This window comes from Amycolatopsis sp. NPDC003861, from assembly GCF_053605405.1.
The window spans coordinates 29384-85064 of the sequence record NZ_JBSGJD010000005.1 but is presented as its reverse complement, the minus strand read 5'-3'; the positions used below and the strand labels follow the sequence as shown (position 1 = coordinate 85064).

At 72.7% G+C, this 55681-nt stretch carries 52 protein-coding genes and 1 riboswitch (1 of these 53 only partly in view); of the genes, 32 read left to right on the top strand and 20 right to left on the bottom strand.

The genetic code is table 11. The annotated features are described in order from the left end of the window. The 9 genes from ileS to ACWEVN_RS02935 all read left to right on the top strand — a co-directional run. Window positions 1-2251 carry the 3' portion of an isoleucine--tRNA ligase gene (gene ileS, locus ACWEVN_RS02975; protein WP_452049997.1) on the top strand. Its footprint begins 908 nt before the window's first position, so 2251 of the gene's 3159 nt are visible here — the last part of the coding sequence; its start codon lies beyond the left edge, outside the window; its stop codon occupies window positions 2249-2251. Window positions 2252-2325: 74 nt separating this feature from the next. Next, the gene (locus tag ACWEVN_RS02970) at window positions 2326-3951 is read left to right on the top strand and encodes a penicillin-binding transpeptidase domain-containing protein (RefSeq protein WP_452049996.1); all 1626 of its coding nucleotides are present in this window, start codon (window positions 2326-2328) and stop codon (window positions 3949-3951) included. Window positions 3952-4030: 79 nt separating this feature from the next. Beyond that, the gene (locus tag ACWEVN_RS02965) at window positions 4031-4723 is read left to right on the top strand and encodes an ArsR/SmtB family transcription factor (protein ID WP_452049995.1); all 693 of its coding nucleotides are present in this window, start codon (window positions 4031-4033) and stop codon (window positions 4721-4723) included. 97 nt (window positions 4724-4820) lie between these two features. After that, window positions 4821-6299 carry a potassium/proton antiporter gene (locus tag ACWEVN_RS02960; RefSeq protein ID WP_449685465.1) on the top strand — a complete coding sequence of 493 codons (1479 nt, stop codon included), beginning with the start codon at window positions 4821-4823 and terminating at the stop codon, window positions 6297-6299. Between the two features lie 77 nt (window positions 6300-6376). Further along, window positions 6377-6491: riboswitch (SAM riboswitch) on the top strand. A gap of 39 nt (window positions 6492-6530) precedes the next feature. Further along, the gene (locus ACWEVN_RS02955) at window positions 6531-7856 is read left to right on the top strand and encodes an aminotransferase class V-fold PLP-dependent enzyme (protein ID WP_449685466.1); all 1326 of its coding nucleotides are present in this window, start codon (window positions 6531-6533) and stop codon (window positions 7854-7856) included. Window positions 7857-7872: 16 nt separating this feature from the next. Continuing rightward, entirely contained in the window at window positions 7873-8457 is a 585-nt protein-coding gene (locus ACWEVN_RS02950) for a hypothetical protein (protein WP_449685467.1), read from the top strand. Between the two features lie 4 nt (window positions 8458-8461). Then, window positions 8462-9058 (top strand): hypothetical protein, encoded by a 597-nt coding sequence (locus ACWEVN_RS02945; protein ID WP_452049994.1) that lies wholly within the window; start codon window positions 8462-8464, stop codon window positions 9056-9058. Window positions 9059-9135: 77 nt separating this feature from the next. Beyond that, on the top strand, window positions 9136-9732 hold the full coding sequence (lspA, locus tag ACWEVN_RS02940) for a signal peptidase II (RefSeq protein WP_449685506.1): 597 nt from the start codon (window positions 9136-9138) through the stop codon (window positions 9730-9732). Then, the gene (locus ACWEVN_RS02935) at window positions 9729-10658 is read left to right on the top strand and encodes an RluA family pseudouridine synthase (protein ID WP_285449820.1); all 930 of its coding nucleotides are present in this window, start codon (window positions 9729-9731) and stop codon (window positions 10656-10658) included. The genes lspA and ACWEVN_RS02935 overlap by 4 nt, the downstream gene beginning before the upstream one ends. Here the strand turns inward: ACWEVN_RS02935 and ACWEVN_RS02930 are convergent. Then, window positions 10655-11686 carry an AsnC family protein gene (locus ACWEVN_RS02930; RefSeq protein ID WP_452049993.1) on the bottom strand — a complete coding sequence of 344 codons (1032 nt, stop codon included), beginning with the start codon at window positions 11684-11686 and terminating at the stop codon, window positions 10655-10657. The two genes, ACWEVN_RS02935 and ACWEVN_RS02930, sit on opposite strands and share 4 nt — an antisense overlap. A 133-nt stretch (window positions 11687-11819) precedes the next feature. On the opposite strand from ACWEVN_RS02930, the gene ACWEVN_RS02925 reads away from it, so the two are divergent. The 3 genes from ACWEVN_RS02925 to ACWEVN_RS02915 all read left to right on the top strand — a co-directional run bounded on the left by ACWEVN_RS02925 (window position 11820) and on the right by ACWEVN_RS02915 (window position 20842). Further along, a complete protein-coding gene (locus tag ACWEVN_RS02925; protein WP_452049992.1) occupies window positions 11820-18443 on the top strand; it encodes a DUF885 domain-containing protein in 6624 nt (2207 codons plus the stop codon). Between the two features lie 61 nt (window positions 18444-18504). Next, on the top strand, window positions 18505-19719 hold the full coding sequence (gene fahA, locus ACWEVN_RS02920) for a fumarylacetoacetase (protein ID WP_452049991.1): 1215 nt from the start codon (window positions 18505-18507) through the stop codon (window positions 19717-19719). Between the two features lie 82 nt (window positions 19720-19801). Next, window positions 19802-20842: an LLM class F420-dependent oxidoreductase gene (locus tag ACWEVN_RS02915; RefSeq protein WP_452049990.1), complete on the top strand. Its 1041-nt coding sequence runs from the start codon at window positions 19802-19804 to the stop codon at window positions 20840-20842. Between the two features lie 79 nt (window positions 20843-20921). Here ACWEVN_RS02915 and ACWEVN_RS02910 read toward each other — a convergent pair whose 3' ends face one another. After that, window positions 20922-21512 carry a class F sortase gene (locus ACWEVN_RS02910; RefSeq protein ID WP_452049989.1) on the bottom strand — a complete coding sequence of 197 codons (591 nt, stop codon included), beginning with the start codon at window positions 21510-21512 and terminating at the stop codon, window positions 20922-20924. A 256-nt stretch (window positions 21513-21768) separates the two neighbouring features. On the opposite strand from ACWEVN_RS02910, the gene ACWEVN_RS02905 reads away from it, so the two are divergent. Next, on the top strand, window positions 21769-22707 hold the full coding sequence (locus tag ACWEVN_RS02905) for a Ppx/GppA phosphatase family protein (RefSeq protein ID WP_449685474.1): 939 nt from the start codon (window positions 21769-21771) through the stop codon (window positions 22705-22707). A 42-nt stretch (window positions 22708-22749) separates the two neighbouring features. After that, complete coding sequence (locus tag ACWEVN_RS02900; RefSeq protein WP_449685475.1) at window positions 22750-22932, top strand: hypothetical protein; 183 nt, start codon at window positions 22750-22752, stop codon at window positions 22930-22932. On the opposite strand, the gene ACWEVN_RS02895 is transcribed toward ACWEVN_RS02900, so the two are convergent. From ACWEVN_RS02895 to ACWEVN_RS02885, 3 genes are read right to left on the bottom strand one after another with little or no spacing between them, the layout of a single operon-like run. Continuing rightward, window positions 22913-25312 carry a glycoside hydrolase family 65 protein gene (locus ACWEVN_RS02895; protein ID WP_452049988.1) on the bottom strand — a complete coding sequence of 800 codons (2400 nt, stop codon included), beginning with the start codon at window positions 25310-25312 and terminating at the stop codon, window positions 22913-22915. The two genes, ACWEVN_RS02900 and ACWEVN_RS02895, sit on opposite strands and share 20 nt — an antisense overlap. Continuing rightward, window positions 25309-26040 carry an HAD family hydrolase gene (locus tag ACWEVN_RS02890; protein WP_452049987.1) on the bottom strand — a complete coding sequence of 244 codons (732 nt, stop codon included), beginning with the start codon at window positions 26038-26040 and terminating at the stop codon, window positions 25309-25311. The genes ACWEVN_RS02895 and ACWEVN_RS02890 overlap by 4 nt, the downstream gene beginning before the upstream one ends. Before the next feature lie 9 nt (window positions 26041-26049). Further along, on the bottom strand, window positions 26050-26409 hold the full coding sequence (locus ACWEVN_RS02885) for an ArsR/SmtB family transcription factor (RefSeq protein WP_452049986.1): 360 nt from the start codon (window positions 26407-26409) through the stop codon (window positions 26050-26052). A 118-nt stretch (window positions 26410-26527) separates the two neighbouring features. Here ACWEVN_RS02885 and ACWEVN_RS02880 point away from each other — a divergent pair, with 118 nt between their 5' ends. Continuing rightward, window positions 26528-27028: a PaaI family thioesterase gene (locus tag ACWEVN_RS02880; RefSeq protein WP_452049985.1), complete on the top strand. Its 501-nt coding sequence runs from the start codon at window positions 26528-26530 to the stop codon at window positions 27026-27028. On the opposite strand, the gene ACWEVN_RS02875 is transcribed toward ACWEVN_RS02880, so the two are convergent. After that, window positions 27025-27348 carry a nuclear transport factor 2 family protein gene (locus ACWEVN_RS02875; protein WP_452049984.1) on the bottom strand — a complete coding sequence of 108 codons (324 nt, stop codon included), beginning with the start codon at window positions 27346-27348 and terminating at the stop codon, window positions 27025-27027. The two genes, ACWEVN_RS02880 and ACWEVN_RS02875, sit on opposite strands and share 4 nt — an antisense overlap. Before the next feature lie 51 nt (window positions 27349-27399). Next, window positions 27400-27882 carry a MarR family winged helix-turn-helix transcriptional regulator gene (locus ACWEVN_RS02870; protein ID WP_452049983.1) on the bottom strand — a complete coding sequence of 161 codons (483 nt, stop codon included), beginning with the start codon at window positions 27880-27882 and terminating at the stop codon, window positions 27400-27402. Here ACWEVN_RS02870 and ACWEVN_RS02865 point away from each other — a divergent pair. After that, complete coding sequence (locus tag ACWEVN_RS02865) at window positions 27881-28342, top strand: pyridoxamine 5'-phosphate oxidase family protein (RefSeq protein WP_452049982.1); 462 nt, start codon at window positions 27881-27883, stop codon at window positions 28340-28342. The two genes, ACWEVN_RS02870 and ACWEVN_RS02865, sit on opposite strands and share 2 nt — an antisense overlap. On the opposite strand, the gene ACWEVN_RS02860 is transcribed toward ACWEVN_RS02865, so the two are convergent. Beyond that, window positions 28339-29538, bottom strand: coding sequence for an ROK family protein (locus ACWEVN_RS02860; RefSeq protein ID WP_449685482.1), 1200 nt, complete (start codon window positions 29536-29538; stop codon window positions 28339-28341). The two genes, ACWEVN_RS02865 and ACWEVN_RS02860, sit on opposite strands and share 4 nt — an antisense overlap. Window positions 29539-29638: 100 nt before the next feature. Between ACWEVN_RS02860 and ACWEVN_RS02855 the strand changes: the two genes are divergently transcribed. From ACWEVN_RS02855 to ACWEVN_RS02840, 4 genes are all read left to right on the top strand, one after another. Then, window positions 29639-30379 carry a DUF427 domain-containing protein gene (locus ACWEVN_RS02855; RefSeq protein ID WP_452049981.1) on the top strand — a complete coding sequence of 247 codons (741 nt, stop codon included), beginning with the start codon at window positions 29639-29641 and terminating at the stop codon, window positions 30377-30379. A 174-nt stretch (window positions 30380-30553) separates the two neighbouring features. After that, on the top strand, window positions 30554-32788 hold the full coding sequence (locus ACWEVN_RS02850; RefSeq protein ID WP_452049980.1) for a molybdopterin cofactor-binding domain-containing protein: 2235 nt from the start codon (window positions 30554-30556) through the stop codon (window positions 32786-32788). An 8-nt stretch (window positions 32789-32796) separates the two neighbouring features. After that, window positions 32797-33255: a (2Fe-2S)-binding protein gene (locus ACWEVN_RS02845; protein WP_003056009.1), complete on the top strand. Its 459-nt coding sequence runs from the start codon at window positions 32797-32799 to the stop codon at window positions 33253-33255. A 135-nt stretch (window positions 33256-33390) separates the two neighbouring features. After that, a complete protein-coding gene (locus ACWEVN_RS02840) occupies window positions 33391-34614 on the top strand; it encodes a PucR family transcriptional regulator (protein ID WP_452049979.1) in 1224 nt (407 codons plus the stop codon). Here ACWEVN_RS02840 and ACWEVN_RS02835 read toward each other — a convergent pair. Beyond that, the gene (locus tag ACWEVN_RS02835) at window positions 34611-34889 is read right to left on the bottom strand and encodes a cyclic-phosphate processing receiver domain-containing protein (protein ID WP_449685486.1); all 279 of its coding nucleotides are present in this window, start codon (window positions 34887-34889) and stop codon (window positions 34611-34613) included. The genes ACWEVN_RS02840 and ACWEVN_RS02835 overlap by 4 nt on opposite strands. A 117-nt stretch (window positions 34890-35006) precedes the next feature. Between ACWEVN_RS02835 and ACWEVN_RS02830 the strand changes: the two genes are divergently transcribed. Next, on the top strand, window positions 35007-35867 hold the full coding sequence (locus ACWEVN_RS02830) for an SDR family NAD(P)-dependent oxidoreductase (protein WP_452049978.1): 861 nt from the start codon (window positions 35007-35009) through the stop codon (window positions 35865-35867). Window positions 35868-35946: 79 nt separating this feature from the next. On the opposite strand, the gene ACWEVN_RS02825 is transcribed toward ACWEVN_RS02830, so the two are convergent. The 3 genes from ACWEVN_RS02825 to mgrA all read right to left on the bottom strand — a co-directional run bounded on the left by ACWEVN_RS02825 (window position 35947) and on the right by mgrA (window position 38607). Further along, on the bottom strand, window positions 35947-36816 hold the full coding sequence (locus ACWEVN_RS02825; RefSeq protein WP_452049977.1) for a TIGR03564 family F420-dependent LLM class oxidoreductase: 870 nt from the start codon (window positions 36814-36816) through the stop codon (window positions 35947-35949). 16 nt (window positions 36817-36832) lie between these two features. After that, complete coding sequence (locus ACWEVN_RS02820; protein WP_452049976.1) at window positions 36833-37498, bottom strand: TetR/AcrR family transcriptional regulator; 666 nt, start codon at window positions 37496-37498, stop codon at window positions 36833-36835. A gap of 80 nt (window positions 37499-37578) precedes the next feature. Further along, a complete protein-coding gene (gene mgrA, locus ACWEVN_RS02815) occupies window positions 37579-38607 on the bottom strand; it encodes an L-glyceraldehyde 3-phosphate reductase (protein ID WP_310977374.1) in 1029 nt (342 codons plus the stop codon). A 63-nt stretch (window positions 38608-38670) separates the two neighbouring features. Here mgrA and ACWEVN_RS02810 point away from each other — a divergent pair, with 63 nt between their 5' ends. After that, window positions 38671-39552: an AAA family ATPase gene (locus ACWEVN_RS02810; protein WP_452049975.1), complete on the top strand. Its 882-nt coding sequence runs from the start codon at window positions 38671-38673 to the stop codon at window positions 39550-39552. Then, complete coding sequence (locus tag ACWEVN_RS02805; RefSeq protein ID WP_452049974.1) at window positions 39549-40916, top strand: vWA domain-containing protein; 1368 nt, start codon at window positions 39549-39551, stop codon at window positions 40914-40916. The genes ACWEVN_RS02810 and ACWEVN_RS02805 overlap by 4 nt, the downstream gene beginning before the upstream one ends. Here the strand turns inward: ACWEVN_RS02805 and add are convergent. Beyond that, entirely contained in the window at window positions 40894-41868 is a 975-nt protein-coding gene (gene add / locus ACWEVN_RS02800) for an adenosine deaminase (protein ID WP_452049973.1), read from the bottom strand. The two genes, ACWEVN_RS02805 and add, sit on opposite strands and share 23 nt — an antisense overlap. A 162-nt stretch (window positions 41869-42030) precedes the next feature. Here add and ACWEVN_RS02795 point away from each other — a divergent pair, with 162 nt between their 5' ends. Continuing rightward, window positions 42031-42246 (top strand): antitoxin, encoded by a 216-nt coding sequence (locus ACWEVN_RS02795; RefSeq protein WP_449677283.1) that lies wholly within the window; start codon window positions 42031-42033, stop codon window positions 42244-42246. A 1-nt stretch (window position 42247) separates the two neighbouring features. Here ACWEVN_RS02795 and recQ read toward each other — a convergent pair whose 3' ends face one another. Continuing rightward, on the bottom strand, window positions 42248-44083 hold the full coding sequence (recQ, locus tag ACWEVN_RS02790) for a DNA helicase RecQ (RefSeq protein ID WP_452049972.1): 1836 nt from the start codon (window positions 44081-44083) through the stop codon (window positions 42248-42250). 68 nt (window positions 44084-44151) lie between these two features. Here recQ and ACWEVN_RS02785 point away from each other — a divergent pair, with 68 nt between their 5' ends. Beyond that, window positions 44152-44580: a DUF6314 family protein gene (locus ACWEVN_RS02785; protein WP_449685495.1), complete on the top strand. Its 429-nt coding sequence runs from the start codon at window positions 44152-44154 to the stop codon at window positions 44578-44580. Here the strand turns inward: ACWEVN_RS02785 and ACWEVN_RS02780 are convergent. Beyond that, window positions 44577-45320 (bottom strand): SDR family oxidoreductase, encoded by a 744-nt coding sequence (locus ACWEVN_RS02780; protein ID WP_449685496.1) that lies wholly within the window; start codon window positions 45318-45320, stop codon window positions 44577-44579. The two genes, ACWEVN_RS02785 and ACWEVN_RS02780, sit on opposite strands and share 4 nt — an antisense overlap. Window positions 45321-45563: 243 nt before the next feature. Here ACWEVN_RS02780 and ACWEVN_RS02775 point away from each other — a divergent pair, with 243 nt between their 5' ends. The 3 genes from ACWEVN_RS02775 (at window position 45564) to ACWEVN_RS02765 (ending at window position 47412) form a co-directional block, all read left to right on the top strand. Continuing rightward, window positions 45564-46259 (top strand): hypothetical protein, encoded by a 696-nt coding sequence (locus tag ACWEVN_RS02775; protein ID WP_449685497.1) that lies wholly within the window; start codon window positions 45564-45566, stop codon window positions 46257-46259. A 2-nt stretch (window positions 46260-46261) separates the two neighbouring features. After that, window positions 46262-46828, top strand: coding sequence for a hypothetical protein (locus ACWEVN_RS02770; protein WP_449685498.1), 567 nt, complete (start codon window positions 46262-46264; stop codon window positions 46826-46828). A 74-nt stretch (window positions 46829-46902) separates the two neighbouring features. Then, window positions 46903-47412, top strand: a complete 510-nt coding sequence (locus ACWEVN_RS02765; protein ID WP_449677288.1) for a mycothiol transferase — start codon at window positions 46903-46905, stop codon at window positions 47410-47412. Between the two features lies 1 nt (window position 47413). Here ACWEVN_RS02765 and soxR read toward each other — a convergent pair whose 3' ends face one another. After that, window positions 47414-47896, bottom strand: a complete 483-nt coding sequence (gene soxR, locus ACWEVN_RS02760; RefSeq protein WP_310977362.1) for a redox-sensitive transcriptional activator SoxR — start codon at window positions 47894-47896, stop codon at window positions 47414-47416. 98 nt (window positions 47897-47994) lie between these two features. Here soxR and ACWEVN_RS02755 point away from each other — a divergent pair, with 98 nt between their 5' ends. Beyond that, window positions 47995-48585 carry an NADPH-dependent FMN reductase gene (locus ACWEVN_RS02755; protein ID WP_449685499.1) on the top strand — a complete coding sequence of 197 codons (591 nt, stop codon included), beginning with the start codon at window positions 47995-47997 and terminating at the stop codon, window positions 48583-48585. 30 nt (window positions 48586-48615) lie between these two features. Here ACWEVN_RS02755 and ACWEVN_RS02750 read toward each other — a convergent pair whose 3' ends face one another. From ACWEVN_RS02750 to ACWEVN_RS02740, 3 genes are read right to left on the bottom strand one after another with little or no spacing between them, the layout of a single operon-like run. Further along, a complete protein-coding gene (locus tag ACWEVN_RS02750; protein ID WP_452049971.1) occupies window positions 48616-49092 on the bottom strand; it encodes a hypothetical protein in 477 nt (158 codons plus the stop codon). Continuing rightward, window positions 49089-50498: an ATP-binding protein gene (locus ACWEVN_RS02745; protein ID WP_452049970.1), complete on the bottom strand. Its 1410-nt coding sequence runs from the start codon at window positions 50496-50498 to the stop codon at window positions 49089-49091. The genes ACWEVN_RS02750 and ACWEVN_RS02745 overlap by 4 nt, the downstream gene beginning before the upstream one ends. Further along, window positions 50495-51184 carry a response regulator transcription factor gene (locus tag ACWEVN_RS02740; protein WP_310977358.1) on the bottom strand — a complete coding sequence of 230 codons (690 nt, stop codon included), beginning with the start codon at window positions 51182-51184 and terminating at the stop codon, window positions 50495-50497. Before ACWEVN_RS02740 ends, ACWEVN_RS02745 begins: the two co-directional genes overlap by 4 nt. Before the next feature lie 116 nt (window positions 51185-51300). Between ACWEVN_RS02740 and ACWEVN_RS02735 the strand changes: the two genes are divergently transcribed. The 3 genes from ACWEVN_RS02735 to ACWEVN_RS02725 all read left to right on the top strand — a co-directional run bounded on the left by ACWEVN_RS02735 (window position 51301) and on the right by ACWEVN_RS02725 (window position 54540). Further along, window positions 51301-52197 carry a phosphatase PAP2 family protein gene (locus ACWEVN_RS02735; RefSeq protein ID WP_452050003.1) on the top strand — a complete coding sequence of 299 codons (897 nt, stop codon included), beginning with the start codon at window positions 51301-51303 and terminating at the stop codon, window positions 52195-52197. Between the two features lie 69 nt (window positions 52198-52266). After that, a complete protein-coding gene (locus ACWEVN_RS02730; RefSeq protein WP_452049969.1) occupies window positions 52267-53655 on the top strand; it encodes a pyridoxal phosphate-dependent decarboxylase family protein in 1389 nt (462 codons plus the stop codon). 39 nt (window positions 53656-53694) lie between these two features. Next, complete coding sequence (locus ACWEVN_RS02725; RefSeq protein WP_452049968.1) at window positions 53695-54540, top strand: alpha/beta fold hydrolase; 846 nt, start codon at window positions 53695-53697, stop codon at window positions 54538-54540. Here the strand turns inward: ACWEVN_RS02725 and ACWEVN_RS02720 are convergent. Continuing rightward, on the bottom strand, window positions 54514-55518 hold the full coding sequence (locus tag ACWEVN_RS02720) for a pirin family protein (RefSeq protein WP_452050002.1): 1005 nt from the start codon (window positions 55516-55518) through the stop codon (window positions 54514-54516). The genes ACWEVN_RS02725 and ACWEVN_RS02720 overlap by 27 nt on opposite strands. Window positions 55519-55681 lie beyond the last annotated feature (163 nt).

Sequence of the window (55681 nt, the reverse complement as noted above, 5' to 3'; positions counted from 1 at the left end):
CGGAACCCGTTACGCCCCACCGTTCCCGTACTTCACCGGCACCGAGAACGCCCACCAGGTGCTGGCCGCCGACTACGTCACCACCGACGACGGCACCGGGGTCGTCCACATCGCCCCCGCCTACGGTGCCGACGACAAGCTCGTCACCGACGCCGCCGGCATCCCGCCGGTCACGCCGGTCGACGCGCACGGCAAGTTCGACGCCACCGTGCCGGACTACGAGGGCCAGCAGGTCTTCGACGCCAACCCGAACATCGTGCGGGACCTCAAGAACGGCACCGGATCCGCGGCGCAGCAGGGCGCCGTGCTGCTGCGGCACGAGACCTACGACCACAGCTACCCGCACTGCTGGCGCTGCCGGAACCCGCTGATCTACCGCGCGGTCTCGTCGTGGTTCGTCGCGGTGACGCAGTTCAAGGACCGGATGGTCGAGCTCAACCAGCAGATCACCTGGTACCCGGAGAACGTCAAGGACGGCCAGTTCGGGAAATGGCTGGAGAACGCCATCGACTGGTCGATCTCCCGCAACCGGTACTTCGGCACGCCGATCCCGGTGTGGCAGTCCGACGACCCGGCGTACCCGCGCACCGACGTCTACGGCTCGCTCGACGAGCTGGAGGCGGACTTCGGCGTGCGGCTGGACAACCTGCACCGGCCCTACATCGACGAGCTGACCCGGCCGAACCCGGACGACCCCACGGGCCAGTCGACCATGCGCCGCGTCCCGGACGTCCTCGACGTCTGGTTCGACTCGGGCTCGATGCCCTACGCCCAGGTGCACTACCCGTTCGAGAACGCCGAGTGGTTCGAGCACCACTACCCGAGCGACTTCATCGTCGAGTACATCGGGCAGACCCGTGGCTGGTTCTACCTGCTGCACGTCCTTGCCACGGCGCTGTTCGACCGGCCGGCGTTCCGCACCTGCGTCTCGCACGGCATCGTGCTGGGCTCCGACGGCGCGAAGATGTCCAAGTCGCTGCGCAACTACCCGGACGTCAACGAGGTCTTCGAGCGCGACGGCTCCGACGCCATGCGCTGGTACCTGATGGCGAGCCCGATCCTGCGCGGCGGCAACCTGGTCGTCACCGACAAGGGCATCCGCGACGCCGTCCGCCAGGCCGTGCTCCCGCTGTGGAACTCGTACTACTTCCTCGCGCTGTACGCGAACGCCGAGGGCGTGGAAGGCAAGTGGCGCACCGATTCGGCGAACGTCCTCGACCGGTACGTCCTGGCGAAGACGCACGAACTGGTCACCGACGTCGAGTACGCGATGGACAACTACGACGTCGCGGGCGCGTGCCAGACCGTCCGGGACTTCCTCGAAGTCCTGACGAACTGGTACGTGCGCCGCTCGCGCGACCGCTTCTGGGCGGGCGAGGCGGACGCGATCGACACGCTGCACACCGTGCTGGAGGTGACGTCCCGGGTCGCGGCGCCGCTGCTGCCGCTGACCACCGAGGTCGTCTGGCGCGGGCTCACCGGCGGCCGTTCGGTGCACCTGACCGACTGGCCGAACGCCAACGACCTGCCCGCGGACGCGGCGCTGGTCACCGCGATGGACCGGGTGCGGCAGGTGGCGTCGTCGGCGCTGTCGCTGCGGAAGGCGAACAAGCTGCGCGTGCGGCTGCCGCTGTCGTCGCTGGTCGTGGCGGCCGAGGACGCCGCTTCGCTGGCGCCGTTCGCCGACATCCTGCGCGACGAGGTGAACGTCAAGGCGGTCGAGCTGACCACCGACGTCGCCGCGCACGGCGGGTTCGAGGTCGCGGTCAACGCCCGCGCCGCCGGCCCGCGCCTGGGCAAGGACGTCCAGACGGTGATCAAGGCCGTCAAGGCGGGGGACTGGTCGTTCCAGGGCGGCGCCGTGGTCGCGGCCGGGATCGCCCTCCAGGAAGGCGAGTTCGAACGCCGGCTGGTCGCCAAGGGCGGCGGCGCGGCGGCGGAACTGCCCGGCGGGTCCGGCCTGGTCCTGATCGACACCGAGGTGACGCCGGAACTGGCGGCCGAAGGCCTGGTCCGCGACCTGGTCCGGGTCGTGCAGCAGGCCCGCCGCGACGCCGGGCTCGACGTCGCCGACCGGATCGCGCTGACCGTCGACGCGCCGGACGACGTCGTGGCGGCGGCCCGGACGCACGAGGAGTTCCTCGCGTCGGAGACCCTCGCCACGTCGGTGACCCACGGCCCGGCCGGCGAGGGCTTCGCCGGCACGGTCGGGGACGGCACGAAGGTCACGGTGTCGGTCGCGAAATCATGATTGTCGGGGGTGGCCGGTAGGGTGCAGACTCGACCGGCCACCCACGGGTGGCTCCTTGGGGGAGGGGAACCGGAATGAGCCCTGGCAAGAGACGCGGCATCCTGATCGGTGGCGCGCTGCTGGTCGTCGTGGTCGTGGTGGCCGCGTTCTTCCTGCTCAACAGCGGGGGATCGACCCCGGAGGCCGCCACCGGCGCGACCACCGTGGAGAGCCCGGGCGCGCTCGACCCGAACACGGCGATCACCGAGTACCTGCAGGACCTTTCCGAGAACAACCCGGACGCGGCGGGCCGGCTGACCGACGACAACGCGGCCGCCGCGGTCGCGCTGCGGGCCACCCGGAACACGCTGAACCCGACGTCGGTGGCCGCCAAGCTGACCGTCCTGCAGCCGTCCCCGGCCGGGGAGAACCGGACGGGCGGCACGTTCAGCATGTCCTGGACGCTGAAGCCGGGGCAGGTCTGGACCTACGACGTGCCGTTCGAGCTCGTGCGGAGCAGCGGGAAGTGGCTGGTGCACTGGGCGCCGTCGCTGCTGCACCCGAAGCTCGAGGCGGGCCAGCGGCTGGTGATCAGCACGGCCGCGCAGGACACGGTCGCGGTCGCCGACCGGGACGGCAAACCGCTGGTGATCAGCGGGGCCGGCGGCCCGCGGATGGCGGACGGCAACCCGGCGCCGCTGCTGCGCTCGGCGTTCGTCGGCCAGGTGACGGCCGCGGCCGGCAGCGGGTTCGCCGTCGAACGCGTCGACGGCGGCGGCAAGAGCCTCGAGCGGCTGTACGGGAAGACGTCGGACGCCGACGCGAAGCCGCTCGTGGCGAGCCTGAGCCTGGCCGCGCAGAACGCCGCCCAGGCCGCGGTGGACGGCTACCAGGGATCGGCGATGCTCGTCGCCCTCGACACGGGCTCGGGGGACATCCTCGCGGTCGCGCAGAACGCCGCGGCCGGGAACTCGCCGAAGGCGCTCAACGGCCTGTACGAGCCGGGGTCGTCGTTCAAGATCGCGACGTCGGTGGCGGCGGTCCAGCAGAGCGGCCTGAACGCGGGGTCGCCGGTCGACTGCCCGGGCGTCGCGACGATCGGCACGCGGACGGTCAAGAACGAGGGCTTCGAGCTGGGCGCGACGAACCTCCAGACGGCGTTCGCCCGCTCCTGCAACACGACGTTCGGCCAGCTCGCGCTCGCCCTGCCCGCGGACGGGCTGAAGAAGGCGGCCGACGAACTGGGCCTCAACGCCGACTACGACATCCCCGGGATCAAGACCGAGCTGGGCAAGGTCGAGCCCGCGGCGAGCAAGGACGAGCAGGTCGAGGACGGGTTCGGCCAGGGCCGCATCCAGGCCAGCGCCCTCGGCGGCACGCTGATGGCGGCCACGGTCGCGACGGGCAAGGCGATCACGCCCCGGCTGTGGCACGACCTGGAGACCTCGGTCGTCAAGGGCTACTCCCCGCCGCCTTCGTCAGTGCTCGGGGAGGTGCGGAAGATGATGCACGCGGTGGTGACCAGCGGCACCGGCCGCGCGGCGGCGTCGGCGGGCAACGTCTTCGGCAAGACGGGCACGGCCCAGTTCGGCGACGGCTCGAACGCCACGGGCTGGTTCGTCGGGTACCGCGGCAGCATCGCCTTCGCCGTGGTCCTCGAAAAGTCGAACGACTCCGGCCCGGCCGTCCAGCTGGCCGCCAAGTTCCTCAAGGCCCTCTGACCGGACGGCACGCGTGTCGTCCGGCTGGGTACGCGAAGGTTCGGCCGGGGCCGAAGGGTCGGGGCCGTAGCGTGGGGGCATGGAGACGATCGCGCTGGCCGAGGTGGCCGCGGTGCTCGCCGACCCGAGCCGGGCCACCATGTGCCTCGTGCTGCTGGACGGGCGGGCCTGGACCGTCGGCGAGCTCGCGAAGGCCGCCGGGATCGCGCTTTCGACGGCCAGCGAGCACGTCAGCCGGCTGGCCGGCGCCGGCTTCGTCGCCCGCGTCAAGCAGGGGCGGGCCAGCTACGTCCGGATCGCCGACCCGCGGGTCGCCGAGCTGATCGAGCACCTGGCCCAGCACGCCGAACACCGGCCCGTGACCAGCCTCAAGTCCTCCTTGCGCGCACGACGGCTCGGCTTCGCCCGGACTTGCTACGACCATCTCGCCGGCGAGCTCGGCGTCGCCCTCCGCGAGGGCATGCTCGCCACCGGCCTGGTCGACACCGCCGCCGGGCTGGCGCTGACCCCGCGCGGCCGCGACGTCCTGGCGGCTCTCGGCGTCCCCGTGGCGGCCGGGCGGCGGCCGCTGCTGCGGGACTGTCTGGATTGGACGGAGCGCCGCGACCACCTCGCCGGTGCCCTGCCCGCCGCGCTGCTCGAGCGGGCGGTCGACGCCGGCTGGGTGGCCCGGGACGGCCACCGCGCGGTCAAGGTGCTGCCGGCGGCGGGGGAGCCGTTCGCCGCGCTCGGTGTCGATCTCGCCGCGCTCGGTGGTGGTGCGGCGCCTTAACACACCGGGTGTCCGGCGCTGGGCAGCGGTACACGAACGAGTTAACCCACGCGCCTCACTATTCTGAGGGCCCCACGGCACTCGGGAGGAGGCGGGCATGGACCAGCTTCCCGTGCTGCTCGGCGTCGGCGGCGTCGTCCTCCTCGCGTCCGTGCTGGCCGTGCGCGTGTCGATCCGGCTGGGCCTGCCCTCGCTGCTGCTGTACCTGGGGATCGGCGTCCTGCTCGGCGAAGCCGGGTTCGGCATCCGGTTCGACAACCCCGGCCTGACCCAGTCGCTCGGCCTCGCCGCCCTCGTCATGATCCTCGCCGAAGGCGGGCTGACCACCCGGTGGTCGGCGGTGAAACCCGCGCTGGGCCGGGGGATCGCACTGTCCACAGTGGCCGTCGTGGTGAGCATCGCGGCCACCGGCGCGGCCCTGCACTGGCTGCTGGGCCTCGACTGGCGGCTCGCGCTGCTCTGGGGCGCGGTGCTCGCCTCGACCGACGCGGCCGCGGTGTTCTCGGTGCTGCGCACGGCCGGGATCGGCAAACGGCTCACCGGCGCGCTCGAACTCGAGTCGGGCATCAACGACGCACCGGCCTACATCGCCGTCGTGGTGCTGGCCGAAGGCACCACTGTGGACTGGACGCTGCCGCTGCTGGTGGTCTACGAGCTGACGGCCGGCCTGGTCATCGGCCTCGCCTTCGGCTGGCTCGGCGGGATCGCGCTGCGCCGGGCCGCGCTGCCGGCGACCGGCCTCTACCCGCTGGCCACGGTCGCGGTGTGCGTCGTCGCCTACTCGTCCGGGCAGCTGCTGCACGCGTCCGGGCTGCTCGCCACCTACGTCGCCGCGCTGGTGCTCGGCAATTCGCGGCTGCCGCACCGGTCGGACACGCTCTCGTTCGCCGAAGGCCTGGGCTGGCTGGCCCAGATCGGGCTGTTCGTACTGCTCGGGCTGTTCGCCTCGCCGGGCCGGCTGCTCGACGCGATCGTGCCGGGCCTGGTCGCGGGCGCGGTCGTGCTGCTGCTGGCGCGGCCGGTCTCGGTGGTGCTGTCGATGCTGCCGTTCCGCCTGCCGTGGCGGGAACAGGTGTTCCTGTCGTGGGCCGGGCTGCGCGGCGCGGTGCCGATCGTGCTCGCCATGATCCCGCTGTCGCAGGGCCTGCCGGGCGCGCAACGGCTGGTCGACGCGGTGTTCGTGCTGGTCATCGTGCTGACGCTGGTCCAGGGGGCGACGCTCGGCCCGCTCGCGCGCACGCTCGGGCTGGCCAAGAAGTCCGAAGCGCACGAAATCGAGGTCGACTCCGCGCCGCTGGACGAGCTCGGCGCCGAACTGCTGCAGGTCCGGATCCAGCCGGGGTCGAAGATGCACGGCGTGTACCTGTCCGAGCTGCGCCTGCCGGTCGGCGCGACGATCAGCCTGGTCGTCCGCGACGGCGCCGGGTTCACCCCGCAGAAGACCAGCCGGCTGCAGGAGAACGACCAGCTCCTGGTCGTCACGACGAGCGCGGTCCGCGACGCGGTCGAACGCCGGCTGCGCGCCGTCGACCGGGCCGGCCGCCTGGCCCGCTGGAAGGGCGAATCCGGCCGCTGAGCACGCTCTGTGACCGGCGTCTCAGAATGTGCGACGGGGGTTGGCGCCCGGACGCGCTCTCGGTTACCTTCGAACCAGGTCATGAGTGCCAGCGCGAAGCCCCGGCTTGCTGGCCGGCAACCCTCCTACCGCGGTGGGGTGCCCCGGGTGAAGACCGGGCCGGTCGCGCCGTGCGACGGGCAAGCGCGGGCCCCTCGCCGGGGTCCCCCGGATCGCCGAGGAGGCACCCCGATGACTCTCGCCATCGACCGCACCCAGCTCGAAGCCCCCGCCGTTCCCGCCGTCGCCGGGGCGTCGCTGCGGGTCCCGCTGGTCACCGGCGGGGACATCGGCTACGCCAACCTCGACCACGCCGCGAGCGCCCCCTGCCTCGACGCCGTCCGCGCGAAGGTCGACGAGTTCCTGCCCTGGTACGCCAGCGTCCACCGCGGCGCCGGTTTCGCGTCGCAGGTCTCCACCAAGCTCTACGAGCGCACCCGCGACGTCCTGCGCCGCTTCGTCGACGCGCGGCGGACCGACACCGTCGTCTTCACCCGCAACACCACCGACGCCTTCAACCTCCTCGCCCGCAGCCTTCCCCGGCACACCACGGTGATCGTGTTCGACACCGAGCACCACGCCGCGCTGCTGCCGTGGCAGGGACCGAACGTCCGGCGGATCCCGACGCCGCGCACCCGCCTCGCCGCGGTGTCCGCTGTGGACGAAGCACTCGCCGAAGCCCCGCAGGGCCCGCGGCTGGTCGTCGTCACCGGGGCGTCCAATGTGACCGGTGAACTGCTCCCGGTGGCGGAAATCGCCGCCGTGGCGCGCAAACACGGCGCTCGCATCGCTCTCGACGCCGCCCAGCTGGCCCCGCACCGCCGGATTTCGCTCAAGGAACTCGACGTCGACTACGTCGCGTTGTCCGGCCACAAGTTGTACGCGCCCTTCGGTGCGGGCGCGCTGATCGGCCGTGCCGACTGGCTGCGCGCGGCCCGCCCGTACCTCGCCGGCGGCGGTGCGACCAAGCTCGTCACCGAAGACGCCGTCGTCTGGAACACCGGCCCGGAGCGCCACGAAGCCGGCTCGCCCAACACCGTCGGCGTGTACGCGCTCGGCGTCGCGTGCGAGACCCTCGGCGAAAACTGGGCCGCGATCGAAGACCACGAGCAGGCCCTGCTCGCCCGGCTGCGCAAGGGCCTCGAGAGCATCCCCGGCTGCGCCGAGCTGCGGCTGTTCGACGCGCCGGTCGACCGGGTCGGCACGGTCAGCTTCGTCGTCGACGGCTTCGACCCCGGCTGGCTCGCCGCGGTCCTGTCGGCCGAGTACGGCATCGGCGTCCGCGACGGCGCCTTCTGCGCCCACATCGCGGCCAAGCGCCTGATCGGCGTCACCGGCGGCGAGGGGCAGCAGGCGGTCCGCGTCAGCCTCGGCCTCGGCAGCACCGAGGAACACGTCGACCGCGTGCTGCTGGCGCTGCGCCAGATCGTCGCCCGCGGAGCCCGCTGGGAGTACGCGAAGGTGGACGGCCGCTGGGCCCCGGTGGGCGACCCGCGCGAGCTGCCGCCGTTCTGCTGAGCGCTAGCCTGGGCCGATGGGGAGAGGGCCGCGTTTCTGGTTTCCGCTGGCACTGCTGGGGTTCGCGGAGATCGGCCTGGCGGCGGCGCAGTTGCTGGCGCGCCGCAGCCGGGCCCAAGCCGAGGCCGCGAACCTCCTGCTCCGGCCGGCCACGCCGGCATCCCCTCGCCTGCAGTTCCTGACCCAGGACGAGTTCTACGCCCTGGGCCCGGGCCTGCCGACCGAGATCGCGTGGCTGATCGCGCTCGGCGTGGTCGTCACCGGCACGGCCATCTGGTACGCGCTCGCGCTGCGGCCCGTCCGCACCGCCCGGTTCGTCCTCGGCACGGTCGCCGCGCTGCTCGCCGTCCCCCTGCTCGACCTGGTCGGATCGTGGCAGTTCCGGCTCGACGACACCCTGCGCGGCCCGCTCCTGGCCACGCTCGGCCTGCTGCTGCTCGCCGCGTACGAGCGCAGCCGGTTCGTCCTGCTCACGGCGGCGGCGTTCGCGCTGGTCGCCGTGGTGCTTTCGGCGGACATGGCGGGCGTGCTGGGGTCCGCGGCCATCCTGCTCGCCGCCGCCTTCGCCGCCCTGCTGCGGCCGAAGCCCCGGATAGGCTGACCCGATGGGGAGTCCGCGGAGGGCCTGGTTCCCGTTGGCCGCACTGGGGTTCGCGCTGCTCGTGATGGTGGCCGTCGCACTGGTCCCGGACCGCCCCGAGAGCACGCTCGGGTACCAGCGGTTGCACGGCTCCGCGACCAACGAGCTCAACGGCACCGGCCTGGCGAGCGAGCAGCGAGCGATCGCCGTCGCCGTCGACGTGGTGCCCTCGGCGCGGCTCGGCTGGCTCGCCGGCCTCGCCTGCGTGGTCCTCGCCGTCGCCGCCTGGTACTGGCGGCAGCTGCGGCCGCCGCGTCCCGGCCGGTTCCTGCTCGGCACGCTCGGGGCGCTGGCCGCCGTCCCGCTGCTCGACCTGGCCGGCGCCCTCCAGCTCCGGCTCGGCGGCGACGTCCGCGGCGCGCTCCTGGCGACGCTCGGCCTCCTGGTGCTCGCTGCCTGCGAACGCAGCTGGTTCCTGCTGGCCGTCACCGGCGTGTTCACGCTGGTCGCGACGGTTTTCCTGCCCCCGGTGGCCGGCGCGCTCGCCGCGGCGGGCGTCCTGTTCGCGGCCGCCTTCGCCGTGCTCCTGCGGCCGCGTCCGGACGGGCCCGCCACCGCCTGACCAGCGCCGTGGACAATGGACCGGTGAGCACCGAGCCCAGCCACTCCGAACCCGACACCGCCACGCCCGCCGAGGCGGTGCCCGATCCGGCCGCCGACGCGCCCGAGAACCCGGAGGTGCCGGCGAAGCCGCTGCTGCCGAAGCGGCGGGTCGGCTGGGTCTTCGCGGTCGCCGTCGTGTTCTGGGCGATCGACCTGGTGTCGAAGAACCTGGTCGTGGCCAACCTGGAGGGCAAGGAGCCGGTCAAGGTCCTCGGCGGGCTGATCTACCTGCAGGTGATCCGCAACCCCGGCGCCGCCTTCTCGATGGCCACCGGCATGACCTGGGTGCTCGCCCTGGTCGCGCTCGCCGTGGTCATCGCGATCGTCTGGCTGTCGCGGCGGCTGCGCTCGATCGGCTGGGCGATCGGCCTCGGCCTGGTGCTCGCCGGCGCCACCGGCAACCTGACCGACCGCATCTTCCGCGCGCCCGGTGGGCTGCAGGGCCACGTCGTCGACTTCATCTCGGCCTTCGCCCCCAACGGCAAGGGCTTCGCGATCTTCAACATCGCCGACTCCGCGATCTGCGTCGGCGGCGCCCTGATCGTCCTGCTGTCCCTGCTGGGCAAGGACTACGACGGCACGTCGACCAAGGACAAGAAGAAGGCCGAGCAGCAGCAGGAGGAGCAGGCGTGAGCTCGCGGATGCTCCCGGTGCCCGACGGGCTCGACGGGATGCGGGTCGACGCCGGCCTGGCCAAGCTGCTCGGGCTCTCGCGCACGGTCGTCGCCGAGCTCGCCGAGTCCGGGGACGTGCTGCTCGACGGCCGTCCCGCGGGCAAGTCCGACCGCCTGTCCGGCGGCGGCCTGCTGGAGATCACCCTGCCGGAGCCGGCGAACCCGGTCGAGGTCGTCGCGCAGCCGGTCGAAGGCATGCAGATCCTGCACGACGACGACGACATCGTGGTGATCTCGAAGCCGGTCGGCGTCGCGGTCCACCCGAGCCCGGGCTGGACCGGCCCCACCGTCGTCGGCGGCCTCGCCGCGGCCGGCCTGCGGATCGCGACGTCGGGCGCGGCCGAGCGCCAGGGCGTGGTCCACCGGCTCGACGCGGGCACCACCGGCGTGATGGTGGTGGCCAAGAGCGAGCACGCCTACACCGTGCTCAAGCGCGCGTTCAAGGAGCGCACGGTGGACAAGGGCTACCACGCGATCGTCCAGGGCCACCCGGACCCGACGCGCGGCACGATCGACGCCCCGATCGACCGCCACCCGCGCCACGACTACAAGTTCGCGGTGGTCCAGGGCGGCCGCCCGAGCGTGACGCACTACGAGGTCGTCGAGGCGTTCCGGGCGGCGTCGCTCGCGCACATCAAGCTGGAAACCGGGCGGACGCACCAGATCCGCGTCCACTTCTCGGCGCTGCGGCACCCCTGCGTCGGCGACCTGACCTACGGCGCCGACCCGGTCCTGGCCCGCCACCTCGGCCTGAGCCGGCAGTGGCTGCACGCGAAGACCCTGGCCTTCGCCCACCCCGCGGACGGCCGCTGGGTCGAGTTCGAGTCGGAGTACCCGGACGACCTGGCGAAGGCCCTGGAAATCCTGCGCGACGAGAGCTATTAGTCCTCGATCGACCAGGTGAGGGTGCGCTCGTCCGGCTCCGGCCGCGGGCTCCAGCGCACCGAGACGACGCGGGTGGCGTCCGGCAGCACGTACACCGTGTGGCCGCCCAGTGTCTCGCCCGGTTTGACGCCGATCTTGTGCGGCGGCCGGGACGTCAGCGACACCGGTGCCTTGCCGATCGCCTGACCGTCGGCGGCGAGCAGTTCGAGGTAGTTGTCCGGCAGTGACGCGAACGGGATCGACCCGCGGTTGGTGATCTCGGTGTGCACCACGACCGCGCGTTCGCCGTCCTCCAGGCGGTAGCCGGCCGCGCTGAACAGGTAGTCGGCCGGGTCCTGGACCTCCAGGAGCTGCACCGACAGCTGCTCGCCCTCCAGGCCCTGGGTCTCCATGACCTCGCCGAGCCGGCCCTGCTTGCCGGCCGCGGGCCCGCTGGTCCGCGCGGGTTCGTCGCCGCGGGCCCACGACGCCGTCTGCGGGACGCCCCAGGTGCTCACGGCCGGGTCGAGCGGCACCGGCGGCGGCGTGAACGGCCGGGGCGGGCGCGGTGGTTGCTGCTGCTGGGGCGGCGGGCCCGGGTAGCGGCCGGACGGCGTGCCCTGGACGTTGTACGGCCCCGAGGGTGCCCCTTGCACGGTGTACGGCCCTGACGGCGCGCCTTGGACGTTGTAGGGCCCGGAAGGAGCGCCCTGGACGTTGTACGGCCCCGAAGGCGTCCCCTGGACCGGCGGCGGCATCGGCGGCATCGGCGGCTGCGAAGGCACCGGCTGCGAAGGCGGCGGGAACTGCTGCTGCGGCGGCCGGTTCGCCCACGACGGCGGCGCCCCGGCGATGGCCGCGCGCAGGCCGTTCGGGTCGCTTTCGACGCCGACGAGCAGGGGGAGCCCGCTGCCGGAGAGGGCGACCAGCCGGTAGGCGACCTCGCGGGGGTCCATGCCGACCTTGGCCGCCAGCTCGTGCACCGCCGCCTTGCCGAGGTCGGCGAGCGCGGCGAGCAGGCGGGTATCCACGGGATCGGTCACGGCCACCTGAAGAACGCTACCTCCTGGCCGATCCGCGGCGCCGCAGGCCGTCCGCCCCGGGCGAACGGCGCGGCGTTTCTGTCGGTGATCTCCGTTAGGGTCGGCCGAGAGCACATCAGCCGAAGCTGGGGGTCCTGCCATGACCGCGGTCACCGAACTCGCCGACGAGTTCGTCGAAGCGCTGTTCGCCGCCGATCCGCTGACGCCGGCTCTGCTGGGCATCCGCCCGGCGGAGCCCGGCCTGGCGGACCTGTCGGCCGGAGCCGAGCGCGCGTTCCGGGCCCGGCTGGTGGCGTTCCTCGAGCGGGCCCGCGCGCTGGAGCCGGACAGCACCGAGGACCGGGTCACCCGCGAAGTGCTGATCACCACGGCCGAGAACCGCATCGCCTCGATCGACAGCCGGCTCGTCGAATTCGCCGTCACCGACCTGTCCATCGGGCCCGCGGCGGGCCTGCTGATGGCCCTGCCGATGACGACGGTGACGGCGGGCGAGGCCGCGCAGGCCCAGCTCGGCCGGCTGGCCGCGATCCCGGAGTACCTGCGCCAGGCCGCGCGGCGGCACGCCGAGGGCATCGCCGATGGCCTGCTCCCGGTGGCCCACCTGGTCGACGCCGCGGTCGCGCACCTCGACCGCTACCTCGCCGACCCGGCCGCCGACCCGCTGCGCCGCCAGCCCGCCCCGGACGAGGAGTTCGAGCGGCGGCGGGAGGAGCTGCTCACCGACGTCGTCCGGCCCGCTTTCGCCGAGTACCGCGAGTTCCTGATCGCCGAGGTCAAGCCGCACGGGCGCCCCGCGGAGCGGCCCGGCGTGTCCTGGCTGCCCGGCGGCGCGGAGACCTACACCGCCTTGGCGCGGATGCACACGACCACCGAGCTCACCCCGGAAGAACTGCACCGGATCGGGCTCGACACCGTCGAGGCGCTCGCCGCCGAGTACCGCGAGCTGGGGCTGAAGGTGTTCGGCACCGACGACCTGGCCGCGATCTTCGAGCGCCTGCGCACCGACCCGGGGCTGCGCTGGCGCAGTGCGGACGAGCTGCTGGAGACCGCCCGCACGGCCGTCGCCCGGGCGACGGCGGAAGCGCCGAAGTGGTTCGGCCGGATCCCGGAGCAGCCGTGCACGGTCGAAGCGGTGCCGGCGGAGGTCGCGCCCGGCGCGCCCGCGGCGTACTACCTGCGCCCGGCCGGCGACGGCTCGCGCCCGGGCATCTACTTCGCGAACACTCACGAAGCCACCGAGCGGCTGCGGCACATGGCCGAAACGACGGCGTTCCACGAAGCCGTGCCGGGCCACCACTTCCAGCTCAGCATCGCGCAGGGGCTCACCGAGCTGCCGCTGCTGCGCCGCATCGGCATGTTCAACGCCTACGTCGAGGGCTGGGGGCTCTACAGCGAGCGCCTCGCCGAGGAAATGGGGCTCTACTCCGACGACGTCGCCCGGCTCGGCATGCTGGCCGGCGATTCGCTGCGGGCGGGCCGGCTGGTCGTCGACACCGGGCTGCACGCGCTGGGGTGGAGCCGGCAGCAGGCGGTCGACTACCTGCTCGAGCACACGCCGGAGGCGCGCCCGGAGATCGAGTCCGAGGTCGACCGCTACATCGCCTGGCCGGGCCAGGCGCTCGGGTACCTGGTGGGGCGGCGGGAGATCCAGCGTGCCCGGGCCCGCGCGTCGCAGCGGCTCGGCTCGCGGTTCGACGTCCGCGCGTTCCACGACCTCGTGCTGGCCGGCGGCCAGCTGCCGCTGTCGGTGCTCGCCACGGTCGTCGACGAGTGGGTGGCCGGGCACGGCGACACCGTCGACGGCCTGGCGAGCGAGCTCGTCGAGCTGTCCTTCGAGCAGGAGCCGCTGCACCCGTCGGTACTCGGGCTGCCCGCCGGCCACGACCGGCTCGGCGACCAGACCCGGGCCGCGCAGGAGCGCTTCCGCGTCGCGTACCGGGCCCTCGCGGATCGTGCGCGGGCCCTGGCCATCAAGGGCCTGGCGCCGGAGGAGGCCGTCACTCGCGAGGTCGTGATCGCGGCCGCCGAGGTCGAGGCCGATCGGCTCGGCGCGCGGTCGGCCGATCTCGGCGTCAGCGACGGGCTGACCGCGCCCGCCCTCGGGCTGCTGATGTACCTGCCGTACTACGCGCTGGACGACGAGAAGAAGGCGCGCGGCTACCTGGCCCGGCTCGCCGCGATCGAGCCGTTCCTCGCCGACCTGGCCGAGCGGCAGCGCGAAAGCCTGGCCGAAGGCCTGGTGCCGCCGGCGTACCTGGCCCGCGTCGGCATCGAGTACATCGAACGCTACCTGGCGGCGGCGGACACCGACCCGCTGAAGGTGAGCACGACCGCGGCCGTCGAGGGCTTCGAAGCCGAGCGCGACAGGCTGCTCGCCGAGGTCGTCCACCCGGCTTACGCGCGCTACCGCGACTTCCTGCGTGACGAGGTCGAGCCGGTCGGGCGGCCGGAGACCGCGCCGGGCATCTCCCACGTGCCGGGCGGGGCGGAGCGATACGCGGCGCTGATCCGCGCGGAAACGACCACCGAGCGCACAGCGCAGGAACTGCACGAGACCGGGCTGGCGCTGATCGGGAAGCTCGCGGAGGAGTACCGCGAGCTGGGCGCGAAGGTGTTCGGCACCACGGAGCTCGGCGAGATCTTCGAGCGCCTGCGCACCGATCCGGCGTTGCGCTGGCGCGACGGCGAGGAACTGCTGTCCGCGGCCCGCGACGCGATCGCCCGCGCCGAAGCCGTCGCCCCGCGGTGGTTCTCGCGCATTCCGGCCGAGAAGTGCGAGGTCGCCCCGGTGCCGGAGGCCGACGCGGCGAGCGGCACGATCGCCTACTACCTCCAGCCGTCGCTAGACGGCACGCGCCCGGGCACGTACTACGCGAACACGTACGAAGCCGAGAAGCGGCCGCGGTTCACCAGTGAGGCGATCGCCTTCCATGAAGCCGTTCCGGGGCACCACTTCCAGCTCAGCCTGGCGCAGGAACTGCGGGACCTGCCGCTGCTGCGGCGGATCGGCATGTTCAACGCCTACGCCGAAGGCTGGGGCCTCTACGCCGAGCGGCTCGCGGACGAGATGGGCCTGTACTCCGACGACGTGTCACGGCTGGGCATGCTGACGCAGGATTCGATGCGGGCGGGCCGGCTGGTCGTCGACACCGGGCTGCACGCGCTGGGCTGGAGCCGGCAGCAGGCCATCGACTTCCTGGTCGAGCACACGCCGATGGCGCGGCTGGAGATCGAAGCGGAGATCGACCGGTACGTCGGCTGGCCGGCGCAGGCACTGGGCTACATGGTCGGGCGGCTGGAGATCCAGCGGCTGCGGGCCGAGGCCGAGCGGGCGCTGGGCGAGCGGTTCGACATCCGCGGCTTCCACGAAGTCGTGCTGGGCCACGGCATGCTGCCGCTGTCCGCGCTGGCGAAGGTGGTCGGGGACTGGGTGGCCGGGCAGCTCGACACGCCCGGGAAGCTGGCCGATGAGCTGCTCGCGCTGGACTTCGAACGGCAGCCGCTGTACCCGTCGCTGTACGGCCTGCCCGGCGATCCCGGCCGGCTGCCCGATCCGAGCGCGGCGACCGAAGCCCGGCTCCGCGCGGGCTACGCGGCGATCGCCGCGCGGGCCGCGGCGCTCGGCACCGCAGGGTTGTCCGCCGAGGAGCGGGTCACCCGCGAAGTCGTGCTCTCCCAGGCGAAAGCGGCCATCGACGAGATGGACTCCGGTCGCGCCGACATCTCGGTCAGCGACGGGCTCGCCGCGCCCGCGCTGCAGTTGCTGCTCTACCTGCCGCAGACGGTGCTCGACGACGAGCCGAAGGTCCGCGGGTACCTGAGCCGGCTCGCCGGAATGGGGGACTACCTCGACGCGCTGATCGAGCGGCAGCGCGCGGCGGCGGGCGAAGGGCGGGTGCCGCCGGGCTTTCTGGTGGCCGTCGGCGTCGAGTACGTCGACCGCTACCTCGGCGCGCCGGGGAACGACCCGCTGCGGGTGACACCGGCGCACGCGCTCGAAGGCTTCGAGGCCGAACGCGATCGCCTGCTCGCCGAGGTCGTCCGGCCGGCCTACCGGCGGTACCGGGACTTCCTGGCCGACGAGCTCGCGCCGGTGGCCCGGCCCGAGACGTCGCCGGGCATCGGTGCCCTGCCGGGTGGTCAGGAGCGCTACGCCGCGCTGATCCGCGTCGAAACGACGACCGAGCGCACGGCGCAGGACCTGCACGACACCGGGCTCGCGCTGATCGGGAAGCTGGCGGGGGAGTACCGCGAGCTGGGCGGGAAGCTGTTCGGCACCACGGACCTCGCGGAGATCTTCGACCGGATCCGGACCGACCCGGCGCTGCGCTGGCGGGACGGCGAGGAGCTGCTGGCCGGGGCCCGGGCCGCCATCACCCGCGCGGAAACCGTGGCGGGGCAATGGTTCTCGCGGGTGCCGGAGCAGCAGTGCCGGGTGGCGCCGGTGCCGGAGGCGGACGCGGCGAGCGGCACGATCGCGTACTACCTCCAGCCGTCGCTCGACGGGACGCGCCCGGGTACGTACTACGCGAACACGTTCGAGGCGGAGAAGCGGCCGCGGTTCACGAGTGAGGCGATCGCGTTCCACGAAGCGGTGCCGGGGCACCACTTCCAGCTCAGCCTGGCCCAGGAGCTCACCGAGCTGCCATTGCTGCGCCGGATCCTGCACGTCAACGCCTACGCCGAAGGCTGGGGCCTCTACGCCGAGCGCCTGGCCGACGAGATGGGCCTGTACTCCGACGATGTCTCCCGGCTGGGCATGCTGACGCAGGATTCGATGCGCGCGGGCCGGCTGGTCGTCGACACCGGCCTGCACGCGCTCGGGTGGAGCCGGCAGCAGGCGGTCGACTACCTCGCCGAGCACACGCCGATGGCGCGGCTGGAGATCGAGGCGGAGATCGACCGGTACACCGCCGACCCGGCCCAGGCGCTGGGCTACATGGTGGGGCGGCTGGAGATCCAGCGGCTGCGGGCCGAGGCCGAGCAGGCGCTGGGGGCGGCGTTCGACATCCGCGAGTTCCACGACGTCGTGCTGGGCAGCGGCACCCTGCCGCTGCCGGTGCTGTCCGGCGTGGTCGCCGAGTGGGTGGCGCGGCGCCGTGACACGCCCGAGAAGCTCGCGGACGAGTGCCTGGCGCTGATGTTCGAGGCGCAGCCGCTGCTCCCGTCGGTGTACGGCCTGCCGGGCACGCACGACAAGCTCGCCGACCAGACCGCCGAAGCCGCCGCCCGGTTCCGCGCCGGGCTCGCCGGCGTCATCGCGCGCGCCGAGGCGCTCGACGCGGCGGTGCTGACACCGGCCGAGCGCGTCACCCGGGACGTCGTGATCTGGCAGGCCCGCACCCGGATCGACGTGCTCGATTCCGGCCGGGCGGACATCGCGGTGAGCGACGGGCTGGACGCACCGGCCCTCAGCCTGCTCACGGACCTGCCGCAGACGATCCTCGACGACGACGGCAAGGCCCGCGGCTACCTGAGCCGGCTCGCCGCCATCGGCACGTACCTGGACCAGGTGATCGAGCGGCAGCGGGCCGCGCTCGCCGAGGGGCTGGCACCGCCGGAGTTCCTGGCGCGCATCGGCGTCGGCTACGTCGAGCGGTACCTCGCCGACCCGGAGAACGACCCGCTGAAGGTGCCGGTCCGGGGCCTAGAAGCCGAGCGTGACCGGGTGCTGGCCGAGGTGGTGCGGCCGGCCTACCGGCGGTACCGGGACTTCCTGGCCGACGAGGTCGTCCCGGTGGCCCGGCCCGAGACGTCGCCGGGCCTCGGTGACCTGCCAGGCGGGCCGGAGCGCTACGCGGCGCTGATCCGGGCCGAGACGACGACCGGGCGCACGCCGCAGGACCTGCACGATACAGGCTTGGCGATCATCGAGCGGCTGGCGGGGGAGTACCGCGAGCTGGGCGCCGAGCTGTTCGGCACGAGCGAGCTCGCGGAGGTCTTCGACCGCATCCGCACCGACCCGGCCCTGCGCTGGCGCGACGGCGACGAGCTGCTGGAGTCCGCCCGCGCGACGATCACGCGCGCGGAAGCCGTGGCCCCACAATGGTTCTCACGGGTTCCGGAGCAGAAGTGCCAGGTGGCGCCGGTACCGGACGCGGAGGCCGAAAGCGGCTCGATCGCCTACTACATCGAGCCGTCCCTGGACGGTTCCCGGCCGGGCACGTACTACGCGAACACGCGCGACGCGGATCAGCGGCAGCGGACGCTGAGCGAGTCCGTCGCCTTCCACGAGGCGGTGCCGGGGCACCACTTCCAGCTGACGCTCGCCCAGCAGCTGACCGATGTCCCGCTGCTGCGCCGGATCGGCATGTTCAACGCCTTCGCCGAGGGCTGGGGCCTCTACGCCGAGCGCCTCGCGGACGAAATGGGGCTGTACTCCGACAGCACGGCCCGGCTCGGCCTGCTGACGCAGGATTCGATGCGCGCGGCCCGGCTGGTCGTGGACACGGGCCTGCACGCGCTGGGCTGGAGCCGGCAGCAGGCGGTCGACTTCATGGTCGACCACACGCCGATGGCCCGGATCGAGATCGAGGCCGAGGTCGACCGGTACGCGGGCCTCCCGGGGCAGGCGCTCAGCTACATGGTGGGCCGCCTGGAGATCGAGCGGCTGCGCGCCGAAGCCGAGCAGGCGCTGGGCGTGGCTTTCGACATCCGGGAGTTCCACGACACGGTCCTGGGCAGCGGCACCCTGCCGTTGCCGGTCCTGGCGGACGTCGTGGCGGAGTGGGTGGCAAGGCGAGCGGCAAAGGACGCCCGGTGACATCAGCACCGCGGCCGAGACGAGAGCTGAACTCGGCGGCACAAGCCGCCCCTGACGAGGAGTGAACGTGACCTGGCTCGAGCTTGCCGAAGACCACCCCTTCGGCCTGCACAACCTGCCCTACGGCGTCTTCTCCGTCGGCGGGGCGCCCGAGCGGCGGGTCGGCGTGCCCGTCGGCGACCAGGTGCTCGACCTGACTGCCGCGGCCACCGAAACGGCCGCCGCCTTCGCGCCGCTGCTCACCGTCGGCGTCCTCAACCCGCTGCTGGCCGCCGGGCCCGCCAGCTGGCGCGAGGTCCGTGAGCACCTCACCGAATGGCTCACCGAGCCCCGCTACGCCGACCAGCTGCGGCCGCACCTCCACCCGCTGGCCGAGGTCACCACCCACCTCGCCTTCGACGTCGCCGACTACGTCGACTTCTACTCCAGCGAGCACCACGCCCTCAACGCCGGCAAGATCTTCCGCCCGGACGCCACCGAGCTCCCGCCCAACTGGAAGCACCTGCCGATCGGCTACCACGGCCGGGCCGGCACCGTCGTCGCGTCGGGGACGCCGGTCGTCCGGCCGCACGGGCAGCGCAAGCCCCGCAACGCCGATGCCCCCTCGTTCGGCCCGTCGCAGCGGCTGGACATCGAGGCGGAGGTCGGGTTCGTCGTCGGCACCCCGTCCGTCCCGGGCACCCGGGTGTCCACAGCGGACTTCGCGGACCACGTCTTCGGCGTCTGCCTCGTCAACGACTGGTCGGCGCGCGACATCCAGGCCTGGGAGTACCAGCCGCTGGGCCCGTTCCTCGGCAAGTCGTTCGCGACGTCGGTGTCGCCGTGGATCGTCCCGCTGGCCGCGCTGGAGCACGCGCGCGTCGACGGCCCGCCGCAGGATCCCGAGCCGTTCGACTACCTCCGGACCGACGAGAAGTGGGGGCTGGACCTGGCCCTGGAGATCCGGCTCAACGGCCACCTGGTGTCGAGCCCGCCGTTCGCGACCCAGTACTGGACGGCCCCGCAGCAGCTGGCGCACATGACGGTCAACGGCGCGAGCCTGCGCACCGGCGACCTCTACGCCTCCGGCACGGTGACCGGCCCCGGACGCGACCAGCGCGGTTCGTTCCTGGAACTGTCCTGGGGCGGCCGGGAACCTCTGGAGCTGCCCGGCGGCGTGACGAGGACGTTCCTCGAAGACGGCGACGAGGTGGTGATCAGCGCGACCGCCCCCGGCCCGGGCGGCACGCGCGTCGGCTTCGGGGACGTGCGGGGGACGGTCGTCGCGGGTGGATAGTGGCGGTACCCACATCGGAAGGAGCCGGGCAGCGCGCATAATGACGAGCGACTAAGCGCTCGCTCACCGCGAAAGGACGCCCATGAGGATCGGGACCGGGATCAGCTACTCCGGAGGCTTCGCCGAAAGCGTCGCCGACATCGTCGAACTGGAGAAGGCCGGCCTCGACGTCGTCTTCGTGCCGGAGGCCTACTCCTTCGACGCGGTCAGCCAGCTCGGCTACCTGGCCGCGAAGACCGAGCGCGTCCAGCTGGCGTCCGGCATCTTCCAGATCTACACCCGCACGCCGACGCTGACCGCGATGACCGCGGCCGGCCTCGACTTCGTCTCCGACGGGCGGTTCATCCTCGGGCTCGGGGCGTCCGGCCCGCAGGTCATCGAGGGCTTCCACGGCGTGAAGTACGACGCGCCGCTGGGCCGCACGCGCGAGATCGTCGACGTCTGCCGCCAGGTGTGGCGCCGCGAGCGCGTGGTCCACGAGGGCAAGCACTACACGATCCCGCTGCCGCCGGAGCAGGGCACCGGGCTCGGCAAGCCGCTCAAGCTGATCAACCACCCGGTGCGCGAGCGCATCCCGGTGCTGCTGGCCTCGATCGGGCCGAAGAACGTCGCGCTGACCGCCGAGATCGCCGAGGGCTGGCAGCCGATCTTCTTCCACCCGGAGAAGGCGGCCGACGTCTGGGGTGCGTCCCTGGCCGAAGGCCAGGCCAAGCGCGACGCGGCCCTGGGCGAGCTGGACACGTTCGTGACGGTGGCGCTGGCCATCGGCGACGACGTCGAGCCGCTCCTCGACCACGTGCGGCCGATGCTGGCCCTCTACATCGGCGGCATGGGCGCGCGCGGCAAGAACTTCTACAACGACCTGGCCTGCCGCTACGGCTACGAGGCCGAGGCGAAGCTGATCCAGGACCTGTACCTGGACGGCAAGAAGGAAGAAGCGGCGGCGGCCGTCCCGCTGGAACTGCTGCGCGCGATCTCCCTGGTCGGCCCGGCGGGCTACGTGAAGGAGCGCGTGGCGGCCTTCGCCGAAGCGGGTGCGACGACGCTGATCGTCAGCCCGCTGCAGCCGGGTCGCGAGGCCCGGGTGGCGGCGGTGTCGCAGCTGCGCGAGCTGATCGGCTGAGCCATCGCCCCCTCGCCGCAGTGCCGCGAATGACTCGTTCGGGACCGCCGACGTCCCGGATGAGTCATTCGCGACGCGCTCAGACGGGAGTCGCGTACACCGCAACCCGCGTGCCGGCGAACCCGGCGCCGTCGTACGTCCCATCGCTGGTGATCAGCCGCAGCTCCGGCCCGGTTCCCTCCGGCGCCACCAGCGCGCTGTCCGGCTCACTCGCCGGGAACACCGACGTCTGCCGCACCGCGAACCGCGTCTCCTGGCCTCTGGTGTCGCGCACCGTGATCACCGCTTTCGGCAGGAGCTTGCCCAAGCGGGCGAACGCTCCCGCCGCGTACCCGAAGTTCGCGTGCGCCGACAGCACCGCCACCCCGGGCGCGCCCGGCACCGGCCCGTCGGCGAACCAGCCCACCCCCGCAGCGGTTCCCGGCTGCTCCCGGCGGCCGTCCACATGACCGAGCGGGACCACGTGTTCCAGCGTGAGGCCCAGTGCCGGGATCAGTACCGCCATCGGCGGCGCCGCGGCCACCGAAGGCCGGTCCGCGGCCGGGGTGATCGCGGGCTCCGGGGCGAGCACCGACGTCACTCCGAGCAGGACGCAGCCGAGGCCCGCGACGACCGCGAGCACGACGGCGGCCGGCCGCACGAGCTCGGCTCGCCGCTCGGGCCGTTGCATCTCTTTCCCCTGCTCCACGCCGGTTCCGATGTCCGATTAATCGCCGTGCGCACACCGGCGTTACCGAATCGTGTCCAGTGGCACCCTAGTTCACTCGATCGGGTTATCTCACTGTGACCTTCGCGTCAGAAACGCACCTCCGGAGGGCCTCAATCCCGGAAATGTCCGGCAAAGCGCCGTGAGATCGGACATCATTGCTGGTTTCAAACCGTCGAACCGGGGATATTCACCAGGCGGAAGTGAGGTGCGCCGAGCTGTGCGAAAAAGAGAAGAGCCCGCGGTGGGCGTGCTGGACGTCGGCTCGTTCAGCGCCCGGCTCGTGGTGGTGCCGGTGTCCGGCTCACCCCGTGAGCCGCTGGTCAACCACCAGACGCGGCTGCGTCTGGATCGCGAGCTCGACGTCCGCGGCCGCCTCTCCGACCGGGGCATCGAGGCCGTCACGGCCGCCGTCGCGGCGGGCATGACCACGGCGTACCGCCACGGCGTCCGCGACGTCTACCCACTGGCCACCTCCTCGATCCGGGACGCGGCCAACGCGGCGGACGTCGTCCGGCACGTCGCCGGCGAGACCGGGGTCGAGCTGCGCTTCCTCTCCGGCCGTTGCGAAGCCGAGCTGACCTACCTCGCCGCCCGCCGCTGGTACGAGGCCTCCGGGCCGATGCTCGTGCTCGACATCGGCGGCGGCACGGTCGAACTGGCCGCCGGCTCCGGCGAGAAGGCCACCTTCGCGCGCTCGCTGCCGCTGGGTGCCCGCTCGATGACCCGGGACTGGCTGCCGTCGGAGCGCGTCTCGAACAAGCAGGTCAAGGCCCTGCGCGCGCACGCTCTGGACGTCGTCACCACCACCCTGGGCGCCGCTGACGTCGACGATCCGCGGGTCATCGGCTGCTCGAAGGTGCTCCAGCAGCTCGCGCGGCTGGCCGGCGCCCGCCCCGGCAAGTGCAAGGAACTGCGCCTCGACGACCTCCGCGCGTGGATCCCGCGGCTGGCCGCGCTGCCGCCGTCGAAGCGCGCCGAACTGCCGGGCATCTCGCGCAGCCGCGCCCACCAGGCCCTGGCCGGCGCGATCGTCGCGGAAGCCCTGCTGACGGTCGCCGGCGGCAAGGTGACGATCTGCCCGTGGTCGACCCGCGACGGCCTGCTGCTCACCCTGCAGGACAAGGCGCGGGCCGCGGCGGCCGAGCGTGCGGCCTGAATCAGCTGGCCGTCACCGGGAAAACCGGGTATCCCGGAAAGCATGAGCGAGCAGCAGCGCCTCCACGGCCGCGACGACGAAGACGAAGAGCTCCCGAAGCTCCCGACCCCCGGCAAGCTGACGCACGACGTGCCGACGGCCCCGGACCCGGACGTGAGCCCGGGTGGGACCGAGGAAGTCCCGGCCCCACCCGGACGCGAGGCCGCTAGCGACCTTCCTCAGTGATCGGGTTGGACGGTTCCGCGTACTGACGCACCGATTCCGAGTCACGCCGCATCGGCGCACGCCCCGGTGGCTGCTTCGGCGGCGTGCCGGCGTCGATCTTCGGGATCGCGTACTGCCGCGGCTCCGCCGTGACGGTGATGCGCTCGCCGTGGTGCAGCACTTCCAGCGGCGCACCGGCGACGACGTGGTAGGTGGCCTGGTCGGGGTCGATCTCGACCTGGAACCGGGTGCCGCGGAACATCAGGCGGAAGGTGATCCGCGCGAGCTGCGGGGGCAGCCGCGGCGCGAAGGCCAGCGTCCCGCCGTGGTCCCGCAGGCCGCCGAACCCGGCCACCGCGCCCTGCCACGCCCCGGCCAGCGACGCCATGTGCAGGCCGTTGCGCACGTTGTTGTGGACGTCGTGCAGGTCGGTCAGCGCGGCTTCGGCGAGGTAGTCGTAGGCCAGTTCCAGATGCCCCACCTCGGCGGCCACCACCGCCTGCGTCCCCGCCGACAGCGACGAGTCGCGCACGGTCCTAGCCTCGTAGTAGGCGAAGTCGCGCGCCTTCTCCTCCGGGCTGAACGAGTCGCCGCACAGGTGCAGCGCGAGCACCAGGTCCGCCTGCTTGACGACCTGCTTGCGGTAGAGGTCGAAGTACGGGTAGTGCAGCAGCAGCGGGTAGTGCGCCTGGTCGGTGCCCTCGTAGTCCCACTCGTCGTGGTCGAGGAACCCCTCCGACTGCGGGTGCACGCCGAGTTCTTCGTCGTACGGCAGGAACATCGCCGCCGCGGCCGCGCGCCAGGAGTCCAGCTCGACGGTGTCGACGCCGAACCGCGCCGCCACTTCGGGGTGCCGCTCGCACGACTCCGCCGCCGCCTGCAGGTTCCGGCGCGCCATCAGGTTCGTGTAGACGTTGTTGTCCGCCACCGCCGAGTACTCGTCCGGCCCGGTGACGCCGTCGATCCGGAAGGTGCCGTGCCGGTCGTGGTGCCCGAGCGACGCCCACAGCCGCGCGGTTTCCAGCAGCAGCTCCGTTCCGTAGTCGCGCTCGAACTCCTCGTCGCCGGTCGCGTTGAGGTAGCGCAGGACGGCGTCGGCGATGTCCGCGCTGACGTGGAACGCCGCCGTGCCCGCCGGCCAGTACGCCGAGCACTCGGCGCCGTTGATCGACCGCCACGGGAACGCCGCGCCGCGCAACCCCAGCTGGTGCGCGCGTTCCCGCGCTTTGTCCATTGTGGAGTGCCGCCAGCGGAGGGCGTCGCGTGCCGCGTCCGGGATGGTGTAGGTGAGCACCGGCAGGACGAAGGACTCGGTGTCCCAGAAGGCGTGCCCGTCGTAGCCGGGCCCGGTCAGCCCCTTGCCGGCGATCGCGCGGCTTTCCCCGCGGGCCCCGGCCTGCAGGATGTGGAACAAGGCGAACCGGACGGCCTGCTGGAGTTCGGGATCGCCTTCGATCTCGATGTCCGAGGTGGTCCAGTAGTCGTCGAGGAACTCGCGCTGCTCGGTGAGCAGGCCCTTCCAGCCGGTCTGGCGGGCGCCGGCCAGCGCCGCCTCGACCTGCGAGCGCAGCGCCGGCACCGAGCGCTGCGCGGACCAGCCGTAGGCGAGGAACTTGGTGATCCGCAGCCGGCCGCCCTTCGGCACGTCGACGGCGACGGTCAGCCGCGCGAGGTCCTCCTCGGAGTGGATGCGGGCGCGGATCCCGTCGTCCACCTCGATCTTGTGGTCCATCGCCGCGGCCATCCGCAGCCCGGACCGGCGGGTCTGGTGCACCAGCACGGCGTTGTAGTCCGACGCGCGGTGGAACTCGCCGACCAGCGGCGAGTTCAGCGCGGCGGCCACCCGCGGGTCGCTGGTGTCGGACTCGATCGGCTCGTTGGCCAGCAGGTCGGACTGGACGACCAGCTGCAGGTCCTCGTCGAGCGGCTCGACCTCGTACCGGATCGCGGCGATCGCGCGCTGGGTGAACGACACGAGCCGCTCGGTGCGCACGCGCACGCGCCGCCCGGTCGGCGACGACCACTCGGTGGTCCGGCTCAGCGTGCCCTTGCGGAAGTCGAGCACCCGGTCGTGCGCGGTGGCCGCGCCGTAGCGCATGTCCAGCGGCTCGTCCTCGACGAGCAGCCGGATGATCTTGCCGTCGGTCACGTTGACGACGGTCTGGCCCTCTTCGGGGTAGCCGTAGCCGGCCTCGGCGTAGGGGAGTTCGTGCTGCTCGTAGAAGCCGTTGAGGTAAGTGCCGGGCAGGCCGCGCGGCTCGGCCTCCTCGAGGGTGCCGCGCAGGCCGATGTGGCCGTTGGACACCGCGAACGCCGATTCGGTGCGCTGCAGGGCGTCGACGTCCATGCCGCGCCAGCGCAGGGCCCACGGCGAGCATTCGTAGCCGTGCGGTTCGGTCATCGGTCCTCCAGCAGGTCGGCGAGGTCGTCGACGACGATGTCGGCCCCGTGGGCCTTCAGTGCGGCGGCCTGGTCGGCCCGGTTCACGCCCACGACGTACCCGAAGCCGCCGGCCTTCCCGGCCTGGACGCCGGACTGGGCGTCCTCGAAGACGGCCGCGTGCGTGGGCTCGACGCCGAGCGCCGCGGCGCCGGCCAGGAACGAGTCGGGCGCGGGCTTGCCCTTCAGGTGGCGTTCGCGGATGACGATGCCGTCGATGCGCGCCTCGACGTACTTGCTGAGGTCGGCGCCGTCGAGCACCTTGGCGCCGTTGGCCGACGACGTCACCACGGCGATCCGCAGCCCGGCGGCTTTCGCGGCTTCGAGGTAGCGCACCGAACCCGGGTACGGGTTCACCCCGCGTTCGTCGATGATCTTGAGGACCAGTTCGTTCTTGCGGTTGCCGACGCCGTTGACGGTCGGGGCGTCCACCGGGTCGTCCGGTTCGCCCTCGGGCAACGCGATCCCGCGCGACCGCAGGAATTCGCGCACGCCGTCGGCGCGGGGGCGGCCGTCCACAAAGGCCGCGTAGTCGTGGTCGGTGAACTCGCTGAACCCGGCGCCGTCACGGGCGCGGAGGAATTCGTCGAACGTCCGCTTCCAGGCCTCGCGGTGGAGGATCGCCGTGCCGGTCAGCACTCCGTCGAGGTCGAACAGGCAGGCGGTGATGGTATCGGGCAATCCCGTCATGCCCGCACGCTACCGGTGTTCGCCGTCGACCGCGGGGTGCGGGCGCACTCGGTGGATGAGTTCGTGGACCGTGGCGTCCGCCAGGCGGTACCGCACCACCCGGCCGGTGCGTTGGGGCGTGACCAGCCCGTGCGCCCGGAGCAGCCGCAGGGCCTGCGACACCGCGGTGTCCGTCATGCCGGTGGCCGCGGCGAGGTCGGTGACGCTGATCTCGCGGGCGTAGTGGATGGAGACCAGCAGCGCCAGGCGCGAGGGATCGGCGACCACGGAGAAGCGCCGCGCCCACTCTTCGATGACGGCGCGGTCGCCGAGGCCGTCGACCGCCGCCGCGACGCGTTCCGGGTCGATCAGCTTGCGGTCGGTGTCCACCCCCGGATGATTCCACCCGCGCCGCGGCCGGACCACCGGTGGCCTGGGTCACGCCGCGCTTGACGCTCGCCGCACCGCGGGCGAGTCTTAAGACAGTTGTCATAACCGAGGAGCCCGCATGACCGACGTCGAAGCCCCGGTCCGTTCGAAGACCATCACCTGGCAGGACCCCCTGGAGACCGCTCGGCTCGGCGCCACGATGTCCGGCCTGGAGTACATGCGGGCGATCGCCGAGGGCCGCGTCCCGCCGGCGCCGATCGCCGCGCACTTCGGCCTGCGCTGGGAAAGCGTCGCACCGGGCGAGGTCGTCGCGGTCGCCGAACCGGACGAGTCGCTGTACAACCCGATCGGCATGGTCCACGGCGGCGTGGCGGCGACGATGCTGGACTCGGTGGTCGGCTGCGCGGTCCACACGACCCTGCCGGCCGGCGTCGGCTACGCGTCGGTGGAGCTGAAGGTGAACTACCTGCGCGCCATCCACGCGGGCCGCGGGGAGATCCGCGCGACGGGCCGCGTCGTGAAGGAGGGGTCGCGGATCGCCTTCGCCGAGGGGGAGATCCGCGACGCCGAGGGCAAGCTGCTGGCCACGGCGTCGGGGACCTGCGTCATCACGCGCTAGATCGGCTGCTTGACGTCCCAGTGCTCGACGAGCAAGCCGTCCTCGACGCGCAGGATGTCGACGACCGCCATCCCGCCCACGTGCAGGTGGGCGACGACGAGGTCGTCCTCCGCGACGACGTGCTTGATCTCCGCGCTCGCGCCCGCCAGCGGCGAATTCTTCACGGCGTCGGTGAACGCCTCGCGGCCGGAGGGCAGGCCGGGGCTGTGGGTGACGAAGTCGGGGTGCAGCGCGGCCTTCGCGGCATCGAAGTCCTTGTGCACGAACAGGTTCTCCAGGCAGTCGACGACGATCATGCGGTTCTTCGCGGATTCGCTCATGTCCTTGATGGTCGGCCGTCCGGGCGGCGGCGTCGATTACGCCGGAGGTCATCAGCGCGGCGGGCGGACCCGCCGGGCACGGATCGCGTCGCCGCCGCCGTACCGGCCGATGACCGCGGCCAGGAGCCTCTGCGCCTCTTCGACCCGCTCCATGCCGTACTCCGCCTCGATCTCCTCCTGGAGTTCCCGTCGCAGCACCCGCGTCGCCTCCACCGCGGCCACCGCGTGCGCGGTCAGGTGCAGCAGCTTCGTCCGCGCGTCCGCCGGGTCGGGCTCGCGGCGCAGCAGCCCACGGCGTTCGAGATCCGCCACGGCTTTCGACGCCGCCTGCTGGGTGACGCCCATCCGCTCGGCCAGCGCGGTGATGGACAGCGGGGCGGCCAGGACGTGCTGGATCACGACGCCGTCGTTGAAGCGCAGGTCGCTGAAGCCCCGGGTCGCGAGCCGCCGCTGGACCTCGTCCGTCATCGCCCAGCCCGCGAAGAGGGCCGTCAGTGACAGGTCGAGGCTCTCGGCGGTAGGATCCACAACCATGGTTGTGGAATCTAGCAGAGTGCCGGCGGAGCTGGCGGAAGCGTTCGTGCGCGTGGCGCACCGGATCGTCTGGTGCACCCTGGTGACGGTCGACCGGCGGGGGAGACCGCGCTCCCGGGTCGTCCACCCGATCTGGGAACCCACTCCGGACGGCCTGGTCGGCCGGCTGTTCACCCGGCCGACCCCGTTGAAGCTCGCGCACCTGGCGGCGTCGCCGTACGTATCGTGCTCGTACTGGGACCCGCAACACGAGGTGGCGGTCGCGGAATGCCGGGCGGAGTTCGAGGACGACGAAGAGACGCGCAAGTCCCTGTGGGACCTGTTCGCGGCCACGCCGGAGCCCCTGGGCTACGACCCGAAGATCCTCGGCGGCGAGGACCACCGCGACCCCAAGATCACGGTCCTGCGCCTGACCCCGTGGCGGCTGTCGGCGGGCGGCGAAGCCTGGCGCGCGGCTTAGGCGGCACCCACCCGGCGGTCGAAGACCAGGCCTTCGGCCGCCCGCAGGCCGACGCTGATCGCCCCGGTCAGCACCGCGTCCTCGCCCAGCTCGCCCTGGACCACCTTCGGCACCAGCGGCGTGAACGCGTGCAGCGCCCGGTCGATCGGCTCCAGCAGCAGGTCCGCCGCCGTGCCCATGCCGCCGCCGAGGACGATCAGTTCCGGGTCGATCACCGCCGCCACCGAGGCCACCGTGTACGCGAGGCGGTCGGCTTCCGCCGCCAGGGCCTGCCGGGCCAGCTCGTCGCCTTCGCGGGCCAGGCGGAACACCTCGCGGGCCGATTTCGCCGTGCCCAGGCCGAGTTCCCGGGCGCCCTGCACGACCGACTGGGCCGCCGTCGCCTCTTCGAGGTGGCCGCGGGCCGGCGGCGTGCCGGGCTCGTCGGCCGCGCGCGTGCGGCCGTACGGGAGGTAGCCGATCTCGCCCGCCGCGCCGGTCGCGCCGCGGAACACCCGGCCGTCGACCATCAGGCCCATGCCGACGCCGGTGCCGATCGTGATGCAGCCGAACACCGACGCCCCGCGCGCGGCTCCGCTTTCCCACTCGCCGACCGCGGTGAGGTTCGCGTCGTTCTCCACCATCAGGTCCGGGCCCAGCGCCGCTTCGAGGTCGTCGATCAGGCCCGCGCGGCCCCAGCCCGGCAGGTTCGGCGCGTGCCGGAAGCACCGCTTCTCCGGATCGGCGACACCGGGGGAGCCGACCACGCGGACAACGATGTCGCCGGCCGAAAGACCGGCCTCCGCGACCGCCGCGGCCGCGATCTTCCCGACCGCGGTCACCAGCGCCGCCCCGGACCGCGCGGTGTTGCGCTCGTCCCGGCGCGCCACCAGCGTGCGGCCGAGGTCCGACACCGCGACCCGCAGGTGCTCGCGGCCGATGTCGACGCCCAGCACGTACCCCGCGGTGGGGTCGGCTTCGTACAGCACGGCCGAGCGCCCGGTGCCGGTGGACGTCTGCCCGGTCGGGCGCGCCAGCCCGGCGGCTTCCAGGGCCAGCAGCGCCTGGCTGACCGTCGGCTTCGACAGCCCGGTGTCCTTCGCGACCTGCGGCCGGGTCGCCGGCCCGCCGCGGCGCAGCAGGTCGAGCACCGCCCGCTGGTTGATCTTGCGCATCCCGGCGGGGGTACCGACCGTGGGGATCTCTACGCCGGCCACCCGTGCCCGCCTCCTGTCGTCCTCGTGCTGCCTGCCACGCTAGCCGTCCCCGCGCCGAGCGCGCCGGAATACCCGCGATTCGCGGCCCGTTGAGCGGAGCATGAGCACTCCGGGACGCGGCCGGGTCCGCGTGGCACAGGGCGCGAAGAGGGTGCGGGTGTTCCTCGGCGGGCAGGTCGTCGCGGACACGGTGCACCCCCTCCTGGTGTGGGAAGTTCCGTACTACCCCACGTACTACATCCCGCGCGCGGACGTCGTGAGCGGCGTTCTCACCCCCTCCGGCCGGACGGCGCACTCGCCGAGCCGCGGAGAAGCTGTTCTGTCGACGATAAAGGGTGCCGCGGCCGAGGCGGTGGACGGCGCGCTGGAGTACCCGGATTCCCCGATCGAAGAGCTCCGCGGCCACGTCCGCTTCGAGTTCGGCGCCTTCGACTGGTTCGAAGAGGACGAGCGGATCTTCACGCACCCGCGCGACCCGGGCGTCCGCGTCGACATCCTCCCGAGCTCCCGCCACGTCCGCATCGAGGTCGACGGCGTGGCGGTGGCGGACTCGGTGCGGCCGCACCTGCTGTTCGAGACGGGCCTGCCGACCCGCTACTACCTGCCCCGCGTGGACGTCCGGATGGACCTGCTGTCGAAGACCGACGTGGTGACGCACTGCCCGTACAAGGGCGCCGCCGAGCACTTCGACGTGGCCGGGCACGAGGACCTCGCGTGGAGCTACCCGACGCCGCTGCCGGAGAGCATCCGGGCCGCGGGACTGGTGGCGTTCCTCGACGAGAAGGTGGACGTCTACGTGGACGGTGTGCGACAGGACCGGCCGAAGACGAAGTTCGCCTGACCTCGTACAGCGGCGCCCGCTCCGCCATCCGGCGCTGTGGCGGCGCACACATTCGGCGGCTTCCGCTGTCATCTCGTCACAGAGATGGGCGAACTCGGCTACTCCGCGTTGACGTCGTGTCAAGGGGTCCTTAGCGTGGCGCGCACCCCGCCACCACCCAGCAAGGGATCCCCGATGGCCAGTCCCACCACCGAACAGCCGGAGCCCGGGCAGGTCGGCCGCCGCCGCTTCCTGACCTACCTGGTCGCCGCGCCCACGCTCACCGTCGCCACCAAGCTCACCACCGACGCGGTGGCCCCGGCCCGCGCCGAGGCCGTCGTCCCGACCCTGCCGCAGCCGGCGGAGATCCTCGACCTCGGCGACGTCCTGACGCTGTCGTGCGCGCCGACCGCCGGGATGCTCGTGCTCGAGCTGACCGCCGACGGCCGGGCGCGGCTGCAGCTGCCGCGCGCGGAGGTCGGCCAGGGCATCACGACGGCGACCGCGATGCTCGTCGCCGAAGAGCTGGACCTGCCGCTCGACCGCGTCGACGTCGTGCTCTCCGACGCCCGCACCGAACTGCTGTTCAACCAGCTCACCGGCGGGTCCAACACGATGCGCTCGCTCTACGACCCGGTCCGCGCCACCGCGGCGACCGCCCGCGCCCGGATGGTCGCGGCGGCCGGGGCGCAGTGGGGGACCGACGCGTCGCGACTGTCCACACGCGACGGTGCGGTGTGGGCGCCCGACGGGCGCAGCGCCTCCTACGGCGTCCTCGCCGGGCCAGCGTCCCGCTCGGGCCTGAGCGTCGGGGCGATCCGGCCGAAGGCCGAGTCGGCGCACACGCTCGTCGGGACGCCGACCTCGCGCAAGGACGCCCGCGCGATGGTCACCGGGAAGCAGGTCTACACGCTCGACCTCGACGTCCCCGGCGCGAACCCGGTGATGGTGCGCCGGCCGCCGACCATCAACGGCACCGTGAAGAAGGTGAACAACGAGGCCGCCGTCCGCGCCATGCCCGGGATCATCGACATCGCCGTCGTCCCGACCGGGGTCGCGGTGATGGCCGAGACCTTCGGCCAGGCGCTCGACGGCAAGAACGCCCTCGACGTCACCTGGGGCCCGGGCACGGTCGACGGCGAGGACAACGAAACGATCAAGAAGAAGCTGCGGGCCGCCGCACTGCCGTTCGTGGTGCCGCCGCTGCTGACCCAGTACGTCGACGGCGAGTTCGACTTCGCCTTCGCCAGCCACGCGCCGATGGAGTCGAACTCCGCAGTCGCCGACGTCCGGGAGGACAGCGCGACCATCTGGGCCGGGCTCAAGTCGCCGATCGTGGCGAAGCAGACCATCGCGCAGGAACTGGGCCTGCCGGAGAACAAGGTCACCGTGCACGTCCAGCAGGGCGGCGGGTCGTTCGGGCGGCGGCTGTTCTTCGACGCGGCGCTGGAAGCCGCGCACATCTCGAAGGCGATGAAGAAGCCCGTCCGGCTGATGTGGAGCCGGATCGACGACATGCGCCACGGCCGGGCGCGCGCGGCGAGCTACCACCGGATCCGCGCGACCTTCGCGCTCGGGCAGGTGCTGACGTTCGAACACCGCGTCGCGAGCGTCGAAACCGACTGGAGCCACGGCCTCGGCGAGATCCTGACGGCGTTCGCGGCGAAGCTGCCCGTCGGCGGCAACCTGAGCTTCGCGCAGACGGTGTTCCTGCTGACCGTCAAGTCGCCGTACAACTTCGGCGTCACCACGCAGCTGCTCAACGAGGTCCCGCTGAAGTTCCACACCTCGGCGTGGCGGTCGGTCTACTCGGCGAACACCCGCGGCGCCGAAGAGATCATGGTCGACGAGATCGCCGCGAAGCTCGGCAAGGACCCGGTGGCCTTCCGCCGCGAGTTCATCAAGGAGCCGCGGCAGCGCGCGGTGCTCGACAAGGTCGCCGAGCTCGGCGAGTGGGGCAAGAAGATGCCGGCCGGGTTCGCGCAGGGGATCGCGGTGCACGGCGAGTACAAGTCCTACACCGCCTGCCTGGTCGAGCTGGACGCGCGCGACCCGAAGCACCCGCGCGTCACGAAGGCGACCATCGCCGTCGACGTCGGCAAGCCGGTGAACCCGCGCGGGATCCAGGCGCAGATGCTCGGCGGCCTGACCGACGCGATCTCCACGACGCTCACCGCGGGCCTGCACATCGACCAGGGGCTGCCGCTGGAGGGCAGCTACTCGCAGTTCCACTACGCGCGGCAGAAGAACTCGCCGACGGACGTCCAGGTGCACGTCATGCCCGCGACCGGGGACATCGGCGGCGCGGGCGAGCTGGGCCTGCCGGCGCCGGTCGGCGCGATCGCCAACGCCTACGCCCGGGCGACCGGGATCAAGCCCCGCAGCTTCCCGATCACCTTCCCGGTCGACTTCGACCCGTTCCCGCGCTGAGGAGAACCATGCCGAACTACACCTTCGTGGTGAACGGGAAGACCGTCACCGTCGACGCGCCCGCCGACCTGCCGATGCTGTGGGCGCTGCGCGACAAGCTCAAGGTCCGCGGGCCGAAGTACGGCTGCGGCATCAACGTCTGCAAGGCCTGCACCAGCCACCTCGACGGCGAGGCGTTCAACCCCTGCGTCACGCCGGTGTCGGAGTGCGCCGGGCGCGAGGTCACCACGATCGAGGGCCTGGCCGACGGCGACGAGCTGCACCCGGTCCAGGAGGCGTGGCTGGAGCAGGACGTCGCCCAGTGCGGGTACTGCCAGCCGGGCCAGATCATGGCGGCGGTCGCGCTGCTGAAGAAGACGAAGAACCCGACGGACGCCGACATCGACGCCATCCAGAACGTCTGCCGCTGCGGCACCTACTTCCGGATCCGGGAGGCGATCAAGAGCGCGGCCGCCAAGATGGCCTGACGCGGATGCGGAGGTTCGACAAAAGAACCTCCGCATCCGCGGTTCTTGTAGCAAGTTCACCCGAACGTGGTGGCCCCGGTGGGGTTGGATGTCGGTCTCGGACCTCGACGGAGAGGCCGGGGACCGGAGGCCACCATGCACTACCAGGCGCTTCTGTCCGACGGGCTCGCCCCGCGCGTCGCCGTCCTCGCCACCGAGGTCGAGCGGAAGCTGCCGGAACTCGTCGAGAGCACCGTCCGGCAGATCCGCGCCGAAATGCCGGTCTACGCCGACGCCCGGTTCGTCGCGCACGCCGAACTGCGGAACTCGGTGCGCGCCAACCTCGAGCACGTGATGCGCACGCTGCGCGGCTCGGACGTGCCCGACCTGTCCCAGGCCCGCGCGACCGGCCGGGCCCGGGCCCTGCAGGGCGCGCCGCTGCCGGAACTGCTGCGCGCCTACCGGATCGGGCTGACCGAGGTCTGGCACCGGTTCGTCGAGCTGACCGCCGGCGCGCAGGACCTCGCCGGCCTGGTCGCGGCGACCACGGCGATCTGGGCGCTCATCGACGACCTGGCCGAAGCCCTCACCACGGCCTACCGCGACACGACGGCGGAAGTCATGGTGGCGCACCAGAACCGGCGTTCGGCGCTGGTGGAGGCCCTGTTCGCGGGCGGCGCGGCGACCGAGGGCACGCTCTGGGACATCGCCCGCGTGCTCGACCTGTCCCTGGACGGCACGTTCGTCGTCGTCGCGGCGGAAACCCCGCGGCTGGGCCACGAACCGCTCCCGCAGATCGAGGCCCGGTTGCGCGCGGCCCAGCACGCCTCGGCGTGGCGGCTCACCCCGGACCTGCAGGTGGGGGTGGTGTCCCTGCGCGACCCCGCCGCGGCTTCGGCGATCGTGGCGCTGGTCCGCGAGCACCCGGTGGGCCGTGTCGGGATGAGCCCGGTGTTCACCGGCCTCGGCAACACGGCCCGCGCGCTGCACCTGGCGCGGGTGGCGCTGTCGAGCATGACGCCGGGGACGCCGGGGCTGGTCCAGTTCACCGAGTCCCCGCTGGCCGGTCTGGTGGCGAGCGCCCCGGAGGCGTCGGTCCAGCTGGCCCACCACGTCCTCCAGCCGGTGCTGGACCTGCCGGGCGACGACCGCAACGTGCTCCTGTTGACGCTGCGCGCGTGGTTCGACTGCCAGGGGTCGACGAAGCTGACGTCGGAGCGGATGTTCTGCCACCCCAACACGATCCGCCACCGCCTGAAGAGGATCACGGAGGAGCTGGGGAGGTCGCTGACGAACCCGGCGGACATCGCCGAGCTGGGCGCGGCGCTGCGGGCGTTGAACCTCTTCCCGGACGCGACCCACCTGCCGGCCCCGCGTTAGCGCACCCCGGGCCCGTACCGCCGAGCCATCCCGGTGAGCCACTCGCGGCCGACCGGGTTCGCGGTGTGGACGCGCACTTCCGCCGGCCAGCGGCCGTGCTCGCACAGCCAGAGGACGACCGGGCGGGTCGTGTCGTCACCGCCGAGATCGTGGTCCAGCGAGATGGCGGCGAACTCGCCGGCTGCGAGCAGCGCGATCGCCTCCGTGCTCGACTTCGCCCAGGTCCAGCCGTCCGGGGCCGGGCGCAGGTCGTCCACCCAGAGTCGCTCGGTCACCTCGTCAACCTAGCGGCTGTGGCCGGGTGAGCGGCGTCACGCGCGCCCGTTGTCACGGGTGTCGGGCCTGCGGTGTCTCGTGGTCGATCGGATACCTTCAGCAGAACGGAAAACGCCATGAGCAAGGTCTGGTTCGTCACGGGGTCGTCGCGCGGCTTGGGCCGCCGGTTCGTCGAAGCCGCCCTCGGCCGAGGCGACCGGGTGGCCGCCACGGCACGGTCCACCGCAAGCTTCGGCGAGCTCGTCGCCGCCTACGGCGACGCGGTGCTGCCGCTGGCGATGGACGTCACCGACAAGGCCGCCGTCTTCGAGACCGTGAAGCGCGCCGCTGAGCACTTCGGGCGGCTGGACGTCGTCGTGAACAACGCCGGCTACGCGCAGATCGGCGCCATCGAAGAACTGACCGAGCAGGAGCTGCGCGCGCAGCTGGAGACCAACGTCTTCGGCCCGCTGTGGGTCATCCAGGCCGCCCTGCCGGCGCTGCGCGAACAGGGAGCCGGCCACTTCATCCAGCTGTCGTCGGCGGCAGGGCTGATCGCGATGCCGCTCGGCGGGGCGTACCAGGCGTCCCGGTGGGCGATCGAAGCGCTGAACGAAACCCTGGCCCGGGAGGTCGCCGACTTCGGCGTCAAGGTCACGATCATCGAGCCGGGCGGCTACGCCACCCGCGACGGCAAGAACCCGGACCCCCTCGCCAACGGCCACGTCGCCGAGACCAGCCCGGTCTACGACGGACTCCGCAGCCGGCTCGCCGAGGTGGCGGGCAAGCAGCCGGCGGGCGACCCGGCGGCGGCGGCCCAGGCCCTGCTCAAGATCGTCGACGCGGCCAACCCGCCCCTGCGAGTGCTCTTCGGCCAGGGCTTCCACCCGATGATCCGCCAGGCGTACGCGGACCGGCTCGCGACCTGGGACGAGTGGCAGCACCTGTCGGCGGAGGCCCAGGGCGCTCCCGCCGGAATTGCCGGTGGTCACCGGTAGCGTGGAAACCGGGGGCGCCCCGCGGGCCGGCCGTCGAAGGAAGCTCGCCAGGTCAGGAAGCCGCGAAGGGCTCGGCGGTTCACGCCGCCAGCAGCTCGCGGGTGCGGGCCTGCTCCGCCGCCGAGCCGATCGGGATCACCAGCAGCTCCGTCGCGCCGGCGTCCTCGAGGGATTTCACCTGGCGTCGCACGGTTTCCTCGTCGCCGATCACCACGCTGTCCGACACCCGCTCGTGGCCCTCGCGGTCGAGGATCGCGCGGTAAGCCGGGATGTTCGCCGCTCCGCCGTACGTCTGCTCCACCCACGCTCGGCGTTCGTCCACTTCGGACGTCACGCAGACCAGCTGGCCGGAGACCACGCGGGACGCGCCGCCCAGTGCCGGGACCACGAACTCGCCGATCGCCCGCGGGCCCGCCCAGGTCGTGATCACGCCGTCGGCGAGCTCGCCGGCCAGCCGCGTCGACTGCGGGCTCACCGAGCCGATCAGCACCGCCGGCCGCTCCGCCCCGGGGGCGTTCACCGCGCCCGACGCCGTCAGCGATTCGCCGTGGACGTCCGCCTTTTCCCCCCGCAGCAACGGGTGCAGCGCCTGGAGGTACTCGCGCAGGTGCCGGATCGGGCGGTCGTAGGAATACCCGAACTCGCCTTCGACGATGAACCGGTGGCTCAGCCCGAGGCCGAGGTGGACGGGCACCCCGGCCGCCGCCTGGACCGTCAGTGCCTGCGCGGCCATGGTGAGCGGGTGCCGCGAGTACGTCGGCACGACGCAGGTCCCCAAGGCGAGCCCGGGGGCGGCCGCGGCGAGCGCCGGCAGCGCCGTGAGCGCATCCCACCCGCCGCGCTGCGCCACCCAGAGCGTGCTGTAGCCGAGCTTCGCCGCTTCGCGGGCTTGAGCCGTCATGGCGTCGAAGCCGACACCGAGCTCGTCGATCAGGATTCCGGTGCGCACGGGGCCTCCCAGGTGGTCAGTAGGCGCGTTCGAGCTGTTTGCGGTCGAGCGCGACGGCTTCGGTGAACAGCGTCAGTGCCCGCGGCGCCACCTCGCGCAGTTGCCTCGTCGACACGGCGAGCGGCTCGAAGGCGTGCGCGACGGTGTCGGCGATCAGCGCCGGCTCGGGTGGCGGGGAGGCGCCGAGGAACCCGTTCAGCACGGCCTGGAAAGCGACGACGAGCTCGCGCACCGGCCGGTCCGTGCGGAGCAGGTCGTTGGCGGCCAGCAGGTCCAGGTACTCGACGAAGGCTTCCGCGTGCCGCGGGTCGAGTTTTCCGTGCAGCTTGGGCAGCAGCTTGCCGAGCGTCTCGGCGTCGTCGGCGTACCCGGCCCGCAGCAGCGGGCGCTTCAGCACGTTGGCGTACTGGATCTCGGTCAGCTGCGAAAGCCGCACGCTGAGCGGGTCGGCCGCGATCGTCGCCACGAGCTCTTCGAGCACCCCGACCGACTCGCGGAGAAGAACCGCGAGGAACAGCTCTTCCCGGTTCTTCCAGTGCAGGTAGACGGTGCCCTTGCCGACGTCCGCCCGCTCGGCGACGTCCTCGATGGTCGTGCGCCGGTAGCCGACCCGCAGGAGCAGGTCGGCGGCGGCGTCGAGGATGCGCTCGGCCCGTTCGGCCCGGTCTTCGGCAGGAGGCACGCGACGATCATATGACCAAATTTCTCATTTGGTCAAACGTCGAGCCAGCACGGGCCGGGGAGGGGAGTGTTCGCGCCGGGTCAGGAGTCGGACGAACGCTTCCAGAGGTTGATGTCCGCGTCCGTCGCGTGGCCGTCGATCTCCGTCAGCTCCTCGGACGAGAACTCGAGGTTGCCGAGCGCGCCGACGTTGTCCTCGAGCTGCTTCACGCTGCTCGCGCCGATCAGCACCGACGTCACCCGGCTGTCGCGCAACGCCCAGGCCAGCGCGAGCTGCGCCAGCGACTGCCCGCGGCGGCCGGCGATGTCGTTCAGCGCGCGGACCCGGCCCAGCCGGTTCTCGTCGAGGGTGTCCGGGTCGAGCGACTTGCCCTGCGCCGCGCGCGAGTCCTCCGGGACGCCCTTCAGGTACCGGTCGGTCAGCAGGCCCTGCGCCAGCGGGGAGAACGCGATGCACCCCGCGCCCGCCTCTTCGAGGGTGTCGAGGAGCCCGTCCGCTTCGATCCAGCGGTTGAGCATCGAATACGACGGCTGGTGGATCAGCAGCGGCGTGCCGAGCTCGCGCAGCAGCCGCGCGGCCTCGGCCGTCCGCTCCGAGCTGTAGGACGAGATCCCGACGTACAGCGCTTTCCCGGCGCGGACCGCGGCGTCGAGCGCGCCGACCGTCTCCTCCAGGGGCGTCTCGGGGTCGAACCGGTGCGAGTAGAAGATGTCGACGTAGTCCAGGCCCATCCGGCCCAGCGACTGGTCCAGGGAGGACAGCAGGTACTTGCGGGAGCCCCACTCGCCGTACGGGCCGGGCCACATGTCGTAGCCCGCCTTCGTGGAGATGACCAGCTCGTCGCGGTACGGCCGGAAGTCGGTGGCCAGCAGCCGCCCGAAGTTCTCCTCCGCCGAGCCGTACGGCGGGCCGTAGTTGTTGGCCAGGTCGAAGTGGGTGATGCCCAGGTCGAACGCGCGGCGGGTGATCGCGCGCTGGGTCTCCAGGGGCTTGTCGTGGCCGAAGTTGTGCCACAGCCCGAGGGAGATCGCGGGCAGCTTGAGCCCGGAGCGCCCGCAGCGCCGGTAGGGGATGGAGTCGTAGCGGCCGGAAGCGGCGAGGTAGGTCACGCGGCCGATGCTAGCCCGCTCTTCGGGTACGCTCCTGGTGAGCGACCGCTTAGGAGGCACGTGGTGGGCACCGGATTCTTCACCTCCGTCGACGACGTGTCGGCCAAGCTGGCCGAAGCCGGCTACCTGGCCTCGACGGCGGTGGCGACCACGGTGTTCCTCGCGGACCGGCTGGGCAAGCCGCTGCTGGTCGAAGGCCCGGCCGGGGTCGGCAAGACCGAGCTCGCCAAGGCCGTCGCCCAGGTCAGCGGCTCGCGGCTGGTGCGCCTGCAGTGCTACGAGGGCATCGACGAGGCCCGCGCGCTCTACGAGTGGAACCACGCGAAGCAGCTGCTGCGGATCACCGCCGGCCGCGACGAGACGTGGGAGGGCGCGCGCACCGACATCTTCGGCGAGGAGTTCCTGCTGCGCCGCCCGCTGCTCACCGCGATCTCGTCGGACGAGCCGACCGTGCTGCTGATCGACGAGACCGACAAAGCCGACATGGAGGTCGAAGGCCTGCTGCTCGAGGTGCTCGGCGACTTCCAGGTCACCGTGCCCGAGCTCGGCACGATCACCGCCACGCGCCCGCCGTTCGCCGTGCTGACGTCCAACGCGACGCGCGAGCTGTCCGAGGCGCTGCGTCGCCGGTGCCTGTTCCTGCACATCGACTTCCCCGACGAAGACCTCGAACGCGACATCGTCCGGCTCAAGGTCCCCGGGATCGACACCGCTCTCGCCGATTCCGTCGTCCGGGTGATCGCCGCGCTGCGCGCGATGGACCTGCGCAAGCTGCCGTCGGTCGCGGAGACCATCGACTGGGCGCGCACCCTCCTCGCGCTCGGGGCGTCGACGCTGGACGAGCGGGTCGTGCGCGAGAGCCTCGGCGTCGTGCTCAAGCACCAGGACGACATCGCCAAGGCGGGCGCCGGCCTGCGGCTCGAACAGGTCCTGGACGCGTCGTGACCGGCGGCGTGCCGGAGCGGCTCGCGGCGTTCGTCAAGGCCTTGCGCGCCCAGGGCATCCCGGCCGGGCCCGCCGAGACCGTCGACGCCGCCGCCGCGCTGGAAGTCCTCGGGATGGACGACCGTGCGCTCGTCCGCGAAGGCCTGGCCGCGGCCCTGGTCCGCCGCGGCGGGCAGCGGGCGGTCTTCGACGCCGCGTTCGACCTGTACTTCCCGGCGGGCGTCGGCGCGCCCGAGCGGGCCCGCGAAGACCAGCCGACGACGCTGGAGGAGCTGCGCGAGGAGCTGGCCGCCGCGCTGGCCGACGGCGACCAGCAGGCGCTGGCGCAGCTCGCCGGGCTCGCCGTCGACATGCTGGGCCAGTACGGCTCGGCGTCCGGACCGGGCGGCGGCTTCTCCGCCCACCAGACCCTGGAACGGCTCCAGCCGCAGACGCTGATCGCGCGGGTGCTGGCCGCGGTCCGCGGCGGCGGCGCCCGCGGGGAGTTCACCGACCGGCTCGACCGCGACGAGATCCGCCGCCGCGTCGAGGGCTTCCGCGGGCAGATCCGCACCGAGGCGCGCCGCCGGGCGGCCGAAGTCCGCGGCCGCGAGCGCGTCGCCAAGCACGCCATCGCCCCTTCACCCGACCGGGTCGACTTCCTCATCGCGAGCCGCACCCAGCTCGCCGAACTCCGGCGCACGATCCAGCCGCTGTCCCGCAAGCTGGCAACGCGCCTGGCCGCACGACGCCGCCGGCGGACGCGGGGCCAGATCGACCTGCGCCGCACGCTGCGCCGGTCGCTTTCGACCGGCGGGGTGCCGCTGCGCCCGGCGTATCGCCACCGGCGGCCCGGACGGCCGGAAATCGTGCTGCTGTGCGACCTGTCCGGGTCGGTGGCCGGGTTCGCGAACTTCACCATGCTGCTGGTGCAGGCGCTGCGCGACCAGTTCAGCAAGATCCGCGTGTTCGCCTTCGTCGACAGCGCCGACGAGGTCACCCACCTGGTCACCACGGGCGCGGCCGACCCCGAGCACCTGGGCGCGCGCATGCTGTCCGAAGCGGCGCTGGTGCGCTGGGACGGCCACAGCGACTACGGCGGCTCGCTGCGCCAGTTCACCGAGAACTGGCTGGGCGCGGTCGGCCCCCGGACGTCGGTGCTGATCCTCGGCGACGCCCGCACCAACGGCGGTGACCCGAACCTCGACGCGGTCCGCGAGATCAAGGCCCGCGCCCGGCACGTCTACTGGCTCAACCCCGAACGGCGGTCGCTGTGGTCCACGGGGGACTCGGCGGCGCTGGAGTACGCCGACGTCGTCGAGATGCACGAGTGCCGCACGGTGCACCAGCTCGGCACGCTGGTCACCCGCCTGCTGCCGGTGTGAGCCAGGCGTCGATGTCACGCAGCATGGCCTTCTTGGTCGCATCGGGCGCGAAGGACGCCGTGACGCTCGCGCGGGCGAACTCCGCCATCGTCGTGTCGTCGTAGCCGAAAGCCTGCTGGACCCGGGCGTACTCCCCGGCCAGCGCGGCGCCGGTGACGGACGGGACGTCGGTGTTGAGCGTGACCGTCAGGCCCGCGTCGAGCAGGCGGGGGAGCGGGTGCTCGGGCAGCGACGGCACCAGGCCCAGCGTCACGTTCGACGACGGGCACACCTCCAAGGCGAGCCCCCGGTCGCGCACCTCGGCGACCAGCGACGGGTCGTCGAGGACGCGGATGCCGTGGCCGAGCCGTTCGGTCCGGCCGACGTCGAGGGCTTCGCGGATGCTCTCGGGTCCGGCGTCTTCGCCGGTGTGGTGGAGCAGGTGGAGCCCGGCCGCGCGGGCCTTCTCGAAGAGCGTCGCGAACGGCTGCAGTGAGTGGTTTTCCTCGCCCGCCATGCCGATCGCGAAGACTTCGTCGTACTTCAGCGCCAGTTCGAGGGTGCGTTCGGCCCGCTCGACCGAGCGGCGCCGGGAGTGGTCGAGCAGCAACCGCCACTCCAGGTCGTCGCTCTGCGACAGTCCTTTGAGGACGGACTGCAGTGGCATTTCGAGGTCGCCCAAGCGTTCCCCGTGCGAGGCCGCGGTGAAGGTGACTTCGGCGTAGCGCGTGCCCTGGGCGGCTTCGTCCTCGCAGTACTCGCGCGCGATGCGTTCGAAGTCTTCGGGACGCCGCAGGCACGACCGGATGAGCGCGTTGTAGTCGGCGAAGGCGCGGAAGCCGTCGAACACCGGGGGTTCGCCCGGGACGTCGACGCCGTTCGCCTCGCCGAGCTCACGCAGCGTGGCCGGGCGGATCGTGCTCTCCAGGTGAACGTGCAGGTGGGCCTTCGGCAGGGCGGCCAGGTCGCGCATGATCGCGAGCCTAGGCGCGCCCGGTGGCCTTCCGCGCGGCATTTTCCGGGCCCGGGCGCGGCGGGCTCAGGTTTTGGGCCTCGTCACACGGGGAACCTCCGGGTGGTTCGTCCGCGTTGTCAGGATGACCGCAACCGACGAGGGAGGGCCACCGTGCCTCTGATGAAGAAGCTGACCATGCTGGCCGGCGCCGCCGGTGCGGCCCGTGCGTACGCCAAGAAGAACCCCGAAAAGGTGAACCAGGCCGTCGGGAAGGCGGCGAAGTTCGTCGATGACAAGACCAAGGGCAAGTACCACCAGCAGATCGCCGGCGCGGTCCGCAAGGTCAACTCGGTGACCGGGCAGCCGGGCCACCCGGGCCAGGCCACCGGCCGGTAGGTCACTCCCCGGTCAGGACCTCCAGGAGTCCCTCGCCGTACTTGGCGAGCTTGTTCTCGCCGACGCCGCTGACCGTGCCCAGATCCGCCAGCGACGCCGGCCGTTGCGTGGCGATCTGGCGCAAGGTCGCGTCGTGGAAGACGACGTAGGCGGGCACGCCCTGTTCCTTCGCGACACCGGCGCGCCAAGCCCGCAGGCGTTCGAACAGCGGGGCCGCCTCCGCGGGCATCTCGACCGCGGCGGCGGCCTTCCGTGTGCTGCGGACCTTCGCGGCGGCGACCCGCTCGGGTTCGCGGCGCAGCAGCACCTGGCGATCGCCGCCCAGCACCTCCGCGCTCGTTTCGGTGAGCACGAGCGAGCCGTAGTCGCCTTCGACGGCGAGCAGGCCCTGCGCGAGCAGCTGCCGCACCACCGCGCGCCACTCCGGCTCGCGCAGCTCGGTGCCGATGCCGAACGTCTTCAGCGTGTCGTGCTGGAACTGCGTGACCTTCGGCGTGGCCTTGCCGAGCAGGATGTCGATGATCTGGCCGGCACCGAACTTCTGGCGCCGCTCGTTGCGCAGCCGCACGACCGTCGACAGCAGCTTCTGCGCCGGGATCGTGCCGTCCCACTTCTCCGGCGGGTTCAGGCACGTGTCGCAGTTGCCGCACGGCCCGGCCGCCTGCCCGAAGTAGTTCAGGATCTGTACGCGGCGGCACTCGACCGTCTCGCACAGCGCCAGCATCGCGTTCAGGTGCGCGGCCAGCCGCCGCCGGTGCGCTTCGTCGCCTTCGGACGTGTCGATCATCTTGCGCTGCTGGACGACGTCCTGCAGCCCGTACGCGAGCCAGGCCGTCGACGGCAGGCCGTCGCGGCCCGCGCGGCCGGTTTCCTGGTAGTAGCCCTCGACCGACTTAGGCAGGTCCAGGTGCGCGACGAACCGGACGTCCGGTTTGTCGATGCCCATCCCGAACGCGATCGTCGCGACCACGATCAGCCCGTCCTCGCGCAGGAACCGCGACTGGTGCTTCGCGCGGGTGCGCGCGTCGAGCCCCGCGTGGTAGGGCACCGCCGGAATCCCGTTCTGCACCAGGAACTCCGCGGTCTTCTCGACGGAGTTGCGGGACAGGCAGTAGACGATCCCCGCGTCACCCTGGTGCTCGGTCCGCAGCAGTTCGAGCAGCTGCCGCTGCGGCGAGTTCTTGCCGACGATCCGGTACTGGATGTTCGGCCGGTCGAAGCTCGCGACGAAGTGCCGGGCCTCGTCGAGGTTCAGCCGGGCCGCGATCTCCTTGTGCGTGGCCTCGGTCGCGGTCGCCGTCAGCGCGATCCGCGGCACGTCCGGCCACCGCTCGTGCAGCGCGGAGAGCTGGAGGTAGTCGGGCCGGAAGTCGTGACCCCACTGGGCGACGCAGTGCGCTTCGTCGATCGCGAACAGCGAGATCTTGCCGCGGTCGAGCAGCCGCACGGTGGATTCCACCGAAAGCCGTTCCGGCGCCAGGTAGAGCAGGTCGAGCTCGCCGTTGAGGAACGCCGACTCCACCTCCTGCCGCGCCTGGTAGTCCTGGGTGGAGTTGAGGAAACCGGCGCGGACGCCGGCGTTCCGCAGCGCGTCCACCTGGTCCTGCATCAGCGCGATCAGCGGCGAGACGACCACGCCCACACCGGGCCGCACGAGCGCGGGAATCTGGTAGCACAACGACTTCCCGCCGCCGGTGGGCATCAGCACGAGCGCGTCGCCGCCGGCGATCACGTGCTCGACGATCGCCGCCTGGTCGCCGCGGAAGCTGTCGTAGCCGAACACGCGCCGGAGGGTCTCCAGCGCGTCGGACGCGGGTGCGAGGTCGGTCTCTGCCACCCGCCCGACTATAGAGCGGGGGTCCGACAGTTCCGGCCCGGCCCGCCGCGGGGTGCCAGAATGGGCGGGTGCAGCACTGGCCCGTTCCCGACCTCACCGCGTATTTCGCCGGCGTCTGGCGCCTGGAGCGGGAAATCCGCACGGCGGACGGCGACCCGGCGGGCGAGGTGACCGGGACGGCGACCTTCAGCGAAACCGAGGGCGTGCTCGTCTACCACGAGGAGGGCGAGCTGCGGCTCGGCGGCCACGTCGGGCCGGTCACGCGGACCCTGCACTACCGCCTCGGGGAACCCGGCCGGGCGGCGGTCCACTTCGACCACGGCGGCTTCTTCCACGACCTCGACCTGCGCGAAGGCCACTGGACGGCCGACCACCCCTGCCGCGCCGACCGCTACCGCGGCGAGTACCGGGTGACCGGCGCCGCGCGGTGGCGGCAGGAGTGGGCGGTGCGCGGGCCGGCGAAGGACCACGTGATCGTCAGCCGGTTCACCCGCTAGACGATGCCGCCGTTGGCGCGCAGCACCTGGCCGTTCACCCAGCGCGCCGGCCCGGCGAGGAACGCCACGACCTCGGCGATGTCCTCCGGCTGCCCGAGCCGCTCCAGCGGCGGCTGCTGGGCCATCCGGGCGATCGTCTCCTCGTCCTTGCCGTCGAGGAACAGTGCGGTCGCGGTCGGGCCGGGCGCGACGGTGTTCACGGTGATGTCGCGGCCGCGCAGCTCGCGCGCCAGGATCATGGTGATCGCCTCGACTGCGCCCTTCGTCGCGTTGTAGACGCCGTAGCCGGGCAGGTTCAGGCCCAGCACCGACGTCGAGGTGGTGATCACCGCGCCGCCGTCGCGGACCCGCCGCGCGGCCTGCTGGGCCACCGCGAACGTGCCGCGGATGTTGGTGCGGTGCACCCGGTCCAGGACGTCGAAGTCGGTGTCGGCGATCGGGGTCGGCGGGTTCATCACGCCGGCCAGGTGCGCGACGACGTCCACGCCGCCGTAGGTGCGTTCCGCGGTGTCGAACAGCTCCGCGACCGCGGCCGGGTCGGCCACGTCGGCGCGGACGGCGATCGCCCGGCCACCGCCCGCCGTGATGGCGTCGACCGCGGCCTGCGCCTCCTTCTCGTTGCCGGCGTAGTTGACGACGACCGCCATGCCGTCGGCGGCCAGGCGCTCGGCGACCTGGCGGCCGATGCCGCGGGAGCCGCCGGTGACGATCGCGACGCGGGAGTCAGCAGGGGTGCTCATCGATTCCTTCTTCCGGTTCGTTCCACTCGGTCTGTTATCGACGATACCACTCACGCGGTAACGCTGCTAGCCACGCGGTGTCACCGTCGTCACCTCCCCGCAGCGGGGCGAGGGCATCCGGCCGTATCGACAGGGCCGGACGGCCGAATCCGGAGGTCAGGCGCCCCTTGCCCGTTTTCGGCCGCGCTAATCAGGGAACACCGCTCGCATCGGGGGCTTGACATCCTTGAAGGAGTTTGAGCGATGCCCACATGGCTGATCGTCTTGATCGTCGTCGTGGCCGTCGCGGTGCTCGGCGCCGTGATCTGGCTGGTGACGCAGGAAATGCAACGAAAACGGCTGCAGCAGCGGTTCGGTCCCGAGTACGACCGCACGGTCGCGGAGAAGGACAGCCCCCGTGCCGCGCAGCGCGAACTCGCCGAGCGCGAACGCCGGCACAAGGAGCTCGACATCCGGCCGCTTTCGGCGTCGGCGCGCGAGCGCTACGCCCGGGAATGGGCGCAGGTGCAGGAAAAGTTCGTCGACCAGCCGTCCGCCGCGGTCGCCGAGGCCGAGCAGCTGCTGAACGCGCTGATGGCCGAACGCGGGTACCCGACCGAGGGCTACGAGCAGCAGCTGGCCGACCTGTCCGTGCGGCACGCCAAGACCCTCGAGCACTACCGGGCCGCGCACACCACGCAGCAGAAGCGCGACGGAGCGTCCACTGAGGACCTGCGCGACGCGATGGTGCGCTACCGCACCGTGTTCGAGGACCTGCTCACCGACGGCGCCGACGACGAGCAGCACCACGACCGCCACGAGCGCCGCAACGGCCACGACCACAGCGGTCGCGAACACGGTGACCACGACCGCGACACCGAGCGACGGGACACCGACCGTCACGAGACCGAGCGCCAGGCGTCCGCGACCCCGCGGACCGAGTCGAATGGAGGACGCTGACCATGACCGAGCACCTGACGCGGCACGACGCCGAGGACGACCGGGACCTGACCGGCCGGGAGGACGACCGCGAGGCCTACGCCGGCGACCGCGCCACCGACTTCCGCGAGCCGGGCACGGCCGGAGACGACCAGGGCCTGAGCACCGCGGACCTGGCCTCGGCCGGGCACCACGACACCACCACCGCCGAGGAATCGGGCGGGGACGTGGAAGCGCCCGCCGGATCGGGTGGCGACGTCGAAACGCCCGCGGCCTCGGGTGGCGACGTCGAAACCCCCGCCGCTTCGGGTGGCGACGTCGAGACGCCGGCACTGATCGACGAGGAGAAGGTCACCGGCTTCCGCGACCGCTGGCAGAACGTCCAGACCGGTTTCGTCGACGACCCGAAGCAGGCCGTCCAGCAGGCCGACGAGCTCGTCGCCGCCGTGATCAGCGCGCTGGCCACCACGTTCGCCGAGCACAAGAGCGAGCTGGAAGCCCAGTGGCAGCAGGGCGAACCGGCCACCGAGGAGCTGCGGATCGCGCTGCGCCGCTACCGCTCGTTCTTCGACCAGCTGCTGCCGCGGTAGCGGGCGCCGTTTGCCGGCAGGCATGATCGGGTAGGTCTGCGCAGGGAAGAAGTCGGCAAACGGGAGGCAGCCGGATGAACGTGGCCGATCTGCTCGTCGAAGGGTTCAGCCGGGTCCAGGGCACGGTGCGCTCCGCGGTGGACGGACTCACCGCGGAGCAGCTCGGGACCCGGCCGGACGGCGAAGGCAACTCGATCGCCTGGCTGGTGTGGCACCTGACCCGGGTCCAGGACGACCACGTCGCCGACGTGGCCGGCACCGAGCAGGTCTGGACCGGCCAGGACTGGCTGTCGCGGTTCGGCCTCCCGTTCCCGGCCGGGGACACCGGGTACGGCCACCGCCCGGCCGACGTCGAAGCGGTCCGCGTCGACGACCCCGGCCTGCTCACCGGCTACTACGACGCCGTGCACGAGCAGACCGTCCGGTACCTCGAAGGGCTCGGCGAGCCGGACCTCGACCGGATCGTCGACGAGGCCTGGGATCCGCCGGTGACCCTGGGCGTGCGGCTGATCAGCGTCCTCGACGACGACATCCAGCACGCCGGGCAGGCGATGTACGTGCGCGGCCTGCTGAAGCGCGGCTAGCTCAGCAAGCTTCGTAGCCGTCCTCGCGGTGATCGGCGAGGCGCTGCGGCCCCGGGCCGTCGGCGCCGAGCCGGTCGCCGGGGTTCGCGAGCCGGCACTTGGCCAGGGACATGCAGCCGCAGCCGATGCAGTCGTCCAGCTGGTCGCGCAGCTGTTCCAGCTGCCGGATCCGCGCGTTCAGGTCGTCCTGCCAGCAGCGGGAGATCCGCGCCCAGTCGGCGCGGGTCGGCGTGCGGTCGTCGGAAAGCAGGCCGAGCACTTCCCGGATCTTCGACAGCGGCATCCCGACCCGCTGGGACATCCGGATGAACGTCACCCGCCGCAGCGTGTCGCGGCGGTAGCGCCGCTGGTTGCCCGCGGTGCGGCGGCTGTGGATGAGGCCTTCGTCCTCGTAGAAGCGCAGGGCCGACGCGGGTACTCCGCTGCGCCGGGAAAGCTCGCCGACCGTGAGATCCGGCAGCGACGGGGCCGGGGCGTCCACCATGGCGCACAGCCAACCACAGCGGCACACTTGACTTCAAGCCAACTTGAAGTTCCATCCTCGTGCGGAAGGCAACAACGCCTGCGTGTCGAGGAGGAAGTGTGTCGGAAGCGCCGATCCGGGTCGCGGTGATCGTGGGAAGTGTCCGGGAAGGACGGTTCGGGCCGGTGGTGGCGAACTGGCTCGCGGGGGTCGCGGACGCGCACGGCGGCTTCGAAGCCGACGTCGTCGACCTCGCCGAACCCGACCTCCCGCTCGTGATGCCGGCCTTCGGGGCCACGCCGTCCGCGGAGGTCGTCGCCGAGGTCGCGAAGGTGGCTCCGCGGCTCGAAGCCGCCGACGCCTTCGTCGTCGTCACCCCGGAGTACAACCACAGCTACCCGGCTTCGCTCAAGAACGCCATCGACTGGCACCGGCCCGAATGGCGGGCCAAGCCGGTCGCTTTCGTGTCCTACGGCGGGATCTCCGGGGGGTTGCGCGCGGTCGAGCACCTGCGGGCGGTCTTCGCGGAGCTGCACGCGGTGACCATCCGCGAGACCGTCAGCTTCCACGGCGCCCAGACGCGGTTCGGCGACGACGGCCTGCCGAACGACGACGCGGCGGGCGTCGCGGCGAAGACGATGCTCGACCAGCTGGGCTGGTGGGCGCGGTCGCTGTCCGAAGCCCGGGCGGCGCGGCCCTACCCCGGCTGAGGCGCCAAGACGTCATGTCGACATCGGCCGTCACGCCTGGCAGGCCTGGTACGGCAGCCGGATGTCGGGGCCGGACAGGCCGATCGTGACGTACCCGCCCTGCGTGGCCAGCGCCGCGAAGGCGGTGCAGACCAGCTGATTGATCCCGGCGGCGGAGATCGGTTGCAGCGGGAACGGGACGGTGATCGTCGGCGGCGAGCCGGGGGTGAAGGTGATCGCGCCGGACCGGCGGGGCAGCTCGGTCGTGTACCCACCGGCCAGCTCGTCGGCCGACGGCCCGTCCAGCAGCATCGTCAGGGTGGCCTCGACACCGACCGGCCCGCTGCCCGGCCGGGATATCGGCGACAGCCGGTCGTTGAGGACGAAGTAGAGGATCACGTCGGTGCCGCGGCCGTCGTCCGCCGGGCTCCGCAGGGTCGGCGCCGGGCCCGCCCCGAGCACCGGCGTCGGCTTGATCCCGCACGCGCTCACCAGCAGCAGCACCGCGAAGAAGGCGAGTTTCTTCACCACGCCTCCCGGGGCACGCGAAGCTCGAACCGGGCGCCGGTGCCGGTGTTGACGGCGACGATGTCACCACCGTGCAGCCGCGCGTTCTCCCGCGCGATCGACAACCCGAGGCCGCTGCCCTCGGACCGGGCGCGGGCGGTGTCGGCCTTGGTGAAGCGGTCGAAGACCCGCGGGAGGACGTCGGCCGGGATCCCGGGCCCGTGGTCGGTGACGGTGAGCACGACGTCGCCGCCTTCCGGCCGCAGCACCACTTCGACCGGCGGCGCGCCGTGCCGCAGCGCGTTGCCGACGAGGTTCGCCACGACGATGTCGAGCCGCCGCCGGTCGAGCCCCGCGGTGATCCCGGGCGGCAGGTCGGCGGTCAGCTCGGCCCCGGGTTCCCAGCCGCGCGCGGCGAGGGTGTCACCGATCGCCGCGGCGACGTCCAGCTCCTCCCGGCGCAGTTCGGCCCGGCCGGCGTCGAAGCGGGAGATCTCGATCAGGTCCTGCACCAGCCGGGTCAGCCGCCGCGTTTCGGCCGACACCAGCCGCGCCGCGACCGCGGTGTCGGGCGGCAGCTGCTCGGCGTCCTCGTCGAGGACGTCGGTGACCGCGTTCATCGCCGCCAGCGGCGTGCGCAGTTCGTGGGAGACGTCGGCGACGAACCGCCGCGCGTCGGCCTCCATCGCGCGCAGGGTGCCGACCGTGCGCTCCAGCTCCGCGGCGGTGTGGTTGAACGTGGTGACCAGCTGGGCGAGCTCGTCGGACCCCTTCGCGCGCAGCCGCACGTCGAGCCGTCCGCGGCCGAGCTGGCTGGCCGCGGTGTTCAGCGCGCGGACCGGCCGCAGCACCTGCCGCGCGGCGAGCAGCGCGACCCCGACCGCGACCGGCAGGGCGAGCGCGGAGAACAAGAAGGCGTAGCGGGCCAGCGAGTCGATCGCCTCCTGCTGGTCGGTCAGCCGCGTCATCGCGTAGACCACGAGGCCGCTCGGCTTGCCGTCGCCGGTCTGCACCGGGACGCCGACGAAGAACAGCGGGTAGCCCTGGACGTCGACGCGCTGGAACTGGATGTTCGTGGTGGTGGCCACGGCGCGGCGCAGGTCGGCCGGCACGTCGTCGATCGACAGGCCCGAGGTCGCGTGCAGGTTCCGATAGACGATCAGAGCGTTGCTGGACTTGAGCGTCATCGCGAAGGCGTCGAGCGTGGCCTGCGACGGCGGCAGCGACACGGTCGGCAGGTACGCGGCGATCTGGTCGCGCAGCTTCAGCATGGTCTGGTCCTGCACGCCTTCCAGGATGGCCCGGCGCGCCAGGACGTAGCTCGCGCCGGCCGCGGTGGTGGCGCCGAGGATCATGATGACGGCGAAGGCAGCGACCAGCCGGGGCCGCAGCCCGGCGAGCCACGACCGGAGCCGCGGTGCGGTCACGACCGGCCGAACCGGTAGCCGAAGCCCCGGACCGTCTGCACGTATTCCGGTTTCGCCGGCACGTCCTCGATCTTCGCGCGCAGCCGCTGCACGCAGGCGTCGACGAGCCGGGAGTCCCCGAGGTAGTCGTGGTCCCACACGGCGGAGAGGATCTGCTGGCGGCTGTACACCTGCCCGGGTGTGCGCGAGAGCTCCAGCAGCAGCTTGAGCTCGGTCGGGGTCAGCGACACCGGCGCGCCGCGCTTGGTCACCTCGAGCCCGGACCGGTCGATGACGAGGTCGCCGTGCCGCTCCTCGGCCGCCGCCGGCCCGCCCGGCCGTTCGGCGGCCGAGCGGCGCAGGACCGCCCGGATCCGCGCGTCCAGCACCCGCGGCTCGACCGGCTTGGCGACGTAGTCGTCCGCGCCCGCTTCGAGCCCGGCCACGACGTCGAAGTCGTCGCTGCGCGCGGTGAGCATGATGATCGGGACCGGGCCGGACGCGCGCATCCGGCGGCAGGTCTCGAAGCCGTCCATGCCGGGCAGCATCAGGTCGAGCACGACGATGTCGGGCCGGTGGTGCACGAGCACCTCGATGCCGAGCTCGCCGGATTCCGCGGTGCGCACCACGTGTCCCTGCCGGCGCAGGGCCAGCTGCAGGCCCTCCCGCACCGCCGCGTCGTCCTCTACCACCAGTACCTCGGCCACGGCGCCATTATTCGGAAAAGCGCACGTCATGGCGACCCGGGCGGATCTTGTAGCAAAACCATGACATCGCGCTGACGGGATCCCGAAGACCGCGTTCCAGACTCGGGGACATGGCAGTGATCCTCACCGACGCACCTTCCGCGACCCGCCCGGCCGGCCCCGCGCCCGTGACCCGGGCCGCGTCCCGCACGGCCGTCCTCCTCGCGGGCGCGGCCGGGTTCGCCCTCGCGTTCGTCGCGGCCTACCTGCTCTTCGTCCGCACGGAGGCCGGCCGCGGCGTCGAGAACGGCGTCGTCCGCAGCGCCCAGTCCGCGGGGACCACAGTGGACTGGGCGGACCCGCTGCGGCAGACCGACCTGGTGGTGGTGCTCGGCGGGGTGGCGGTGCTCATCGTGGCGATCGCCGTGGTCCGGCGGCGGCTGGCCCTCGGCGTGATGGCGCTGGTGCTGCTGGCCGCGCCCCTGGTGGTGGCGCAGCTGCTCAAGCTGTACGTCCTGGAGCGCCCGAGCACCGGCGACCGCTTCGGCGTGGCGAGCCACAACAGCTTCCCGAGCGGGCACGTCAGCGCGGCGATGGCCGTGCTCGTGGCGCTCGCGATCGTCCTGCCCCGCCGGTTCCGGCTGACGGCCCTGGTGACGGGCAGCGCCGGCGTCGCCTGGGTCTCGGCGGCGGCGGTGGCACTGGGCTGGCACCGGTTGAGCGACACCGTCGGCGGCTGCTTGCTGGTCGCGGCGGTCACCTGCGCCGGGGCGGCGGTGGTGTCCGCCCGCCGCCCCGACGGTGACCGGGTGCCGCCGATCCCGGTGCTGACCGGGTTCCTGGCCCCGTCGGCGCTGGTGCTGGCGGGGTACGCGGTGCTTTCGACGGCGACCTCGGGAGCGGCCCAGTTCGTGGCGGCGCTGGTGCTGGCGGCGCTGGCGTCGATGGCGGTGGTGCTGCTGCTGACGGGCCCGTTGCGCCGGGTGGCGTTCGACCCGGCCGAGACCCGCGTCCGCCGGCTCCGGCGGTACTGACTCGGGCCGGGCCAGTTTCCCGGGATTGGCCCGCGACAGCGGGACGGCACCGCGCCTAGCGTCGGTGGGATGGACCCGAGGCTCGCCGATGACCTGCACTCCCTGCCCGATCTCCTCGACACCGCAAGCAAACTCGCGGCCGAGGCGCTCGCCGGGCTGGACCACCGGGCGGCCGCCGTCCCGCCCGTGGCCGCCGCCCCGGCGCCCCTGCCGCTCGACGGCGCCGGCGCACGCGGGGCCCTGAACGAGTTCACGCGACGCTGGGAGCCCGGTTTCGCCGCGAGCGCGGGTCCCCGGTACCTCGGTTTCGTGACCGGCGGCGCGACCCCCGCCGCACTGGCCGGGGACTGGCTGACCGCCGCCTACGACCAGAACCCCGCCAGTGGCATGGACTCCTCGGCGCAAGACCTCGAGCGCGAGACCGTCGGCTGGCTGGCCGAACTGTTCGGGCTGGGCCCGGAGTTCTCCGGCGCGTTCGTCACCGGCGCCACGATGTCCACGGTCACCGGCCTGGCCATCGCCCGCGAATGGCTCGGCGAACGGGCCGGCGTGACCGTCTCCGACGAAGGCGCCGCCGCGCTCGGTCCCGTCACCGTGCTGTCCGGCTCGCCGCATTCGAGCGTGCTGAAGGCGTTGTCGTTCCTCGGGATGGGCCGGTCCGCCCTGCGGAAGGTGCCGGTGCTCCCGGGCCGTGAAGCCGTCGACGTCGAGAAACTCGCCGAAGCGCTCGAGACGCTCGACGGGCCCGCCGTCGTCGTCGCGAACGCCGGGACGGTCAACACCGTCGACTTCGACGACCTGCGGGCGATCGCCGGCCTCAAGCGGCGGTACGACTTCTGGCTGCACGTCGACGCCGCGTTCGGCGGGTTCGCCGCGCTGGCCCCGGAACACGCGGTGCTCACCGCGGGCCTCGACCAGGCCGACTCGGTGGTCGTCGACCTGCACAAGTGGCTCAACGTGCCCTACGACTCGGCCGTCCAGTTCACCCGCCGCCGCGACCTGCAGCTGCGCGTGTTCAGCAACAACGCCGCCTACCTCGGCGAAATCGGGGAGACGCCGGACTTCCTGCACCTCACGCCGGAGAACTCGAGGCGGCTGCGCGCGCTCCCGGCCTGGTTCTCGCTCGTGGCGTACGGCCGCGCCGGGCACCGCGAGATCGTCGAGCGCTGCGTCGCGCTGGCCCGGGACCTGGGCGCGCGGATCGACGGGTCACCGCACTGGCAGCTGCTGGCACCGGTGCGGCTCAACGTCGTCTGCTTCACCCCGGCCGGGGACGTCACGCAGGACCGGATCGACGCGCTCGTGCACGCCATCGCCGAGGAGGGGACCACCTTCCTGACGCCGACGGTGTACGACGGCCGCCCGGCGTTGCGCGCCGCCTTCAGCAACTGGCGGACGACCGAGGCCGACGTCGAGCGGGTCTTCGCTGTGCTGGAACGCCTGGTCGTGCTGGTGTGAGGGCTTGTTCCCCCGGCCCGGACCTGCCAGGGTCGGGCCGTGCCGATCTTCTCCGCGCCGGACGGAACCGCCCTCGCCGTCCACCTCGCCGGAGCCGGAGCCGAGCCCCCGGTGGTGTGCCTGCCCGGCGGCCCGATGCGAGCCGGCGCATACCTCGGTGACCTCGGCGGCCTCACCGCCCGCCGCCGCACCGCCGTGCTGGACCTGCGCGGCACCGGCGCGTCCGAGCGGCCCGCCGACCCCGCCACCTACCGCTGCGACCGTCAGATCGAGGACGTCGAGGCCCTGCGCAAGCACCTCGGCCTCGACCGCTTCGCCCTCCTCGGGCACTCGGCCGGGGCGAGCCTGGCCGTCCGGTACGCGGCCCGGTACCCGCAGCGGCTGAGCCGGCTCGCCCTGATCGCGCCGAGCCCGCGGGCCGTCGGCTTCGACGTCCCGGCCGACGAACGCCGGCGCATCATGGCCCGCCGGGCCGGGGAGCCCTGGTTCGCCGCCGCGGCCGCCGCGTACGAATCGATCGCCGCGAAGACGGCGACCAGCGCCGACTGGGCCACCTTCGCCCCGTTCTACTACGGCCGCTGGGACGCGGCAGCCCGGCAGCACCAGTCCGGCGAACCCGGCCAGCGCAACGGAGCGGCCGCCCGGATCTACAACTCCACCGGCGCCTTCGAGCCCGAGACGACCCGCGCCGCACTGGCCGCCGTCACCGCTCCGGTGCTCGTGCTGGCCGGGGACCTGGACTGGATCGCCAGCCCGGCCGTCGCGGATCGCTTCGCCGCGCTTTTCCCGGACGGCCGCGCCACCGTGCTGGCCGGGGCCGCGCACTACCCGTGGCTGGACGACGCGCCGGCCTTCGGGTCAGCCGTGGGCGGTTTCCTGGCCTGAGTGAGGGTTCCGACGCGGTTTGATGCGCACGGCCGGCAACGCGGGCGCCGGCAGCCGTTCGCCCGCGTAGCCGGTCACTTCGCCGAATTGGTCCGACCCGGCCTGCCAGGCTTCGCGGAACGCGGCGATCTCCTCGTGGGTGCGGCCGACGAAGTTCCACCACATCAGGATCTCTTCGTCGAACGGCGTGCCGCCCAGCAGCAGGAACCGGGCCGGCCCGGTGCCGCGGTTGCTCAACGTCAGGGAGCGCAGCCCGGTGCCGACGTAACCCAGCTCCGCCGCCCGGACGCGGGTGCCGGCCACGACGACGTCGCCGGTGTCGACGAGCACGCCGTGCTCGAACCCGGGGTCCACGCCGAGCGACATGTGGGCGTCCGGTCCCAGCACGACTTCCGCGCCCAGCAGCGGCGTGAACGTCGGGATCGGCGACGTCCGGCCGGCCAGCGAGCCGAGGAACACGCGGATCTCCGCGCCTTCGATCCGGTTCACCGAAGGGACGTAGTGGTCGAACGCCCGCGCGGTGTGCCGGTGCCGTTCGGGCAGGGCCACCCAGAGCTGCACGCCGTGCAGCGTCTTGGTGGCGGCGGTCGAGACCTCGGAGTGGCAGATGCCGTTCCCACCGGTCATCAGGTTCAGCTCGCCGGGCCGGACCAGCGCGTGCGTGCCGAGGCTGTCGCGGTGTTCGATCTCGCCGGAGAACAGCCAGCTGACGGTCTGCAACCCGGTGTGCGGGTGCGGGGCGACGTCCATCGCCCCGGGCCCGGCGACGTCGTCCGGGCCGTAGTGGTCGGCGAAGCACCACGCGCCGATCAGCGACCGCGACCGCCGGGGGAGGGTGCGCCGGACCCGCATCGCGCGCGGCCCGCCGAGGGGCACCTCCCGCGGCGTCAGGACCTCGACGGCCGGCCGGTCGGGATCGGCGGCCGCGGGCCGATCGCCGCAGGCGAGTTCGGCGGGGGCGGCCTCGGTGTTGCTCATACCGGCCACGGTAGTCGCGATCGCGACGGTGCCGCGGGTGGGCGGCGTCACGGGCCCGCGGCCGCCGCGGCCGGGGTGGCTGTGGCCGGGGTGGCTGTGGCCGGGGTGGCTGTGGCCGGGGTGGCTGTGGCCGGGGTGGCTGTGGCCGGGGTGGCTGTGGCCG

Excerpts from the sequence above, each read along its gene's own strand:
- ACWEVN_RS02895 (WP_452049988.1), bottom strand. The coding sequence starts at position 25,312 with ATGACCGAACCGCACGGCTACGAATGCTCGCCGTGGGCCCTGCGCTGG.
- ACWEVN_RS02770 (WP_449685498.1), top strand. The coding sequence starts at position 46,262 with ATGACCGAGCACCTGACGCGGCACGACGCCGAGGACGACCGGGACCTG.
- ACWEVN_RS02850 (WP_452049980.1), top strand. The coding sequence starts at position 30,554 with ATGGCCAGTCCCACCACCGAACAGCCGGAGCCCGGGCAGGTCGGCCGC.
- ACWEVN_RS02765 (WP_449677288.1), top strand. The coding sequence starts at position 46,903 with ATGAACGTGGCCGATCTGCTCGTCGAAGGGTTCAGCCGGGTCCAGGGC.
- ACWEVN_RS02845 (WP_003056009.1), top strand. The coding sequence starts at position 32,797 with ATGCCGAACTACACCTTCGTGGTGAACGGGAAGACCGTCACCGTCGAC.
- ACWEVN_RS02950 (WP_449685467.1), top strand. The coding sequence starts at position 7,873 with ATGGGGAGAGGGCCGCGTTTCTGGTTTCCGCTGGCACTGCTGGGGTTC.
- ACWEVN_RS02775 (WP_449685497.1), top strand. The coding sequence starts at position 45,564 with ATGCCCACATGGCTGATCGTCTTGATCGTCGTCGTGGCCGTCGCGGTG.
- soxR (WP_310977362.1), bottom strand. The coding sequence starts at position 47,896 with ATGGTGGACGCCCCGGCCCCGTCGCTGCCGGATCTCACGGTCGGCGAG.
- ACWEVN_RS02795 (WP_449677283.1), top strand. The coding sequence starts at position 42,031 with ATGAAGAAGCTGACCATGCTGGCCGGCGCCGCCGGTGCGGCCCGTGCG.
- ACWEVN_RS02965 (WP_452049995.1), top strand. The coding sequence starts at position 4,031 with ATGGAGACGATCGCGCTGGCCGAGGTGGCCGCGGTGCTCGCCGACCCG.
- ACWEVN_RS02880 (WP_452049985.1), top strand. The coding sequence starts at position 26,528 with ATGACCGACGTCGAAGCCCCGGTCCGTTCGAAGACCATCACCTGGCAG.
- add (WP_452049973.1), bottom strand. The coding sequence starts at position 41,868 with ATGCGCGACCTGGCCGCCCTGCCGAAGGCCCACCTGCACGTTCACCTG.
- ACWEVN_RS02900 (WP_449685475.1), top strand. The coding sequence starts at position 22,750 with ATGAGCGAGCAGCAGCGCCTCCACGGCCGCGACGACGAAGACGAAGAG.
- ACWEVN_RS02970 (WP_452049996.1), top strand. The coding sequence starts at position 2,326 with ATGAGCCCTGGCAAGAGACGCGGCATCCTGATCGGTGGCGCGCTGCTG.
- ACWEVN_RS02720 (WP_452050002.1), bottom strand. The coding sequence starts at position 55,518 with ATGAGCAACACCGAGGCCGCCCCCGCCGAACTCGCCTGCGGCGATCGG.
- ACWEVN_RS02955 (WP_449685466.1), top strand. The coding sequence starts at position 6,531 with ATGACTCTCGCCATCGACCGCACCCAGCTCGAAGCCCCCGCCGTTCCC.
- ACWEVN_RS02915 (WP_452049990.1), top strand. The coding sequence starts at position 19,802 with ATGAGGATCGGGACCGGGATCAGCTACTCCGGAGGCTTCGCCGAAAGC.
- ACWEVN_RS02730 (WP_452049969.1), top strand. The coding sequence starts at position 52,267 with ATGGACCCGAGGCTCGCCGATGACCTGCACTCCCTGCCCGATCTCCTC.
- ACWEVN_RS02890 (WP_452049987.1), bottom strand. The coding sequence starts at position 26,040 with ATGACGGGATTGCCCGATACCATCACCGCCTGCCTGTTCGACCTCGAC.
- ACWEVN_RS02875 (WP_452049984.1), bottom strand. The coding sequence starts at position 27,348 with ATGAGCGAATCCGCGAAGAACCGCATGATCGTCGTCGACTGCCTGGAG.
- ACWEVN_RS02840 (WP_452049979.1), top strand. The coding sequence starts at position 33,391 with ATGCACTACCAGGCGCTTCTGTCCGACGGGCTCGCCCCGCGCGTCGCC.
- ACWEVN_RS02925 (WP_452049992.1), top strand. The coding sequence starts at position 11,820 with ATGACCGCGGTCACCGAACTCGCCGACGAGTTCGTCGAAGCGCTGTTC.
- ACWEVN_RS02830 (WP_452049978.1), top strand. The coding sequence starts at position 35,007 with ATGAGCAAGGTCTGGTTCGTCACGGGGTCGTCGCGCGGCTTGGGCCGC.
- ACWEVN_RS02780 (WP_449685496.1), bottom strand. The coding sequence starts at position 45,320 with ATGAGCACCCCTGCTGACTCCCGCGTCGCGATCGTCACCGGCGGCTCC.
- ACWEVN_RS02910 (WP_452049989.1), bottom strand. The coding sequence starts at position 21,512 with ATGCAACGGCCCGAGCGGCGAGCCGAGCTCGTGCGGCCGGCCGCCGTC.
- ACWEVN_RS02960 (WP_449685465.1), top strand. The coding sequence starts at position 4,821 with ATGGACCAGCTTCCCGTGCTGCTCGGCGTCGGCGGCGTCGTCCTCCTC.
- ACWEVN_RS02945 (WP_452049994.1), top strand. The coding sequence starts at position 8,462 with ATGGGGAGTCCGCGGAGGGCCTGGTTCCCGTTGGCCGCACTGGGGTTC.
- ACWEVN_RS02865 (WP_452049982.1), top strand. The coding sequence starts at position 27,881 with ATGGTTGTGGAATCTAGCAGAGTGCCGGCGGAGCTGGCGGAAGCGTTC.
- ACWEVN_RS02855 (WP_452049981.1), top strand. The coding sequence starts at position 29,639 with ATGAGCACTCCGGGACGCGGCCGGGTCCGCGTGGCACAGGGCGCGAAG.
- ACWEVN_RS02870 (WP_452049983.1), bottom strand. The coding sequence starts at position 27,882 with ATGGTTGTGGATCCTACCGCCGAGAGCCTCGACCTGTCACTGACGGCC.